The 49,847-nt window shown below is 42.2% G+C and carries 36 protein-coding genes and 1 rRNA gene; 15 read left to right on the forward strand and 22 right to left on the reverse strand.

Annotated elements, in window-relative coordinates; genetic code table 11:
- The coding region (locus I8748_RS18995; protein ID WP_198126130.1) for a dihydroxy-acid dehydratase domain-containing protein at positions 1-675 on the reverse strand (675 nt) is incomplete at its 3' end.
- 9 nt (positions 676-684) lie between these two features.
- On the opposite strand from I8748_RS18995, the gene I8748_RS19000 reads away from it, so the two are divergent.
- Positions 685-1,131, forward strand: a complete 447-nt coding sequence (locus I8748_RS19000) for a hypothetical protein (protein WP_198126131.1) — start codon at positions 685-687, stop codon at positions 1,129-1,131.
- Positions 1,132-1,295: 164 nt separating this feature from the next.
- Here the strand turns inward: I8748_RS19000 and I8748_RS19005 are convergent, their stop codons facing one another.
- The 4 genes from I8748_RS19005 to I8748_RS19020 all read right to left on the reverse strand — a co-directional run bounded on the left by I8748_RS19005 (position 1,296) and on the right by I8748_RS19020 (position 5,419).
- Positions 1,296-1,916, reverse strand: coding sequence for a TenA family protein (locus tag I8748_RS19005; RefSeq protein WP_198126132.1), 621 nt, complete (start codon positions 1,914-1,916; stop codon positions 1,296-1,298).
- Positions 1,917-2,081: 165 nt separating this feature from the next.
- Entirely contained in the window at positions 2,082-3,608 is a 1,527-nt protein-coding gene (gene glgA, locus I8748_RS19010) for a glycogen synthase GlgA (RefSeq protein ID WP_225896470.1), read from the reverse strand.
- 154 nt (positions 3,609-3,762) lie between these two features.
- Entirely contained in the window at positions 3,763-4,734 is a 972-nt protein-coding gene (gene hemC / locus I8748_RS19015) for a hydroxymethylbilane synthase (RefSeq protein WP_198126133.1), read from the reverse strand.
- A 229-nt stretch (positions 4,735-4,963) separates the two neighbouring features.
- The gene (locus I8748_RS19020; protein WP_225896471.1) at positions 4,964-5,419 is read right to left on the reverse strand and encodes a lysozyme inhibitor LprI family protein; all 456 of its coding nucleotides are present in this window, start codon (positions 5,417-5,419) and stop codon (positions 4,964-4,966) included.
- Between the two features lie 115 nt (positions 5,420-5,534).
- Here I8748_RS19020 and I8748_RS19025 point away from each other — a divergent pair, with 115 nt between their 5' ends.
- The gene (locus I8748_RS19025) at positions 5,535-6,506 is read left to right on the forward strand and encodes a YegS/Rv2252/BmrU family lipid kinase (RefSeq protein WP_198126134.1); all 972 of its coding nucleotides are present in this window, start codon (positions 5,535-5,537) and stop codon (positions 6,504-6,506) included.
- A gap of 231 nt (positions 6,507-6,737) precedes the next feature.
- Here I8748_RS19025 and I8748_RS19030 read toward each other — a convergent pair whose 3' ends face one another.
- Positions 6,738-7,196, reverse strand: a complete 459-nt coding sequence (locus I8748_RS19030; RefSeq protein ID WP_198126135.1) for a PIN domain-containing protein — start codon at positions 7,194-7,196, stop codon at positions 6,738-6,740.
- A gap of 545 nt (positions 7,197-7,741) precedes the next feature.
- On the opposite strand from I8748_RS19030, the gene I8748_RS19035 reads away from it, so the two are divergent.
- Entirely contained in the window at positions 7,742-8,002 is a 261-nt protein-coding gene (locus I8748_RS19035; protein ID WP_198126136.1) for a MoaD/ThiS family protein, read from the forward strand.
- Between the two features lie 186 nt (positions 8,003-8,188).
- On the opposite strand, the gene I8748_RS35190 is transcribed toward I8748_RS19035, so the two are convergent.
- The 5 genes from I8748_RS35190 to I8748_RS19065 all read right to left on the reverse strand — a co-directional run bounded on the left by I8748_RS35190 (position 8,189) and on the right by I8748_RS19065 (position 20,592).
- Entirely contained in the window at positions 8,189-11,635 is a 3,447-nt protein-coding gene (locus tag I8748_RS35190) for a lamin tail domain-containing protein (RefSeq protein WP_225896472.1), read from the reverse strand.
- A 158-nt stretch (positions 11,636-11,793) separates the two neighbouring features.
- Positions 11,794-15,522, reverse strand: a complete 3,729-nt coding sequence (locus tag I8748_RS19050) for a TonB-dependent receptor (protein WP_198126137.1) — start codon at positions 15,520-15,522, stop codon at positions 11,794-11,796.
- Entirely contained in the window at positions 15,519-17,012 is a 1,494-nt protein-coding gene (locus tag I8748_RS19055; RefSeq protein WP_198126138.1) for a DUF11 domain-containing protein, read from the reverse strand. Before I8748_RS19055 ends, I8748_RS19050 begins: the two co-directional genes overlap by 4 nt.
- 289 nt (positions 17,013-17,301) lie before the next feature.
- A complete protein-coding gene (locus tag I8748_RS19060; protein WP_198126139.1) occupies positions 17,302-17,865 on the reverse strand; it encodes a hypothetical protein in 564 nt (187 codons plus the stop codon).
- 135 nt (positions 17,866-18,000) lie between these two features.
- On the reverse strand, positions 18,001-20,592 hold the full coding sequence (locus I8748_RS19065) for a DUF7925 domain-containing protein (protein WP_198126140.1): 2,592 nt from the start codon (positions 20,590-20,592) through the stop codon (positions 18,001-18,003).
- 629 nt (positions 20,593-21,221) lie between these two features.
- Between I8748_RS19065 and thrC the strand changes: the two genes are divergently transcribed.
- The 4 genes from thrC to I8748_RS19085 all read left to right on the forward strand — a co-directional run bounded on the left by thrC (position 21,222) and on the right by I8748_RS19085 (position 25,169).
- Positions 21,222-22,526 carry a threonine synthase gene (thrC, locus tag I8748_RS19070; RefSeq protein ID WP_198126141.1) on the forward strand — a complete coding sequence of 435 codons (1,305 nt, stop codon included), beginning with the start codon at positions 21,222-21,224 and terminating at the stop codon, positions 22,524-22,526.
- A 202-nt stretch (positions 22,527-22,728) separates the two neighbouring features.
- Entirely contained in the window at positions 22,729-23,007 is a 279-nt protein-coding gene (locus I8748_RS19075) for a MoaD/ThiS family protein (RefSeq protein ID WP_198126142.1), read from the forward strand.
- Positions 23,008-23,344: 337 nt separating this feature from the next.
- Positions 23,345-24,385 carry a threonine aldolase family protein gene (locus I8748_RS19080; protein ID WP_198126143.1) on the forward strand — a complete coding sequence of 347 codons (1,041 nt, stop codon included), beginning with the start codon at positions 23,345-23,347 and terminating at the stop codon, positions 24,383-24,385.
- Positions 24,386-24,512: 127 nt separating this feature from the next.
- A complete protein-coding gene (locus tag I8748_RS19085; RefSeq protein WP_198126144.1) occupies positions 24,513-25,169 on the forward strand; it encodes a DUF2996 domain-containing protein in 657 nt (218 codons plus the stop codon).
- 64 nt (positions 25,170-25,233) lie between these two features.
- Here the strand turns inward: I8748_RS19085 and I8748_RS19090 are convergent, their stop codons facing one another.
- A complete protein-coding gene (locus I8748_RS19090; protein WP_198126163.1) occupies positions 25,234-25,728 on the reverse strand; it encodes a TM2 domain-containing protein in 495 nt (164 codons plus the stop codon).
- 329 nt (positions 25,729-26,057) lie between these two features.
- Between I8748_RS19090 and acsF the strand changes: the two genes are divergently transcribed.
- Positions 26,058-27,134 carry a magnesium-protoporphyrin IX monomethyl ester (oxidative) cyclase gene (gene acsF / locus I8748_RS19095; protein ID WP_198126145.1) on the forward strand — a complete coding sequence of 359 codons (1,077 nt, stop codon included), beginning with the start codon at positions 26,058-26,060 and terminating at the stop codon, positions 27,132-27,134.
- A 196-nt stretch (positions 27,135-27,330) separates the two neighbouring features.
- Here the strand turns inward: acsF and I8748_RS19100 are convergent, their stop codons facing one another.
- Entirely contained in the window at positions 27,331-28,521 is a 1,191-nt protein-coding gene (locus I8748_RS19100) for a restriction endonuclease subunit R (RefSeq protein WP_198126146.1), read from the reverse strand.
- Between the two features lie 370 nt (positions 28,522-28,891).
- Between I8748_RS19100 and I8748_RS19105 the strand changes: the two genes are divergently transcribed.
- Positions 28,892-30,280, forward strand: a complete 1,389-nt coding sequence (locus tag I8748_RS19105; RefSeq protein ID WP_198126147.1) for a collagen-like protein — start codon at positions 28,892-28,894, stop codon at positions 30,278-30,280.
- 14 nt (positions 30,281-30,294) lie between these two features.
- Here I8748_RS19105 and I8748_RS19110 read toward each other — a convergent pair whose 3' ends face one another.
- From I8748_RS19110 to I8748_RS19120, 3 genes are all read right to left on the reverse strand, one after another.
- Positions 30,295-30,867 (reverse strand): ABC transporter permease, encoded by a 573-nt coding sequence (locus tag I8748_RS19110; RefSeq protein ID WP_198126148.1) that lies wholly within the window; start codon positions 30,865-30,867, stop codon positions 30,295-30,297.
- Positions 30,868-31,342: 475 nt separating this feature from the next.
- Positions 31,343-31,918 carry a TIGR04376 family protein gene (locus tag I8748_RS19115; RefSeq protein ID WP_198126149.1) on the reverse strand — a complete coding sequence of 192 codons (576 nt, stop codon included), beginning with the start codon at positions 31,916-31,918 and terminating at the stop codon, positions 31,343-31,345.
- 153 nt (positions 31,919-32,071) lie between these two features.
- Complete coding sequence (locus I8748_RS19120; protein WP_198126150.1) at positions 32,072-32,908, reverse strand: D-alanyl-D-alanine carboxypeptidase family protein; 837 nt, start codon at positions 32,906-32,908, stop codon at positions 32,072-32,074.
- Positions 32,909-33,338: 430 nt separating this feature from the next.
- Here I8748_RS19120 and mnmG point away from each other — a divergent pair, with 430 nt between their 5' ends.
- Both mnmG and I8748_RS19130 read left to right on the forward strand, forming a co-directional pair.
- Entirely contained in the window at positions 33,339-35,282 is a 1,944-nt protein-coding gene (mnmG, locus tag I8748_RS19125; protein WP_198126151.1) for a tRNA uridine-5-carboxymethylaminomethyl(34) synthesis enzyme MnmG, read from the forward strand.
- Positions 35,283-35,487: 205 nt separating this feature from the next.
- A complete protein-coding gene (locus I8748_RS19130) occupies positions 35,488-36,894 on the forward strand; it encodes a hypothetical protein (RefSeq protein WP_318781245.1) in 1,407 nt (468 codons plus the stop codon).
- A gap of 215 nt (positions 36,895-37,109) precedes the next feature.
- Here the strand turns inward: I8748_RS19130 and I8748_RS19135 are convergent, their stop codons facing one another.
- The 3 genes from I8748_RS19135 to I8748_RS19145 form a co-directional block, all read right to left on the reverse strand.
- Positions 37,110-39,806: a family 10 glycosylhydrolase gene (locus I8748_RS19135; RefSeq protein ID WP_198126152.1), complete on the reverse strand. Its 2,697-nt coding sequence runs from the start codon at positions 39,804-39,806 to the stop codon at positions 37,110-37,112.
- Between the two features lie 524 nt (positions 39,807-40,330).
- Positions 40,331-41,716: a TIGR03279 family radical SAM protein gene (locus I8748_RS19140; protein WP_198126153.1), complete on the reverse strand. Its 1,386-nt coding sequence runs from the start codon at positions 41,714-41,716 to the stop codon at positions 40,331-40,333.
- Positions 41,717-41,864: 148 nt separating this feature from the next.
- Complete coding sequence (locus I8748_RS19145; protein ID WP_198126154.1) at positions 41,865-42,803, reverse strand: undecaprenyl-diphosphate phosphatase; 939 nt, start codon at positions 42,801-42,803, stop codon at positions 41,865-41,867.
- Positions 42,804-42,987: 184 nt separating this feature from the next.
- Between I8748_RS19145 and I8748_RS19150 the strand changes: the two genes are divergently transcribed.
- The 3 genes from I8748_RS19150 to nadB all read left to right on the forward strand — a co-directional run bounded on the left by I8748_RS19150 (position 42,988) and on the right by nadB (position 46,520).
- Complete coding sequence (locus I8748_RS19150) at positions 42,988-43,767, forward strand: DUF3120 domain-containing protein (protein WP_198126155.1); 780 nt, start codon at positions 42,988-42,990, stop codon at positions 43,765-43,767.
- Positions 43,768-44,188: 421 nt separating this feature from the next.
- Positions 44,189-44,617, forward strand: a complete 429-nt coding sequence (psbU, locus tag I8748_RS19155) for a photosystem II complex extrinsic protein PsbU (RefSeq protein ID WP_198126156.1) — start codon at positions 44,189-44,191, stop codon at positions 44,615-44,617.
- A 211-nt stretch (positions 44,618-44,828) separates the two neighbouring features.
- Positions 44,829-46,520 carry an L-aspartate oxidase gene (gene nadB, locus I8748_RS19160; protein WP_198126157.1) on the forward strand — a complete coding sequence of 564 codons (1,692 nt, stop codon included), beginning with the start codon at positions 44,829-44,831 and terminating at the stop codon, positions 46,518-46,520.
- Positions 46,521-46,745: 225 nt separating this feature from the next.
- Here the strand turns inward: nadB and I8748_RS19165 are convergent, their stop codons facing one another.
- From I8748_RS19165 to nadC, 3 genes are all read right to left on the reverse strand, one after another.
- Entirely contained in the window at positions 46,746-46,982 is a 237-nt protein-coding gene (locus I8748_RS19165) for a hypothetical protein (RefSeq protein WP_198126158.1), read from the reverse strand.
- Positions 46,983-48,170: 1,188 nt separating this feature from the next.
- The gene (locus I8748_RS19170) at positions 48,171-48,341 is read right to left on the reverse strand and encodes a hypothetical protein (RefSeq protein WP_198126159.1); all 171 of its coding nucleotides are present in this window, start codon (positions 48,339-48,341) and stop codon (positions 48,171-48,173) included.
- Positions 48,342-48,467: 126 nt separating this feature from the next.
- Positions 48,468-49,334 carry a carboxylating nicotinate-nucleotide diphosphorylase gene (nadC, locus tag I8748_RS19175; protein ID WP_198126160.1) on the reverse strand — a complete coding sequence of 289 codons (867 nt, stop codon included), beginning with the start codon at positions 49,332-49,334 and terminating at the stop codon, positions 48,468-48,470.
- A 315-nt stretch (positions 49,335-49,649) separates the two neighbouring features.
- Between nadC and I8748_RS19180 the strand changes: the two genes are divergently transcribed.
- A 16S ribosomal RNA gene (locus I8748_RS19180) occupies positions 49,650-49,847 on the forward strand; the annotation flags it as partial.

Here is a 49,847-nt window from a genome sequence, read left to right on the forward strand (position 1 = left end):
ATCTTCTGCTGCCATTGTGGAGGAATAAGGTAAACTCATGCCCATGGCCTCGAAAGCTGAGGACATGGTGTTAGCTGTGTACATGCCACCGCAGGAACCTGCCCCAGGACAAGCCTGACTTTCTACTGCTAATAGTTCTTTTTCGTCAATTTTGCCTGCACTGTATTCACCAACGGCTTCAAAAGAACTGACAACGGTTAAGTCGCGTCCGTTGTAGTGACCGGGTTTAATTGTGCCACCGTAGACGAAGATACCAGGGATATTCATACGAGCGATCGCTAGCATTGCCCCTGGCATGTTTTTATCGCAACCACCTATGGCTAGTACTCCGTCCATGCTTTGCCCACTACAGGCGGTTTCTATGGAGTCTGCAATGACTTCCCGTGATACTAGGGAGTATTTCATCCCTTCGGTTCCCATGGAAATTCCGTCGCTGATGGTGATTGTGCCAAATATTTGCGGCATTGCCCCAGCATTTTTGATGCCTATTTCTGCTCTTTGGGCTAGTTGATTGATTCCCATGTTGCAGGGGGTGATTGTGCTGTAGCCGTTGGCTATACCGACTATGGCTTTGTTGAAATCTTCGTCTTTAAAACCTACTGCACGCAGCATAGCTCGATTTGGCGATCGCTGCACTCCTTGCGTCACTACTTGGCTTCTTAAATTCTCTGACATTGTTTTTCCTTGGGTGCCATCATCGCAACTGTTGCGATTGTATTATCTAATTTTCTCATGCATACGCAGCACCGAAAAGATTGGGGGGCAAGGGAGATGGGGAAGATAGAGGAAATGAGGGAGCAGAGGTGTAGGGGTGCAGGGGAGAGTGGCGAGGTTGAACATTTTAGCCTGAAGCTTGAGCCTTTGAGCTTAAAACTTGAGCCTTTTAACTTGAAGCTTGCGACTTTTAGCCTGAAACTTGCGCCTTTTAGCTTGGAGTTTGAGCTTTTTAGCCTGAAACTTACGCCTTTTAGCCTGAAGCTTGCGCCTTTTAGTTTGAAAATTGCACCTTTTAGCCTGAAACTTGAGCTTTTTAGCCTGAAGCTTGCACCTTTTAGCTTGAAGCTTGCGCCTTTTAACTTGAAACTTGCACCTTTTAACCTGAAGCTTGCACCTTTTAACCTGAAACTTTAAGCTCTAACTATTCTCCTGCTCTGTTTTATGTGGAACAGCTTAGAGTTTCCTAATTTCATACGAAGTTGCCAACAGAAATAGCATCTAGAAATGGTTTAGTAACATCTCCCTCATCCCCTCATCCCCCTCATCCCCCCGCTACCTTTGAATGCAACTCGGTATCACTATTGCTCCCATGCTACTTGAAAAAAGTCTCGCTCGCAAAGCATAGCATAACGGTAAGTTGAGTGAATTAACGTATTGGCTGTAGCGTAATTTTCTACCAAATCTTCTAATTGTTGTGCTAGTGGCTCAAATTCTGAACTGCTGTATGTACGAATCCAATCTGCGTATTGATGATTAGGAATGCCATTCTTAGCCAATTGTTCTCCCAAAAAGGCATAAAGACGCATACAAGGAGACATAGCCGCAGCAGTTACCCCTACATCCCCACCCCAGGCAGTAGCTAACAAAAAATCAGTATAGCGACGAGTGGCGGCTCCAGGTTCCACCAAGTGCAAATTAACTCCCCATTGAGAAGCATAGCCTTCATGCAATTGGAGTTCTTGCAAAACTCCACCAGCCAAGTTGTGAAATGTCCTAAAACCCACCCAATCAGGTGATTTAGCAGCGGCGATACTATAAGCACGAGCAAAGGCTTGCAAGAAAAAAGCATCTTGTCCTACATAGTAGGCAAACTTTGCCGATTCCAGAGTTCCATTACCAATACCTTGCACAAAAGGATGCTCTAAACAAGCTTGTGCTAAATCTTGATTTGCTGCCCACAATTCAGTAGATAAATTCATCACTCATCAAAGATTGCTCGTAAAAATAATTCGTAATTGTTAATTCGTAATTGTAATCAATGTTGGCTATGAACTTTCTAGTAATTGAAGACCACGTATAAAAATTCAGTGCTTTTTCTCTAGCCTCTTAAATTACGAATTACGAATTACGAATTACGAATTACTTCAAGCGGGATTATTTGTTTCTTGAAGTTCTTTGACTGGTTCGTCAACTACTGACTCTGGCTGTGATGCTGGTTCGCCAACTACTGACTCTGGCTGTAATGCTGGTTCGTCAACTACTGACTCTGGCTGCGGTGCCTGTTCCTCTTCTTCCTCTGGCAAACCGTAAATTGACCTGTATAACTTCACATATTGCTTGGCAGATTGATACCAACTGAAATCTTCGCTCATGCCACGTTTCTGGAGTTCTTGCCATTGGGGTTTGAAACGGAAGCCTTCCCAAGCCCTAATCATGCAGGTAAACAAGTCTAGGGGTTCATAACGGTCAAAGCAATAACCAGTACCAGCTGCATTCATCGGGTCATAGTGCGATACTGTATCAACTAATCCCCCTGTACGGCGAACAATAGGCACAGAACCGTAACGCAAAGCCATCATTTGGCTGATACCGCAGGGTTCAAAACGGCTAGGCATTAAGAAGGCATCAGTACCAGCATAGATGCGGCGTGACAGAGCATCGTTATAAAGTAGGTAAGTTGCCATGCGTCCAGGATAGCGGGATGCTAGCTGCCACATTTGAGTTTCATAGTAGCGATCGCCTGTTCCTAAAAGTACAAATTGGGCATCTGTATACGCCAAGAAGCGATCCAGAATTTGTATTACTAAATCAAGTCCTTTTTGTTCTACTAACCTTGTCACCATGCCAATTAAGAAGGCATTAGAATTAACTTCTAATCCTACTTCTTCTTGCAGAGAAACTTTATTAGCTTTGCGTTTTTCTAAAGTATCAGCTGTAAAAGTTTGAGCAATGTATTTATCATTTGCTGGGTTATAAACCTCGGTATCAATACCATTAACAATCCCAGATAATTTACCACTTATAAAAGACAGCAAACCTTCTAATGTTTCACCATAAGTCGCTGTTTTGATTTGTTCAGCATATGTCGGAGAAACTGTATTTACCCTATCAGCATATTGCACCGCCGCTGCCATTGTGTTGTGTCCTTGCATATACCAAGGACACCAAGTAATTTTTTCCAAATACCAACGCCACGGGCCTTGATAAGCCAAGTTATGAATGGTAAAAACAGTGGTTATATCTGGATCTTGGTGCAGCCACACAGGAATCATACCTGTGTGCCAATCGTGGCAATGGACAATTTCTGGTTTCCAGTAATTCCAGCAAAATTCAGCTGCACCATTAGCAAATAAGGTAAACCGCCAGTGTTCATCTTCCCCATCATAAATCCGACGAGGCGTGAAGGCAGGATGTCCAAATAAGTACAAGGGAACATCAGTACCAGGCAGAACACTTTCGTAAACGGCAAAGTCCTGGAACATGGCATAACCCCACCAAATAGGGTCTTTGGGAATCTCCATTTTGTCTGGTAGGAAGCCATAGTAAGGCATGAATATTCGCACATCATGCCCCATTTGTCTTAAGATTTTGGGTAATGCTCCCACAACATCACCCATTCCTCCTACTTTCGCAACGGGAGCTGCCTCTGCTGCAACGAATAGAATTCGCATGGTAATTTTATTTTCCCCAGTTTTGGTTAGATAGTTGTCAGTTGTTGGTTGTCAGTTGTCATTTGTCAGTTGTTGGTTGTTGTTGACCACTGACCACTGACCACTGACCACTGACCACTGACTACTTATCTAATCACATCGCTTGCTCAATAATTTAAGAACCTCGCTGAATTTCAGCAAAGATTTCTGAGAGAATTTCTTGCGCTCCCTGTTGCCGTAGCAAGTGTGCTAGTTCTGTACCAATGGCTTCGGCGTTGCTGGCTTTGCCAGTGATGGTGTCTTTTACCAACTTTTGACCATCCACACTAGCGACTATACCTGTTAAGGTTAAATTATCACCTTCAATTTCTGTATTTACACCAATAGGTACTTGACAACCGCCTTCTAGATCCCGTAAGAATGCTCTTTCGGCAAGACAACGATCGCGTGTTGGGGGATGTTCGATAGCTTTGAGTAGGGAGATTAATTCAGTATCGTCAGCACGACATTCTATCCCCAACGCTCCTTGTCCAACGGCGTGGAGGGAAACTTCTTTGGGTAGAATTTGATGGATGCGATCGCTCATTCTCAATCTTTCTAACCCTGCTGCCGCTAAAATCAAAGCATCGTACTCGCCTGCATCCAGTTTGGCCAAGCGTGTGTTCAAGTTGCCCCGCACATCTTTAAATGTAAAGTGAGGAAATTGGTGGCGTAACTGCGCTAGTCGCCGCAGTGAAGATGTACCAATGACCGCACCTGCTGGTAAAGTGTCAATTTGCTTGTCTTTGTACTTTTCATGCACTACCAAAGCATCTGCTGGGTTTTCCCGTTCTGTAATTGCTGCTAAAGTTAACCCTTCTGGTAATTGAGTCGGCAAATCCTTGAGGGAATGAACTGCAAAGTCAATGTCTCGGTTGAGCATTCCCACTTCCAGTTCTTTGGTAAACAGTCCTTTATCACCAATCTTGGCTAATGCTACATCCAAGATTTTGTCGCCTTGGGTAGACATGGTATGGACTTCAAAAGAAATATCTGGAAAGCTTTTCTGGAGTTGCTCTCGTACCCAGTAGGTCTGAACCAAAGCAAGTTGGCTTTTACGAGAACCAATACGGATAGTGCGGGTGGCACTAGAGATAACTGAAGTCATAAAACAATATGTCAAACCAGGCGATAATTTCACTTTCATCTAGACTACCGCAGTGGGTGCCTTACCGGATTGCGATCGCTTAATTAACCTAAAATTTATTTTTATTGTCTTTACATTTATTTACATTATTTCAATTCCTAACTACTAAACGGCAGTTGCGAAGGCTGTCGGCAAAGCGCGATAGCGCACTGCCTCCTCCTAACTCTTCACTCCTCCCTCAAAACTACTGTTAAAGGTCGGCTTGGAGATATCCTTGTAATTCTTGGGTGCGCTGTTTTGTGTTTTTTTCGAGACAACCTAAATAAATAGAAGGAGCAATAGTTCCTCCCTCATATTCACTTTTCTCAAACTCACAGCTGGCATCTCGGAACTGAATCCATGCTGACTGTGCAGCAATCAATTTCTGTTTTCTAGACCTTGACAACTTGGGTAGCAATTGTTGATAAAGCTTATTTAGTTTCTGATCAGCATTTTGATAAGATAACTGGGCACATCTATTAATTTCTAATTGAGTTTGAGCATTATTGCAATTGAGCTTCTGAGCTAATTGGATTTTACTGGCAGCAATTACTGTGTGAATATTCAAACAGCTGAAACTTGCCATACTGGCACACAAGAGTAATAATTGACGCATAGCAGAATTTTCTGTGTAAATATAGGGAGAAGATACTAAAGTATCAGACATTGTTGTGATGTGCAAAGTAAATTTGCAACATCCTTACCCTTACTCTTAATCCTCAGCATATTTACGCTGAGAATAATTTGCTATTTTATTGTTATAAGCTGAAGTTTTGATTTCTATGAATCGCTCTGCCTGCCTGATATTTAATCCAGTTGCGGGTCAAGGTGACCCAGAACAAGAACTGCTCCAAATTAGGACTTTGTTAGAGTCGGAAATTGACTTAGATATTTATTTAACAACAGAAGAAGTCGGCGCTGACGAACTGGCACGTGCAGCAGTAGAACGGGGTGTAGATGCGATTATAGCTTCCGGGGGCGATGGTACTCTCTCAGCAGCAGCAGCAGCAGTAGTAGCCACTGATATTCCGTTTGGTATCATTTCTCGCGGTACAGCCAATGCTTTCGCCACAGCTTTAAGAATTCCAGATACAATCGAAGCAGCCTGTCAGACAATATTGCAGGGATTTACCAAGAATGTAGATGTAGCTTATTGCAATGGTCTGCCCATGGTACTGCTAGCTGGTATCGGTTTTGAGGCTGAAACTGTAGAAAAAGCAGACCGAGAAGCCAAAAAGCGCTTCGGAATCATGGCATACATCTTAGCAGGAATCCAGCAACTCCGGGAATTAGAGAGTTTTGATGTAGAGATTGAAACCGAGGATAAGATAATTAAAACTACTGCCTCAGCAGTGACAGTGGCAAACGCTGCCCCTCCCACTTCAGTATTAGCTCAAGGCCCAGCAGGTATCATCTATGATGATGGATTATTAGATTTAACAATAGTAGCTCCAGCAAGTAAAGCCGGAGCGATCGCTGCTACATACCATCTGTTTCAAACAGCTTCTTCAGGGACTGCCGCAGAAAGAGATGACATCGGCTACCTACGAGCCAAACAAGTCAAAATTACCACAGACCCACCGCAAAAGGTTGTCTTAGATGGTGAGATGATTGGCACAACACCCATTGAAGTTGAGTGTGTACCAGCCGGCTTAAGGATTTTTGTGCCATCAGTAGAAGAAACTGAGCCTGCGGAAAAACTAGAGGGACTGCCAAATTTGAGTATTGAATTGAAAAACCCATCAGAGGAGTGAGGGAAATTGGGAATTGGTGAACCAGCGCGGTGAGGTAGCCTCCATCTTGGACGCCACTTGACGCCAGTCGCAAAGACAAGGCAGCGCGTTCGGTCGCCAGACTTGAAGCGACTGCCGCGCAAAGAAAAGAACGCCAAGAATGACTTTTGCAAGAGGTCTAGTCATTAGTCATCAGGAGCCAGTGCGTTGGACGGCTCTGCCGGCAGCCGCGCAACTGGCGTTCATCAGTCATCAGTCAACACAATTAGATATTGTTGCCTGTAACTGACTCTCTAGATTTGCACGCAACCACAAATCTGCTACCGACCAAACCCAGAACTTGTTTGGAGGTTCCACAAAATCTTCTTGTTTATGGGTCACGATCGCATCCAGTTGACGATCGCTGACACAGATTAACTCTACAGCAGATTCAAAATCTTTCACTCTTAGCGATCGCGCTTTTTGCAAGATAGTCTGATCAACAACACATATTTGAATTTTTTCTTGTAACCAATTGACTACTATCTCAGCAATATTACTATTATTGCAACGACTGGTATAAGCGTCAATTTTTTCCCAGCCCACATCTGTTAAGTGCATCTGAATCGAGGGATGTACCATGTCCAATAATTTTCTGACATCTTCTCCAAATTCATGACGATTCATCAAAGCTTCTAATATTAAATCAGTATCTACTAAAATCCTGATCACTTTTTACTCCCCTTATGAACCGATAAATCTAGTGTCAGAAAGCTGCTGATATGAATTTAGTGAAATCGCTAATGCTAATAACTTATCAGTAGCCAATTGTTTGGCTATTAACAAATGAATACGGAAACTGACAATGAAAACCATGTAAACATAAACATTTATTAGCTTGATAGCAGCCTTTTAACTTGGCATGGACATAATTAAGTACAACCTGAAAGAACCATATTTCAGATAAGATGTCAAATTTATCAAAAGATAAAGATATAAATGTTGTAAAAATAAAAACAGGCTTTAACATTGCTCTGCCTGACATTGACGATAAATTAATTAGACGACAAATATTTTTTTGTAGTTCCAAGCGATAACAAGTATCTTTGGTTAGCCAAATGTGTAAAAGTAAAATGAAAGGGGAAAGAGAAAAACAACAAGGAACAATATCAGTTTTGGTAAAAATACTCAATAATGCAAATCTATGAGCAATTTTAAGAGATATAGGGTATTCTTCAATTATTAAACTGGTTACTGATATAACCAGAGTATGTTGTATGTCTGAGTCTGCGATTACAGTTACTGTCAAATTGTTTGCTGCTTATCAAGAAGCCTATGGGGTTTCGGAACTAGTACTGGAATTTCCTCATGGTATCCCAGTCAAAGCGGTGTGCGATCGCCTCATTGTCGAACACCCCGAACTAACCCAATGGCGTGAACTCACACGCTTTGGGATTAATTTGATATTTGTGGAACCAGATACCCTCCTGCAAGATGGTGATGAAGTAGTATTGATTCCCCCCGTCAGCGGTGGCTAGTCAAAAAGTATTGAATTAGGGACTGGAGAGATGAGGGAGATGAGGGAGATGAGAAAATGAAAGATGGAGAGACAGCTGACCCTTACGGGTGACGCTCCTGCGTCGCTAACGCTGCGCTAACGGCAGTTGCTTCAAGTCGGGGAACCGCAAGAGCGCACTGCCTCACAACTGACTCCAAACTTTCCCCTATTTCACCTTAGTACGGAAGCGAACAAAACCATAAGAACTAGTTGGTGTACCAGAACTAGTTGCTGGCGGTAGATTGGGTAAATCTGGACTTCTGGTAATATTTACAGCCACAGCGCCATTAGTGTTAGCACCACAGTATGAAGGTGTAGCTGGGTCGTTAGCAGGATAAAAACGGCCGCGATCGCTAGTATCTTCTACATTGGTAAGATAAACCGTAGGTGTATTAGAACCAACAGCCAAGGCAATACCTTGATCAGCTCCTGCTAAACCACCATCACTAGGACTTTGACCATTAAAAGCAGTGCTAATAAAAGCAGTATTGCTAGGAACCAAATCACAGAATTTGACATTAGTAGCATTATTCGGCCCCTTAGAGAGGAAATAGATAGTGTATTCCACCTCATCCCCTGGCTTCACAGTGCCAGCATTAATTAATCCTCGTAAGTAGCCAGTAGGCCATTTGTCATCGTTATCGTCAGAAGCATAAGGTTCTGGTACATAGTTTGCAGCATCACTAGGAACGTCGCTACGACCATCTACAATGTCTGTTAAATCTTGATTATTAATGCGCGTGATGCGTTTAATCAACAAAAGCTTTGCATTAGGCGTAACAGCGCCGTTATTGTTTTCACCTACGCTGGTAATACGACTACCGATAGTATCAGTATCTCTAGTTGGCAAGTAATTTGGACACCTTGCGCTAGCATTTTTGCTGGTAGTTGCTTCCCAACAAGCACTGCTATTACTATCCTGACCATTTGGAGTCAAGCTGATGGATTGACCATTGCTACTGCCAGCTAAAGAGGACTGATAGGTATTGTCCCACAGATTCAGAGAACTCAAAGGAGGCGTATTGACTGCGCTACCACTGCCATAGGCAACATAGTCGATAATTTTATTTTGGTTATCGTACAACCAAACATCATCACCAGAGTTATTGAGTTTAGGAGTCTGTCCCAACCAAGTTTGAAAAGCTGCTCCTGTTGCTTGCTGGTTGGGTTTATTGTTTCCAATCCAAATCACAGCATATTGTCCTGGTTGTAAAGTTGTACCATTGGGAAACGTATAATTAAACCCGCCAGCACCATCAGTACTATTAGCGATGAGGTTGCCATCTGCTAGCTTCACACCACTCAAATCTACAGCAGACGAAGAAGCATTATAGAGTTCAATAAACTCATCATTAGTGTCAGCAGAAATAGTAGTATCTGTTTCGTTATATAGAACTTCGTTAATGATGACTTTGCCTGCTAATGGTGAAACTTGATAATTGAGAGCATTTAATGCTGTGAACAGCGTCGGGTCATCATCCCCAGTTTTACTAGGATCATTTCCTAAGTCCACCTTATCGTCAACAATTTGTGAGAAATAATTGCCTACAGTGGGAGAGTTAGTAGTACTACCAGCAGAGTCTGCATCCGTGAATACTGTACCAACTGTTCCTGTAGGATTATCTGGAGTATTGAACTGTGCGCTTGCTTGGTTACTAATGGAATTGCCACCATTAGCATCGTTAATTGTGGCAGTAATCTTAATAATGATGGTATCGCCTACACGCAAAGTACCAGAATTGGTGACAGCACCAGAACCTTTGTAATTAGGATTGAGAGTGATGTTATTCCCCGCAGTAGCATTTGTAATTGTTGCACTTCCATAGGTTAACTGTGAAGGCAAAGAATCGTAAATAACAAAATTAATTGCATCACTATTACCTGGCTTTAGATTTGAATAAGTGATAGTGTATTCGACGGTATCACCCACAGTCACAGTGCCGCTACCATCATTGTCAGCCAGGAAGCGAACAGACTTGGTTCCTTGCACATTTGCTCGCTTGTCTTGGGTAATCACCAACGGAGTTAGTATTGCTTGACTGGGGAAGTATGTCCAGGTGTCTATCCCCTTAAAATCACCATAGTTGCTATTAAACTCATGTTCTCCTGTGGCACTATTTATCCCTCTAGAAGCATTACGGGGATTAGTTGCTCCCGTACCATCTAAATTAATCACTGCTTTATTGGCAGTGGTGTAATTGCTGTCATTGTAATAAACTGTCGTTGGGCCAATTGCTTGCCCATTTTGATCCGAAATGTTAGGAAATGCACTAGGAGGGTTTTCCATCGTAATCTTGAACCCCTGAGGATTATTCTCAGCATCCAACATTGGAAAATGATATTCGCCTGCCCTAGTAGTAATTTGAGCATTGTAAGGTGCATTACTTGGTAGGGGTTGTAGATTTACCCCATTAGCATCCTTGCCATCCCAAAACACCACAGTAGAGTTAGAAGATAGGATGTTTTGTAGCACGCGATCGCTACTGGGGTCAAAAATACCATCATTATTAGTGTCAATAATAATTTGATAGCTGCCGCTAGAGCCAGAATTAAAGCTAAAATAGCCACCTACCCCAACATAAGTTTGGTTTCCACTCGCTCCATTTGCTCCAGTAAATTTAAAATTAGTAGGTAGTGCTGGAAGAGTTGCTTGTGTGGCAATCCCCAAGTAATTGAGCGTTGCATCATCAGGTCGGTTGAAAAAAACTAAATGTGTAATGTTTGTTGCAGTATCGGCAACATTCGGATTTTGGACTTGCACACCCCCATTGAAGATGAGGTTATTGTTAGGAGAGTTGGCAGAGCGATAAAGAGTGGAACCATCACTGTCAAGATATCCCCGGTTATTAGCAAAAAAGATAAAGCCGTAGGGGTCGATTCCATTCATATCGGTTTCATACCGATACCCATCTTTAGTTTGAATATAAAGCTTAGAGTTGAGTGCTATATCAGCAGGAGCGCCGTTTTTACCAGCATTTCCCCCCATATTCAGGGCGATGTAATTGGTAAACACCCTTCCTTTTTGGGAATTTCCGTTACTATCTCTGACTGTAATATCCCAAGCCGCCACCCCCATACCCTGCGTGTTATCTGTAGGAAATGCTTCCGATGTAGTTTTTGGTAGGGGGTCGCTACCACTGGTTTTAGGCGCATGAAATTCAACTTCGTAAATACCCGTTTCTGTAGCAGTGAACTTACAAGGTGTATAGCCGCCAACATTAGGTAAAGGCCCTGCTGATTCTTTGGCTATAGTGTCAATAAAGCCGAAGCCAGAAGTCTGAACATCACACGATCCATTTTGACCTCCAAAGGGACTACTGTAAACAATATCTTGAGTTCCATTAGCGCTACTAGCCACACTAGAGCCAAGATTAACAATTTCTCCTTTTTGGACGAAAACCTTAAGCTTTGTTTGTCTAGTAATATTTGCAGTAGTTGAGCTAGACCATTCTATATAAGGTCGATATCCACCATCAGCAACTAACTCTTTGCTTCCCTCAGCCCAACTAGGTTGTATACCTTGTCCCAACACACACAGAACAAAAGCCAAGCTACCTAGCGTCCTTTTTTGCAGTCTTCTTTGCGCCTTTGCGCCTTTGCGTGAGCTTTTCATACTATCAGAGTGCAACGCTAAAATATTTATCTAACCAGGACATTCAAAGATTTCATTAGCTGTTGTGAGTGCGTAGACACGAAGTGGCTTGTCGTTAGACACCGCCTGCTTTGAGTTTGCCCAAAGTCAGGTAAAATCTAGCATCATCTCTTAACTTCCTACTTCCCCACACCCTTAACTGCTTCCTGCACCGTAGATTCACTTTGCTGTGGTGGCGGAATTTTTTGCTGTCCAAAGCCATCAAATAACTCATTGAGTTTCAGGGTTAAACCCAAATAAGGGCCGCCTGCGGAACGTGTCCCAGAAAAATCCCGGTCATCGACATTACCAAACACATATCCAGCAGCAAGGCGCAAATTTGGACTGAGGTAATAACCTGTTTCCACAACAAAACCTGTCTCAGTGTAGTTAGACTGACCAATCCAACGAGCTTCACCCACCAAATCCATGCTGTATCCTAAGCGATAAGTAGCCCGCAATTGTGCCAAATTTACTGTACTTGTACCCGCTAAATCGTTAGCCAAGTAAGAAGTACTATTACGCAACGCATACTTTCCGTAAAATTCCCATTGCCAGTTAGGAGCGTAAATAGCTTCTAAAGCAAAAGTATGGTCTTCAGACCCCGTACCACTACCTAACAAGATAGTGTCAGGAGTGACTGCGGGATTTTGGCGATATTCATAACGCAACAAAGCATTAAATTTATCGTCGTTAGGGTCGCGGTAAGCTAAACCCACCTTCAGGTTAACTGTATCTCCCAGCCCTGTAAGCTTTTGGTTAGAAGAGTTTGCCTGTTGATAACGCACCAAGCCAGTCAAAGCAGGGGAAATTTTACCAGTGGCCGCTGCGGAAATCACGGTGTTAGAACCACCAGAAGAAGTACGATGTTCATAACGAGCGCTAGCTTGAAACTCTGGATTATCACTATATTCCAGTCCAACGCTGTAGCTATCGCCACCCTCAAAACCGATCGCAGAAGCAGATTGACCAACGGCAAAGGGTTGGGCATATTGTTGACCTGCTCCTGTCCGTCCCAAGAAGTTGCCAAAAATATGTTCATAAGCCAAATTCAACCGCAAGCCAGGAGCAATAGTCCAACGATTATTCAAACCAATTGCTCCTTGAGTAGTTAGTTGATTTGCACCTCCTAAAATTGTGTAACGACCAGTCAAGGTAGTATCGCGCCCCAGTTTGTGTTCGCCGTTGACACTTAAGCTGGTAATCGAATTACCATCATACTGGCCGCTAGTATAAAATTGTTGGGCAAGACTGATATTAACACCAGGTATTGCTGCCCAATTCAAGCCTAAGACGGTACGGTCTGGATAGACGCTATCCTTTTCGGAAGATAAAGTTAGCTCATTTTGGGCTTGAAAAGTTAAATTTTTAGCGATGGGAACAGTAAAACGCGATCGCAACTGATCAGAAGTACTACTGAGGGCGTTGGTAGCGATACGGTCTTCCCGATCACGATGAATCCAATCCACATCAACAGTAGCTTTACCTAAGCGTTGTTGAATTCCCGCAGAAATCGTGGTCAGTGAATTATCAACTTTGCTCCCTGGTATGGCCTCAGAACGCGGTGCAAATAGTTCTTCAAAAGTATCTAGCGGTTGTGGTGCAATACCAAAATTGTCTTCGTGGTCGTATTGCACCCGCAAATTCGTAGTTGAGGTCAATTTACCTGTAAGCTGCGCTCCATAACGAGTTTGTCCTGGTACAAAGCTGATAGTGGCATTATTAGCAAAACCTGTATCGGCATAACGATAATAGGCACGACCTTGAATACCATTGGCAATTTTACCCTCGGCTTCCAAACGGTAAGCTTCACCACTTACCTTTCCCATCACGTTGGAATCATTAGTGGAATGAGCATATTCTGCGATTAACTTGCCGTTGTCACCCAAAGCTATCAATGCATCTGCACCGTAGAGTTGAAAGTCACGCACCCCTTGGTTTTCTTGCACAAAAGTAGCTGCTAACCAGCTTTCCTGGTTGAGAGTGCGAGAAAGATGATATTGCAAGCGACCAGCAAAGATATTACTGTCAGAGTTTTCACTATCGTATTGATAACTAACTACAATCCGGCGTACTAAGACTTGTCCGGCTTCGTCTATATCGGTGCGGAGGATAGGTTCACGGAATAATAAAGTGCCGCGATCGTAATCGATTTCGTAGTCTGAGCCTCGGCTTAGCTGTTTACGTTCCAGTACAGTACCAGGACGATTCAGTTCTTCTAACTCAATAAAGACATTTTCACTACCTCCAACCAATAGCCGACGAGAGAGGAAGTAGTAGCCACTGGTGCCATCAGGAGCAATGGTATCGCGTTGAAAACCTTCTAGATGGTCGCCATAGAAACCTGTAAATTGTAAATTACCCAAGTTATAGTTAGCTTTAAAACCGTGGAGTTGACGCGTAATAGAAGTAAATTGCTGTGAAGAGCGGGCAAACTCCTCAGTATCATAGTCACCCCACATGGCATAATCAGGTGCGGCTCCAGGGATGTTAGTAGAACGCTCAAAACGTGCAAATACACTGTCAATGGAAGGTGTGACAACATCAACTTTCGAGCTATCACCGTAGACAGGATAGTTGCGATCGCTAAATTGCTGAGTTCTAAATAGGCGATTATCGCAATTACAATCTTCGTTCAGGTTGCGAGAACTATTGTAAGCACCAGTAAATAACCACTCTCCAAGAGTACCCGTAGCAAATACCGCTGAGTGGAAATCTAATTGCGTTCTGGTATCTTTGTCAGAACGCAAGAAATCGCGGAAACTACCGTAGTAATCTGTACCTCTAGCGCCCAAACGTAAATCCACTACCCCAGTCACTAAACTAGGACGCAACGCTGTTTCAAATTGCAGTTGAGTAAAGGCTTCTAAATCATTAGCGATTGCCCGAATTCGCACAGTTTGCGCCTTCAAATCTGATCGCAAAGTAGCTGTGAATTGTCCATTACGGGCTTCTACTTGGTATCCTGGTTGATCGGGTTTGAAATCTGGTTCAACAAACTCTCCAGCAGTCGATATTAAAGTGACAACAGCATCTTGGTTAGAACGATTACCATTGCGATCTATAAGTTGACCCCGAACTGTAGCTGTAGAACGTCCATCAGCCGGGATACGAGCTTCAACCGTTTCTAGTGTTAGTTGCTGCAATCCTCCCCGTACTGCTACCCGCACCGTTACAGAAGGCTCTGCTCTTCCTACCACTTGGGCAGAAATGATGTTTTCACCTTCTTGTAAAGAGACGCCATACCATGTCTGCGTTACTAACTTCTTACTGGCATCACTTTCTGTTCGTCCAACTAAAGAAGGGTCTACCACAACACCATTTACTTTCAGTTCTACCTGATTACCAGCCGGGAATTGTACTATCACCGTGGTAGCTGGTACGTCGATCACGCTGTCAGCTGTTGGTGTCAGAATTTTGATTACTGTTGAACTTGGGGAAGCCTCCGTATTTTCTTTAGCCTCATCACCCTTGCTCTGTTTTGCCGCTATTTTGCGTAAGCCTCTGGGCAACTCGGCAGAATTTTCTGGTTGGAATGGTTGTATTTTAGTTGAGGAAGCTGTATCAGCTATTTTTCTTAAGCCTCTTGGTAACTGTGTATCAATTGCTGGTTGAAACGGTTTTATTTGCTTTCCAAGGGCATCTGGTACAGACTTCTCGCTCTGCATTTTCCTATCAGCAGCTAGTTTAGATTCCACTGTCTTTTGAGTATGAATGGTGTTAGTCTCAGCTTGACTTATCTGAGTCTGTGGGTTGTCTTTGACTTCAGCATCGGCTATGACAGGATACAAAACAAAGCTGATGGCTCCTGCCATAGCTCCCATCAACTTCAGGTTAAAAGTAGTTGCACGGTGCATCCTGGATTTCATTTCTTGACTTGCTCCAATGAAGTGGGGGTGACTCCAAAGTTCATACGTACCAAGCCACCAGGCTCTAAACGCACCAAGCGAGATTGGCTATTGCGTTCGCGGAATTTTCGGTTGGGAGCTAGGGTGTAGCCAGGGACACTAGTAAGGTCTAATACGCCTGTGTGGCTTCCTGGTAAGACATTGGCTACAGAGAACAAACCATTGGGATCTGTGGTAATACGGTTACCGTCCTCTAGATAAATCACTGCATTGGCAACTCCAGGTTCACCAGGCTGCTGTTCGCCATCGAAGTTTTTATCCACAAACACGCGACCAATAATGGTGCCGCAATCAGAAACAATACCCGGTCTAATTTTTAACTGGTGGGTTGCAGGGCCGTCTTTGACGCTAAAACGATTGTCAGATCGAAGTGCATTGACGATCGCACTATTGCGACCAGTACCGCGTTGGGAATCGTTCGTTAGTTGAGCTGCATAAGCAATATTCAGTACTTTCTCGGTTGGAATATTTATATTGGTGCGGAATGTGACTGTATTGCCACTACGTTCTGAGGTAATGGTCACTTGTTGACCGTCTATCTCTCCCCGCACAGATTTAGCTAGGAAGTTGAATCCTAAAGGTAAGTTGTCGGTGATAACAACATTGTTCAAATCAGTATCAGCCAAATTTCTCACCGATAGGCGGTAGATGACCGTATCACCAGGTTCAGCAGTAGCGCGATCGCCTGTTTTGACAAGTTGCACTTGATTGGTTTGACACAGATTTGTGGTTAACTCAAAGGCTACTAAGTTTAGTCCTACTAATTCCGCATTGGGAACTAAAACAACTGTGCCTTGCAGTCTGGTTTCACCTTGGAGACTAATTGGTTGACCATCTAAAGAAGAAGCAACATATTGGATAACACTATTATTCGTGCCAGTATTGCCAATAATTTCAATCTTGATCCGCCGTTGCTGGTAGATCGAGTTTCCTGGTGGATTAATTACCAAAATATATGTTTTACCTGGATCGGTTTGACCCTTATTTGGATCGAGTAGAAAGTTATAGACACCAGCTGGATTATTTGTAATAAAGTAGGGATTACTATTTTCAATATTTGGCGATTTGCCGCCAGGAATATTGTTATTAGGAATATCAGGTAACTCTGTGCGAGTTAGAGAAGCCAATTGTCCTAATTCTGTTCCTGTGGGGTCGCCAGGGTTAGGTTCGTAGACGCCAACTGAAAAACCTGTATAGTCAGGTAAGACCGTACCCGCACAGCCTAAAATTCGTCCTATTGGGTCAACTAATGGATTAGGATTCAGGTTAAGTTGGCTAGAAGCTCCTTGATATTGAGCATCAGTGGCAGGATCTGTATAAGTATAAGTAGCTTGATTCGTAATGTTTAATGTAGATTGACTTTGTTGCGCTTGTACTGGCACAGATATATTGGTTTGCAGCAAACTTCCCAGCAGAACAGCCACTGTTAACCTCTGGCGCAACCTACTCATACTAGTTATCTGCTTTCGTTTTTGAGGACGGATCACTTAACTCATCTCCTCTGAATGCCATCTTATTTGTCAAAAAAAGCATTTTTGTAAACAGTAAAAATACATAGATATTGAATTGCCTTCCCCTTTAATAGGGAAGGGTGAGTTATATTTATCTTTCGTGTTTAATCCAACAGAGAACCGCCACAGCACAATACAATTCAGTCAAACTCTTCCTTTCTTCTGTGCGTGTTCTCTGCGCCTTTGCGGTAACCTGCGGCAAGCTGCTACGCGTCTACATTAAAAAGATTTACCGCACTTGAGTTTCATAAGTCGCTTTGACTGTAGTCTTCATCGCTACTGATGGCAGCTGTAAGCGAATGTTGGTATAAGCACTTGCTGGTGCTGGTTGAGTTTCTACTGTGCCGTTGGGGAGAGTAACTTTAACAGTGGGATTTTCTACAAAAGTGCGTCCGCCATCGATACTGTAACTAATCTTGGCATTGTTAGTCACATTGATAGATTTCAGCACGTATCCCATTCCTTTGGGAACAGGCTGATTTAGAGTCAGATTCTTAACTGGGCGATCGCTGTTATTCTCTGCTTTTAAGGTATAGCGTAACACATCTTTGGGTTGCACCACAGCTTCACCTTGCAAAGCTTGCCATTTCTGAATTTGCTTACCCTGCTGATCTTGTTTCACCACTTGCTTTTCTGCTTCTAGGCGTAGCTGTATTTGTGGTTGACTTTTGATATTCTGGGCAGTTGCGCTTCCAGACTGCCATAAAGAAGCCAATCCTGGCATTTGGCTAATTAATGAAACTGTAGCAACTAAAGCGATCGCTCCCACACCTGTAATATAAACACTCTTCATTTGATCACCTCTAGAAATTTCCCAAATTTTGCTTTTCAATTGCGGAAACTACTTAAATATTCGGCATAATCAATTTCAGTTTTTGCTTTGCCCTATGCCCGATCCTCACGAGTATATTTACTTCCGTCCAGCTTCTTAATTCACCTTGCGTTGGAAGGTAAGTGTTCTTTGCTCACCTGGCGTAACTTTGCCAGTAATACTATCTACATACTTCGTGACATCAGTAGTCACTGTGGTTCCAGTTTGGTCAATGCTAGAAGTATTAGCTGGGTTGTTACCGCTATAGAATTGGATGGTTGCAGCCCCAGAATCCTTAGCTGAACCTACGACATTGCTGGTATCAATTTGACCATTTTTATCGTTGTCTAGTGCCCAGTTGTTGGAACCAGCAGGAGTATCATCAAAGGTTGTGCCATCTTCAGTAATTACAACCTTGTCAGCATTCAAAATCACGTTACCACTGCCTGCTTGCGGATCAGAAATATTTTTGTACCGAATTTGATACTCAATAATATTTCCAGGTGCAGGTGTTCTTGGTACATCAGCGACGCTGGCATTTGGATCGATGCCATTGGTAGTTGGTGTAGACTCAAAGTTATCTTGACCTGTACCAACTGCTGGCCCGCTTCCTGGTAGCACTCGTGACAGTTTGAGCAGTTTTAAATAGCCAGTGTAGACGCGATCGATAGTGATGTTTTTACTATCAGGTGTATTATCTGCATTTGTATCAATCGAGGCTTCGATATAAACTGGGTAGCCAAATTCTTGATCGCCTGGATAGTCTGGGATGGTATCGGTTGACAGGGATGTGTTGCTTGGCAAATCAATTTCCACACCATAATTGATAGTTGCACCAGCAGCAACGTTAGGTATGGTAATTGGTGTACTGGCGGTTGCAAAGGTTCCTGTTCCTTGATCGTAAGTATAGACAGCAGACTGACCACCATAAGTAATAGTTACTTTAGTCTTATCCGGTAAATCTTTGGGGTTCGCAGGTTTAGTTGGCGTTAGTGTGATAGTGCCAGCGTTAGCGCCATTGTTTTTAATTGTGTTAGTGAATCCAACTGCTGCTGGGTCAATTTTCGTACCGGGTGCTGTACCAGCGGGAATCAAAGAAGATTTGTTAGTGAAGTCATCGTTGGTTAGACCTGATGGCCCAACAGCATCTGGTGCATTCTGTGGCCCGTTAAGTATCGCTGAATTAACAGGTGTTTGCAGTGTGAAAGTGTTTGCCTCACCGCTTGGGCCAGTACCACTGTTGTTGTTGCTTGAGTCTGTTCCTGTTTCCGGGGATGTTGGGTTATCAATATAGCCGTCATCAACACTGGTAGGCGGTAGAGTATCGGGGACACCATCATTATTGGTATCTGTACCTGTAGGTGGTGTCATACTACCTGGAGAACCATCGTAGTTACTGGGATTTTGATCGCCGGATTCGTCATATACTGGGGTGTTAGTACCAGGAGTTTGACCAAACAATTGAGCGATGTTAGCAACGGTCAAAGGTGAAGTTGCAGTTGATTCAACCCCTAGCTGAATCGAGAAGCCACTGACTGTGGCACCAGGAGCAATAGAAGTAATTGAAGATGGCTGATTGATAAAACCAACGCGGGTGATACCAGGGAGAGTGTCAGCACCTTTTAAGGGGAAGGTTTTCCAATTGGCTGTATTAGCATCAGTCGTAATTGTGTCGGTGGTGTAAACTGCTTGCCAACCAGGAGGTGGAGTTGGTGCAACTGCTAAATCTGTACCCGCAGGAATCGCATCAGAAACCAAGATGTAAGTACCGACCGTACCATCGACGTTGATGCTTGTACCCACTAGTGGTGCTGGAGTAATTCCTTGTCCTGTTGGGTCATTGGACTCCACCCGTACACTCAAATCGTAGGTGAGTTTGTCATCTGTAATTTGAGGTGTACCAGCATTGTTGTAAGTACTGCGAGTCTTTAAAATTGTAGCTAAAGTATAAGACTTGACAGTTGAACCTACCTTAATTTGCTGGGTGGCGCTGGCTTCTCGCGTACCGTTCACTGGTAAACCAGGTACCTCACCAGGAGTACCATCAGGGTTATCGGCGGTATAAACGTCCCCACCATCGGGATTCCGCAGTTGGTTTTGAGCATTACCAGGAGTATTACCAAGGGTAACAGTAATTACGTCGTTGGTATTAGCGCCAGCTTGGACGGTAACTGGTACACGTACCAATACAGTACCACCAGGCGGAACCGAGGGTGTGAATACTTCTGTGCTAGTGATATTTTGCCAAGTTTTACCACCGTCGGTGCTGTATTGCAGGCTATTAGGTGTACCACCAGGTAATGTACCAGACACTGTACCCGGCCCAGTTGTTGAAGCTAAGTTAGGAATCCTAAATTGGGTGGGGTCGTTACCTACGTTTGTCAAAGTGTAACTATAGATGAGTAAATCGCCAATTCCAACAGTTCCACCGTTGCTATCTTCGACACCGGAAGGAGAGACAGTGATACCAGCAACTTCTGCTACTGTCACAACTACCGTGTTAGAGGTCGCATTTATTGTTGTTCCGGGACTGTTGGGATCTTCGTAGGTCGCAGTTGCTGTGTTGCTGATGGACTGACCAGCAGTTGTACCTTCAGCTAATACAGGTGCTACAAGCTGAAAAATTCCATTCGCTAATAATGCTGTTGCCACTAGAGAATGGTAAAGTTTACATCGTTTTTTTTTGCCAAATCGCTGCGAAAATTTCATCGAACTAGTGGAATTAATCGGTAGACTTTTATCTGAAAATAAAATGCATAATCTGCCTGAAGTCTCAGACCCAAACTTGAGTTTGCAGACATTCAGACACAAAAATATTATTTCGGAGCAATGATTACTGCTTGAAACTGTTAATAGCTAGCTTTTGTATGTACTCATAGCAGTACGCAATTTCTGATTGCGCTCTTCTAAGTTAGATTCCAAGAGTTTTTGGTTATTAACCTTAAACTTGTGATTTTCATCAATCAGGAATCTAATAGTAGAACCTTAAAACGAAGATCATCGAATTTGAAACAGTTTAATTACTGGTATTAAAATAAATCTTACCTTATGGAAAAACGTAATATTACTTAGAATAATAGCAAATTTATTTAAAAGCATTCTATAGATGATACCCAAGCTTAGTAATTACACATGGTTAAGCTTTAAGTATTAATTATGCTTAGCAACACGTAAAGTTATAAATTATTCTCTATGGTTTACGTACTCTGATGTCAATATTCTCTAGAATTTTTAATCAAACATACCCGACTAAATTTATCGGGTATGTTTGACTAGTATTTTTGCTCGTGCTACTATTTCGAGCAACAGTTGACGGACAAACAGGGAAAGCTAGATTTATGACTCAGGCAACAACCACACATCCACAAGCAACCACTGCCACCTTTAAATCTCTAAAGTGTAAGGAATGTGGTACAGAATATGAACTTAATGCCAGCAATGTTTGTGAGTTATGTTTTGGGCCTTTAGAAGTCAAGTATGACTACAGCGCTCTACGTCTAACTGTCACTCGTGAAAAAATCCAAGCTGGGCCAAATTCCATTTGGCGCTACCGTCCCTTTTTGCCTGTTGCAACTGACAATGTTATAGATGTGGGAACTGGTATGACTCCCCTGGTTCGTTCCCACCGCCTCGCACGTCGCCTGGGTTTAAACAAGCTTTATATCAAAAATGATGCTGTCAACATGCCCACCCTGAGCTTTAAAGATCGGGTGGTGTCAGTTGCTCTCACCCGTGCGCGGGAATTAGGTTTTACTACTGTTTCCTGCGCTAGCACAGGGAATTTGGCTAATTCCACAGCAGCGATCGCAGCCCACGCCGGTTTAGATTGTTGTGTATTCATCCCCGCTGACTTAGAAGCAGGTAAAGTTTTAGGCAGCCTCATCTACAGCCCCACCCTTATGGCAGTTAAGGGAAATTACGATCAGGTAAATCGCCTATGTTCGGAAGTTGCTAATACACATGGCTGGGGTTTTGTCAATATTAATTTGCGCCCCTACTATTCTGAAGGTTCCAAGACTCTTGGCTTTGAAGTCGCTGAACAACTTGGTTGGCAACTACCAGACCATATCGTTGCTCCTCTGGCTTCGGGTTCGCTCTTTACAAAAATTTACAAAGGATTTCAAGAATTTGTCGAAGTCGGTTTAGTGGAAGGCAAAGATGTCCGTTTCAGCGGCGCTCAAGCTGAAGGTTGTTCCCCCATCGCCGAAGCATTTAAACAAGACCGCGACTTTATTAAGCCAGTGAAACCGAATACAATTGCTAAATCGATTGCGATCGGCAACCCAGCAGATGGAATTTACGCAGTTGAAATTGCTAAGAAAACTGGCGGTAATATTGAATCAGTCAACGACGCAGAAATTATCGAAGGAATCAAGCTGCTGGCAGAAACCGAAGGCATCTTTACAGAAACAGCTGGCGGTACTACTATTGCAGTGCTGAAAAAATTGGTAGAAGCTGGCAAAATTGATCCAGATGAAACTACCGTGGTTTACATCACTGGCAATGGATTGAAAACCCAAGAAGCAGTACAAGGCTATATTGGTGAACCCTTGACTATTGATGCTAAACTAGACAGTTTTGAGCGGGCCTTAGAGCGGTCGCGTACATTAGATCGTTTGGAATGGCAGCAAGTTCTCGTTTAGTTGAAAGTTATGAGTTTTTGATTTCTCATACCAATTCTGTCTAAAGCTGGCCCTACAGGGCTTACGCAAAACAACACACTTTAGTGGCAATTCATGAATTGCCTTGACGTGAATCAAGCGCAACTTACATAGGATTGGTATAACTCCTTACTCTTAACTTTATTCCTAACTCTTTACCCTTCACTATCAACTTTTTTCTCCTATGGCTGTAACAGTTTTAGTTCCTACTGCTCTTCAGAAATTTACTAATGACCAAGCGACTCTAGAATGTAGTGGTAATAACATTGCTGAACTTTTAGAATCTTTAGAGAAAAGCTGTCCTGGTATTAAAGCACGTCTGTATGATCAAGATAAAGGAGAGTTGCGCCGTTTTCTGAATTTGTACGTCAACAGCGAAGATATCCGCTTTTTAGAAGGGATAAAAACAACTCTAAAAGATGGCGATGAAGTCAGTATTGTCCCTGCTGTCGCTGGTGGCTGAGGTAGAACACACTTAATATAAGATTGAGTAGATAAATTCTCAAAGCTTGCTATTAGGGGCACGGCATTGTCGTGTCCCTATATTGTTTTATTGATTTAGCTTGAAGAAGTATTTAGCAATTACCTGAGTAAGTCCCTGATAAATCAAAACATCTTATTGTAACTGTTTATTACTGATTGATAAAGGTTAACAGCTAACAGTTATCAGTCATCTGTACTTTAGTACTTTTTTCTAATCTTCCCTAAAAACACCTTCTCATCATCGGTGTTACCTTTAAGTTGTCAGCAGTGCCAACTTAATTAACTAATATTGTGTAAATTCAATGAAAGCAAAAATTATGAGTAGCCACTCAGAACAGTTTGCCAGTGATAATTACTCTGGCATTTGTCCAGAAGCGCTGGAGTACATGATTCAAGCTAATCAAGGTAGTTCGCCAGCTTACGGCAATGACGAATGGACTCAAAAAGCAACAGATTATTTTCGGGAACTCTTTGAAATTGATTGTGAAGTATTTTTTGCCTTTAATGGTACAGCAGCTAATTCTTTATCATTAGCAGCACTTTGTCAGTCATATCATAGTGTAATTTGTCATGAAACAGCCCACATAGAAACAGACGAATGTGGCGCACCAGAATTTGCTTCTAATGGTTCTAAACTATTACTTGCTAAAGGGGAAAATGGTAAGTTAACAGCCCAGGCTATCGAGGCAATAGTGACTAGGCGTGCTGATATTCATTATCCCAAACCGAAAGTTATTAGCATTACCCAAGCAACTGAATTAGGGACTTTATATACTATTGAAGAACTTTTAGGGATTAAAGAAATTGCTCAAAAGTATAACTTAAAGATTCACATGGATGGCGCACGCTTTGCCAACGCAGTAGCAGCAATGAATAAGAGTCCTGCCGAAATGACATGGAAAAGTGGTGTAGATGTCTTATGTTTTTGTGGCACGAAAAATGGTATGGCATTAGGTGAAGCTATTCTTTTTTTTAACAAAGCATTAGCAGAAGATTTTGACTATCGATGTAAGCAAGCAGGTCAGTTAGCATCAAAAATGCGATTTATTTCTGCTCCTTGGTTAGGTTTGTTAGAAACTGGTGCGTGGTTAAAAAATGCACGACATGCCAATCAATGCGCTGAATATCTAGAAAATCAACTATTAAAGATAGAAGGCGTAGAGATGATGTTTCCGCGAGAAGCAAACGCTGTTTTTGTCAAACTACCAGAGCAGGTTATTCAAACCTTAAAAAGTAAGAATTGGCAATTTTATACATTTATTGGTGTAGGAGGAGTGCGCTTGATGTGTTCCTGGAATACAACCAAATCAAAAATGGATGAATTGCTAAGAGATATTAAGGATGCGATCGCGTCCTAGTCAAGAGTTAATGGATGATGATTGATGACGGTTGACTGATGACCATTGATTAATGTCAAAATGAAGTTAACTTACACTTAACGGTGAGCGATCGCTCTGAAAGCTAAATTAAGGATTGACCTGAGCAATGGCAGAAGAACAAAATCATAATGAAGCTGGCGAAGTGGCTCCCAGCACTGTTGACAAGCAGGCTCCCAGTGTCGCAGAAGAACACGCTCCTAGTACAGACTCACCCCAAGCGACAGACATACCTACTGCCAACGCGCCAGACCCCAAAGCAGTAAACTCAGAAACTAACCCCAATGCTGCTAAAGTTGCGGCTGCATCTCCCAAGCGAGAAAAACCCGCAGCTAAAGACGCAACAGATGAAAAACCTGCCGCCAAAGCCGCTGCAAAAAAGGAGAAAGCCCCATCTGTTGAAGATAAGCCGTTTGTAGAGTTCATCGAGCAAGACTATTTGCCAGCTGTACAAAAGGCGATCGCAAAAGAAGGTGTAAAAGATTTACAATTATCTTTTGCCAAGCAGAAGCTTCCTATTGTTGGCTTTCAATCAGCAGAAGAATGCTGGCAAGTCGTTGGCAGATGGCAAAATGGTCTGCGCCAGTTTAATCTGTATTTCCCCGATGAAGATATTCAAGGGAAAAAAGGATTTTCTTGCAATGAAGGCAAAAAACCTAGTACTCTTGAGTCATTCCTCATCGATGAGCGCAAAATTACACTAGACTTGCTGATATTTGGTTTAGTGCAGCGCTTGAATGGTCAAAAGTGGCTAGGTTTAAATTAGTCATTGGTAACTGACCACTAACAACTGACAACTGACAACTGACCACTGACCACTGACAGTGACTTTAAAGTTCATGAAAGTGGTAAGTAACGGCTCCAGTAATGGGGTCGTTATCTATTTTGACATAACCTGATTTGAGCATTTCCTTGAGAGTAGTTTCTACTTCAGCAAAACTGGCTCCTGTTGCTTTCACACCTTGAGTCACAGTCAGGCTACCACCTTTGCTTTCTGCTGCGTCAATTAGTTTAACCATGAGTTCGTTACCAGTTGGGCGGTGAACTTGGGAAGCCACCACTGGTTGATTCAGCGGTACACCCAAAGGAGATAGACCTGCTTTGAGTCTAAAATTCTGTTCGTATTCGTCAACAATATTTGGTATCAGGAACAGATCTACAAATTGTCCAATACCAAACACACCACCAGTCAACAGCCACAGCAAACCTGTCCCTATCTTGCCATTGTATAAGCGATGCAGTCCTCCTAAGCCGAAAAACAACGCTGCACTCAAGATATAAGAGACAAGAAGACGTTCGTTATGCTGATTGTTTTCAGGATTCATCTTGCTTTCATCCCCTAGATTTGCTCTTGTTGTCTTAGATGGTTTTCCCATGCTGTTTTGTTTCATATCAGCATAGCCAGCAAATGGAGTAATCAGAAGTAGGATTATCTACTTATATTGTGAGTTGACTACCAATTCTGGATGCTCGATTCCGCAAATATTGATGTATTGTTGCAACTCTTAACGTTTTTGGTAACAGTTTGCAGCCTTTACCTTGGTAGACTGAACTTTATACAAATGAATTATTGTCGTCTGGTGCGCCTTGTGAGAGCATAACCATTAGCTTTCTCGTGCTATCAAGATAATAAAGAAAAAAGAGCAATCAAGACATGGTAGATTCCCTTAAAAAACCAGGCTTTGAAGAAATGCGGCCAGGGATTAAAGTCCCGGCAAAAGAAACCCTATTAACACCCCGGTTTTATACTACCGATTTTGATGAGATGGCGCGGATGGACATCTCCGTCAATGAAGACGAGTTGAAAGCCATTCTCGAAGAGTTTCGGACAGACTACAACCGCCATCACTTCGTTCGGGATGCCGAGTTTGAACAATCCTGGGATCATATTGACGGGGAAACTCGCCGATTGTTTGTGGAATTTCTAGAACGTTCTTGTACAGCAGAGTTTTCCGGCTTTTTGCTGTACAAAGAACTCGGCCGCCGTTTGAAGGACAAAAGCCCCGTCCTCGCAGAGTGCTTCAACCTGATGTCACGGGATGAAGCGCGTCATGCTGGCTTTTTGAACAAAGCGCTTTCAGACTTCAATATGTCCCTGGATTTAGGGTTTTTGACCAAGAGCCGCGCTTATACCTTCTTTAAGCCGAAATTTATCTTCTACGCTACTTATCTTTCGGAAAAAATTGGTTATTGGCGGTATATCACGATTTATCGTCACCTAGAAGCACATCCAGAAGACAGAGTTTATCCAATTTTCCGGTTCTTTGAGAACTGGTGTCAGGATGAAAACCGTCACGGCGATTTCTTTGATGCGGTGATGAAATCCCAGCCTCAGATGTTGAATGACTGGAAGGCTAGACTGTGGAGTCGCTTTTTCTTGTTGTCAGTATTTGCCACGATGTATCTCAACGACATTCAGCGCAAAGACTTTTATGCTGCCATTGGGCTAGATGCGCGTGAATACGACATCTATGTAATTAAGAAGACCAATGAAACCGCAGGTAGAGTATTCCCGTTGATGCTGGATGTAGACAATCCAGAGTTTTATCAGCGGTTAGATGTGTGTGTCAAGAATAACGAAAAATTGACAGCGATATCTAACTCTAACACTCCCAAATTCCTGCAATTCTTCCAGAAGCTTCCAATTTACATCTCGCATGGTTGGCAATTGCTGCGGCTGTACTTGATGAAGCCAATTGATGCTGTTCCCGCTCAAGGTACGGCTCGCTAAGTTCTAAAATTTGTGCAAAAGACTTAGTGGTTCTGTTGTGTGCAGAACCACTTTTTTTATGGAAACGAGCAATAAAGGTGAGAAATCATACCAATTTCAATAATATTTGCAACACCTCGATTGATTGACTATAGGGGCGTACAGCTGTACGCCCCTACAATGTATCTGTCCCATTCTTTTTCTAAATTGGTATTGGTTAAGCTGATTTTTCTAGTGTTTGGTGCTTAGCTGCTTCTGCTTCATAGCAGCGGAGTATTAATGATGCAAGTTTATCAATATCATTCACAGAGGCAATGATTACCTTTGATGCTGCATCCCCTAGTGAAGCTGGTACTTCCTGCACTTCAAAATTTGGCGCTAGGGATTTAACTTCATCTACATTTAGCCGAGTAATAATACTTTTTTTCTGCGAAGACAAATACAGTCGCAAAAACCACCAGGTACTTCTACCAAGATTTATACCAAAGTATGAAGCTGTATCCTTGTATTTGACTTCAAAATTGTAGCTTGTTGAGGCTTGCGTAATAGTTTTAATTTTTTCAAAAGCTGTAATTTCTTCAGCCGTAGTTACTATTCTTGATTCTTGAGGTTCTTGCTGTTTTTCCTCTTCTTCAATCTCTTGTTCTACTTCAACTTCCACAGGTTGTTCCATTTCCCGATTAAGTGAGCTTGTCATTAACTCTAGTAAGCTTCCTTGAATAGACTTTTTAACAATCGGCTTAAATTTATTAATAACGGCAGGACTAATGTTACCTTTAAATTCATACTTAGGGTCAGAGGCACGAAGTTCAGACACCAAGAAACGAATAAATTCGTCCGAAGAAGAACGTAAAAGATTACCTACAAGTTGAGTCATGCCGTTGACATATAACATTTCTTCAGCATGTCTAACAATAGCCGCTACATCAAAATTGTCACGATGAAAGAATTTAAGGTTATCAATATCTTTTGAGTCATATTCAAGAATATTAAAAGTGAAAAATGGCTCATTATCCATGACATGAACGGCACGCAGGTCAGTAAAGAAGCGGTAGACAATACCGTTAGTGACTATACCGACCTTTGTTGCGACAAGTGAATTAAAATAATAGCGCAGTTGCCCATCGTGTGCTTCAGCTTTTTGACCACAGGCTTTTGCTTCTAGAAGCATAACTACATTACCATTAATAGCTAAGGCAAAATCTACTTTTTTCAACGGCCCTGGTTGCTTAGTAGCAAAGTCTGCTACATATTCCGGCATCACTTCGCTAGCATCAAAAACATCATATCCAATAGCTTTTAAAAAAGGAAGAATCAATGCCATTTTAGTAGCTTGTTCGTTAAGACCTTTGTCAGCTTTATTACGAACGTGTTCAGACAGCTTGGCAATATCTTCAGTAAATCCCATCTTGCTGGCTCCTGGTAGATTAGTAGTTATGGATACAACATTTTTACTTAAGTTGAGTGATATAGGATACTATTAGCATTGTCGCTTCCCTTTTCACTCTTATTAGAGTATTCCCAAATAACTACCAGCTTGTAACATTAAGAACTTGTTTACGGATGCGATCGCACCTGTAGCCGATAAAAAGAGACTAAGATAAATAGTTACAGCATAAAAAGCGCTCTTTGCGTCTCTGCGCCTTTGCGTGAAGTAAAAATAAGATTCATCTGAAAATCGCTATGCAAACTTTGAGTATCATTAGCCACTTGACAACAGGGAGCAAATTGTCGAAATTCACCGTCAGCAGTGATTAAAACAATTTAAATTTACGCTGATGTACAAAGCTTTGGGGAGTAAGCTGCCACTATTGTTGTTATTCTGCTTATCTACTAGCTTTTTGCCTGCCTCTGGCTCAGTTTTATGCCCAGCAGTTGCCTATGACAGATACGATGAAGTAGGCACAGATGGTAGCCAAGGTACTTATGGACGGTCTGGTAGAAATGGTCGTGATGGTGAAAACCACAATATTTTTGCCAATGGTTCACCAGTAAATCTTGACTTGTCTGGTGAAGATGGTGAAGACGGTGAAGATGGTGAAGATGGTTATCGACCAAACTGCGATCGCGAACATGGCAAGGTAGACCATGACATTAAGCTACCAAATGGCGGTAACGGCGGCAATGGTGGCAGAGGAGGAAATGGGGGAAATGGTGGTTCCCTCACTGTCTACTACACCAATTTGGCAGACTTACGCAACATTTTTGTCCGTGCTACCCCAGGAGAAGGTGGACGAGGAGGACGGGGTGGTAACGGTACAGCAGGTTGTAAGTGTCGCAGGCGCAGTTGGGAAGTGGAAACCTGCAAAGGAACTCCTGGTAGCCCTGACTATAAATGTACTAAGAAACGTTATCAGTGTAATGACGGTAGCTATGGGCAAGCTGGTAGCTATGGTAGCGACGGTAAACAAGGGCGCTTAGGAATTTTGAGTATTGTTAACAGCAAAGAACCCTTAGCAGCTGATACACCAACCCTGAAGCTGACAATTTCTGAACTGACGGGTAAGCAGTTCAACCTCTCTAAGAATAAGTGGAATCTTCGTCAGGGGGCAACTTCTCTACTTGCTCCTGGTTCTATAATTGCCGATGAATACCGAGAATTTGAACAGCGTTTGGAAGAAGGTTTTCAACTGATTTGGCAGGAGAGACAACCCGTTGCTAGCTTTGGCAATCAAACTGTAACAGTGAGTTTAAACGACAGCAAGCAAGTAGAAGTTAACTTTCCTGATGATTTGTGGATTGATGCTAGCAGCAAAAGTGAGGCTAACTTGACAACATTTACTGTTAACCATGCGATTCCTAAGAAAGATGTGACAAGGTTGGCAGTGGCAGAATTTGCTGATGCTGGAGAAAATCTCAACTTGAAAATAGTTGATTTGGCTGCTCATTCTGATGTAATTCAAACTCAGTTTCGGGTGAAATTTCGAGTGCGAGATGATTTTGGTAGCTCTAATTACAAAACTGAATATGAAGGGGATATTCCCGCCGAACTTGTAACCCGCGACTATAACCGTTTTATCCTGGCTTTAGGTAAGTTGAAAATTGCTAGTGATGCTCTACGACCTGGTGTCAATGTTGATATTGAAGTAGTAGCAAATCGCTCTTTAGGCGAACGTTCTGCAAAGCAAACTATTAGCTGGCAAGGTGCTATTCGTAAACGTAGATAATTGCTATCAAAAGCTTAAGAGGATTTTTTACTATCAGAGATAATCTGTGAGAGAAAATTTCCTGCAAAATCTAACAACTGCTCTAGTAAACTGCCAATGATAGCAATGTAGAGTATCACCTGAATAATGTAATTGATGTTACCTGCTTTATAAGCATCCCAGAGGATAAACCCAAGTCCTCTTGGGCCAATCAACATTTCTGTGGCAATAACTGTAAACCAAGCTACCCAAATACCAACTTTCAGAGCATGAAATGTATGGAAAATAGCTGCTCTAAAGTTATTATTCTGCCTACGAAAATGTTGCATACCTATTGCAGTATTAATAATTATTGACCAAAGAGTGCCAATAAAAATTATGACTATGGTTGCAGGTTCGCTCTCTGTAAACAATATGAGTGTAATGGGTAGTAGGGCTATAGGTGGGATACTATGTGGTATTTCAAATACCCGTCTTAATACCTGATAGATTGTGCCATTTATGCCTATTAAATATCCGATGAAACTACCCAAAACAGCGGCTGGTATGTAAGCTACAAACAATTTTTGTAGACTTGCTAAAACATCTAGAAATATACTTGGTTCCATGCCTCAGTTCTCATTTGGAACATCTAGGGAATACTGCGGCAATAACAAAAAATACCGAATAGACAAACTATGAAAATTGACTTAAATTAAATTTATCAGATAACTAGAGCTTAATTAAAAAAATAAATAAATTTTCAATAATTCAATTATGAGATGCTTCTAGCCTAGAAATTCACAAAATACCATTAAAAATTATTTTTATATAATTAAATACAATTTTGTAATAGCTTGTTTATTTAGATATGATTTATAAAGTAAAGCTTAAGTTGTAGTGGCGTGGCAAGACTAAAATGTTGCAATAAATTTTACTGTGGGGCGGACTGGACAGTCTGCCAATAAAAAACGGGCGAAACGCCTATCCCACAAGAGGAAAGCTAATGCACAAATTTAGCCTTGACACGCGAGTACTTAATATTTATTGCGGCTTGCAATGACGTTTTTTCGTCCAAATGCGTAAATACTAAATGAAATCAGTTTATTTACCTAGATTACGCTTCATTTGTTCTAATTCGTCTTCAGTTTCCCAGCGGCGAAACTTTTCTTCTAAATCATCGAATCCACTTGAATAACTGTTGGTTGGATTCGACCAGCCATTGGTTTCTAAACGCTGCTGGGTTTGAGCTTTAGCGCGGGCTGTCTGGGCTTCAGCAGCTTTGGCTTGCACTTCTTGTCGCCGCACTTGAATTTTCCGCAATAGTTCTTGAGATTGGTTTATGCGTTCTTTCAATCCCTGCATGTGTCCCCAGCGCTGATTTCCTTCACGCAACAGTGCTGCTTCTCTCTGTTGGGCGGCTGCTGCTAAATCCTGTCTACCAGCATTCTGTGCCTTTTGCACGCGGATATGCCAACGCTGAATTTCTTGCGCAGTGGATAAAATTTCTTCTTGCGATCGCTTCTCTTGTAATTGTAAATCTGCAATCAATCTTAAAGTGTCTTCCTCTTGCTGCCGCAGCTGTTCTAACAGCGCCTCTAACTCCAAATGTGGATTATTACGCAAGAATTCTTCTAAACGGTTTTCCAGAAACCGACTCAAATCATCAAATAAGCCCACTGCCAGAACTCCAGAGGACAGGTGTGAACTACTTTATTGTAGTCAATTATCGCGGGGGGAAAGAAAATTGTTACTGTATCCTGCTGTGGGTGTTGTGGATACTGCTGCGATCGCCAGTCTTAATATATCTCAATGTGAGATTGCATTTAACATTTAAAGAGGTGTTACCCAATAACTAATTCCCCTACTAACTTTATTTTGAAACCCATATAAAGGTAAATCTTCTTTAGACAAACCCATATATGTCCAGTGTGGGATATCATTTTCTACAGTTTGAAACCAGCGATTTTGATTGAGGGCTTCTCTCTGCTTTCCATTATATACACGTAAATCAATTGCTAACCCCCAGAGGTGTTGTGATGCTCCGGGTGGTGCTACTAGACTTAAAATGGCTGTTTCTTTACCTTGTCTAACTTTTTCTAAAGTTGTGTTGTTAGCATATTTTCGCCAGAATCTTAAATTAGTGGCAAAACTGCGAGTACAATCACCTTCACCATAACCTGATTTAAGAGGAATATTTTGCAGCGATCGCGCTTTGTTTAAAGCTTCTGCTGCTGGCTTTTGTAAATAACAGTCGTTAGTACCGTTAACTTTCGCCATTGTCAGGGTACTTTGAAAATCTTTAGTTTCTTGCTCGCTGGCAAAGAGAATTTTTGATGGTAGTTTAATTGTTTCTTCTTGGTTTACAAATGCAGCACCATATGCATCGAGCAAAATATATTCAAAAGTACCAGGCTGAGGAACTGTTGGTAATTTATTAGCGATCGCAGACAAAAAGCGCTCTTGGTTGCTGAGATTTTGATTAGGAATGGGTGTAGGCAATATTGGATTTTTATTAGTGCAAGGTAATGAACTATTGATTAAGCATCCATTTGCTGCTTGAGCCTTTGTAACCAGTTTATGGGGATTTATCCCATTACTGGCAACTACTGTAAAAATAATAAAGATAACAATAGTGATAAATTTTGTTCTTCTCATAATTCGTTTCATACAATATATAAGATTTGATAATTTCAGATTATTTCAAATTTGACTGAGAGAATATGATCATATTAGGTTTTTAAATAAAAACAAACCATTGTTCTTAGCTATGATTAATAAATTAAATATTAAACAATTATATTTTATTATAATATAATATATAAATAAAAATAAAGCTTATATATTTCTGATTGGCTAATCCAATTATTTATAATTATAAATTATTTATCATTTTTTGCATCCGAAAGGCACTTTTTAAACGAACCGCCAAGAACGCCAAGAACGCCAAGGTAAGAGAAATAGTACGGTTAATAAATTATTGAGATTGGTTGGAGTTTACTAGTTATTTTGATAGCTTGCTTATGAGCAAAATACCTCCAGGAAAGCACTGGATAAGTTAAAATTATCAATAACTCTTAAGTTTGCTAAACCTGTAAGTATGACCATGCACAATTCCGTTGAATTCCAAGACGCTTTTGATGTGATTGTCGTCGGTGCAGGTCACTCCGGTTGCGAAGCAGCACTCGCCGCTGCCCGCCTCGGCTGTCGGACTCTGCTACTGACACTCAACTTAGATAAAATCGCTTGGCAACCTTGTAACCCAGCGGTAGGTGGCCCTGCTAAATCTCAGTTGACCCATGAGGTGGATGCACTGGGCGGGGAAATTGGTAAAATGGCAGACCGTACCTATCTGCAAAAGCGTATCCTCAACTCTTCACGAGGGCCTGCGGTTTGGGCATTACGCGCCCAGACTGATAAGCGCGAATACGCAGCAGTGATGAAAAATATTGTTGAGAACCAAGAAAATTTGACCATCCGCGAAGGTATGGCTACAGACTTGGTGCTGGGTGCTAACGATGAAGTGATTGGGGTTGAAACTTACTTCGGCGTGGCGTTTGAGTGCAAAGCAGTAATCTTGACAACTGGCACCTTCTTGGGAGGTAAGATTTGGGTTGGTAACAAATCTATGCCAGCAGGACGGGCTGGGGAATTTGCTGCTGAGGGATTGACACAAACTCTCAATCGCCTAGGATTTGAAACTGGACGGTTGAAGACTGGTACACCAGCGCGGGTAGACAAGCGATCGGTTGATTACAGTAAAATGGCAATCCAGCCAGGTGATGAAGAAGTTGGCTGGTTTAGCTTTGACCCAGAGGTGTGGGTAGAAAGGGAACAGATGCCTTGCTACATTACCCGCACCACCCCGGAAACTCATCGCTTAATTCAGGAAAATTTACACCTATCGCCTGTTTATGGTGGTTGGGTGGATGCCAAAGGGCCTCGTTATTGCCCCAGCATTGAAGATAAGATTGTGCGCTTTGCCGATAAGGAAAGTCACCAAATCTTTATTGAACCAGAAGGACGGGATATACCAGAACTATATATCCAAGGGTTTTCTACAGGGTTGCCAGAAAATTTACAACTACAAATGTTACGTAGTCTCCCTGGTTTAGAAAACTGCTTCATGTTACGTCCGGCTTATGCTGTGGAATATGACTATTTACCAGCTACACAGTGTTATCCCACACTGATGACAAAAAAAATCGCCGGGTTGTTTTGCGCTGGACAAATTAACGGCACAACAGGTTATGAAGAAGCCGCAGCCCAAGGTATTGTGGCAGGAATTAACGCCGCCCGATTTGTTCGCGGTCAGGAAATGATTATTTTCCCGCGTGAGCAAAGTTATATTGGGACGCTGGTTGATGATTTGTGTACAAAAGACTTACGGGAACCTTACCGAATGCTTACCAGTAGGTCTGAATATCGGTTACTACTGCGTTCTGATAATGCTGACCAACGCCTGACACCTCTAGGACGGGAAATTGGCTTAATTGATGACCGCCGCTGGGAAATGTTTATCCACAAACAAGCACAAATTACCAGCGAAAAAGAACGGCTATACGCCACCAGAATCAAAGAACATGATGAAATCGGGATTGCGATCGCAACTGTTTCTGGACAAGCAATTAAAGGTTCCATTACCCTAGCCGACTTACTGCGTCGTCCGGAATTTCATTACGTTGACCTCGAAAGTTACGGACTGGGAAACCCCGAACTCAACTCTTGTGAAAAACAAGGCGCAGAAATTGACATCAAGTATTCTGGTTATCTTGCCAGACAACAAAATCAGATTGAACAGATTGCCCGTCAAGCACATCGCCAGTTGCCTGCGGATTTGGATTATACAACAATTGATACCCTTTCCAAAGAAGCGCGGGAAAAGCTAAGTAAGGTAAAACCCCTGACAATTGGTCAAGCAGCACGTATTGGTGGCGTAAATCCAGCCGATATTAACGCTTTGTTAATATATTTAGAATTGCGTAAAACCAAGTCCCAGTCAGTGTTTACAGCATTAACTTCACTTAAACTTCATGAAGGGTGAGTATAGTAGATAAAGAGGAGATTAGTATGATAGATGACATGAATTAGGTACTGGCATCATCAGCAGTCTCCGGATTCAACTTGAACTTAATATTACCAAGCAATCAACTCGTCTAGGTTTAGACGAGCGATTGGATATTTGTTCAAAAATCCTGATTCTCAGGCAGTAGGGGCGGCGTGCCCCATACTAGCAGCCATAACCCAAAATGCCTATGTTACAAGCAGCCAGCACCCATCTTATTATTCCAGAACCATCAGAGGACTTGCTCGCCAACGAGCCTTGGTCGATAGATATCTATGCTGATGGCTTAATGGATGAACTCTTTGCGGATATCGACGAAATTTTAGATTTTAGTGGAAATTTGCCTTCCCAAACTGGGAGGAATGGCAAGCGTGCAACACGTAGTTCTAGGGAAGAAATTAACCCACGCGAATGGTTTTACAAGTCGGCAAACCCTTCAGAACCAGTAACTCCAGAAGATCAGCAACCGCAGACAGTTAATGTACCACAAATTGTCTTGCCAAGTACACTCAAAAAGACTGCACAAACCGTTACTCAAGTCAGGAAAAATCATTTGAGTACCGTTGTGGTTGATACTCCGAGTGTCACAGCAGTTAGCCAAAGACTTCAGCTAACCAAGCATGGTTTAGGCAAACTGCTGATCTTGGGAACAACCATTGGTGTTGCGATCGCTGGTACGCTCTACCTAGTACACTCTGGAGTACTAATGCTTCTAGGTTCCAGATTGACTCAGCAAATTTATGTGCCACAATCCCAGTCACAGTTGTATAACAAACCTGAAGTTGAGGCTGAGTTAATTGACTATATGCTGGGAGCGCTGACAATTATAGATCAGCAAGGCGCAATCAATAATCAACAATCTGCCCGTCCAGCATTCACTAATAGGATAGTCTCTAACCCCAACACCATTGCTTTTGCTAACACTCAACCTGTTGGTAACTTGCCGCCTACCCTAGCTGCCAACAATACACCACTCACTCCTAACCGTTCTGCCAGCGTCGTTGAGCGGATTTATATCCCTGTTTATCAAGCGCCGTCGCCAATGCGCTACGCGCCGCCACCCATTCCTGGCGCTCCTAGAATCATATCGCCATTAGCAACTAATTCTCAGCTACCTCAACTACCTGTCGTCAAAACTGCTTTGAATCAGGTAAATAAAGCAGCCAAACCTATAAGTGTTAACACGAGGGCTAATGCTGTACGTCCAGAACTGAAACCTGTACCTGTGCGAACTGCACCAATCACTGTGCGGCAACAACCCAATCCTCTGCCTGCCTTACCAGTTGTGCCATTTGGTACAGCAGTACCAAATTTATCTGCCCCCACAGCGCCCACTCCCTCACCAACTACCCAGCAACAGGAATATTTGCCCACTTCTACCGCAGCTATTCCCAGCCATACCTTAGAGGGATTACTAGAGTCAGGTAAAAAATCTGTGGCTTTATTTCAAGTTGACGGTGTGACTCATCGCGTTAACATCGGAGAAAGCATTGGCTCAAGTGGTTGGACACTAGTAGATGTTAGCAACGGTGAAGCTGTAGTTCGCCGTAACGGTGAAGTGCGCTCAATTTATGCAGGACAAAAGCTGTAAAATTTGCAGCGATCGCTTTGAGGTTGGTAAAGAATTAAAAATGCAATCTTAACTATCCAATTTAAATGCATTTTAGCTGAGCAAAAAATAGCGATCGCTTCTCAAATTATCATGTATAGCAAAGTGCTGAGTGCAAAATGCTGAGTAGAAACCAAGTTATTTAAATGCTTTGAAAAATCAGCACTGTCCTCAACTATGCTGCGACTGCTATATTGTCAGCTTTCAGAACGCGACAGTATCCGTCGCTCGCCATAACGCAATAGTCTTTCTATAGTGGCAAGGCGATTTTCCCAAACTTTGGCTTGATAGGAATTATCTATAGCCTGTTGGCGCATCCACATGCGGAATTGAAACTGAAATCGAGTTAAAGTAGCTCTTGCCGCTAATAAGTTACTAGCAGAAGGTGACGCAGCAAGCTGGTCTAAAGCACTTTGTACTACTTGTGCTTGGTTATTCAAATCTGAGATTGTCTTAGCAGGCACTTGTTGTTGCTCTTTTTGTAAAACAAATTTCCACTCCTGTTGCAGTGCAGTGTAACGAACAGCAGCAGTTTTAAAAGGTTGACGGTGGGGAATGGGTTCGCTAGTTGCAGGTTGAACTTTTCCTTGGGTGCTACTCAAAATATTTTGTAGTTCGTCGTTAAAATTCTCAGCTGCAAATAGTGCATAACCACTAACTGGTAAATCTCTTACAAGTTGGAGTTGGTCGAATGCTCCCATTGATGGCAAAGAAAGCAAGCGAATTCCTGGTATCAACAAAGTAGAACCCAATTGTGTGGAGGCTATCCAAGGTTGTGCTAGTCGTTGGAAGCGAGGAGTATCTTGGGCATAAGTCATGGGAACAATTAAATCTATATCCCCTCGTCTAGCCCAAACTTCCCAATGCTGTTGCAGCTTTTGAATGCGTTCTGGTTCTGGTAAAGGAAATACAGCAACCGACAAAATTAAGTTTGATCGCTTTTGTCGTAACTGTTGTGACACTTGGGCAACAAAGCTATCAACTTGCTGGGTACGAAATTCTGTCCACTTTTGCCACAAGTATTTTTGATTGGGAGAAATGTTGATTGGATCTACGCCAGTCAATTTTTGAAACTGCGCTCTTGCAGCTTGACCATAGCCGTAAGTCCTACCTGCAACTGGGTCTTGGAAAGGGTAACGAATATAGTCTAGTTGTAGACCATCCACATCATAACGGGTGACAATTTCCTCATACAGTTTGAGTAAGTACTGCCGCACTTGTGGGTTTGCTTGGTCAAAGAATGGCTTGGTTTGACCGATGGGAATTGTTTTGCCAAGGTTATCATAGTTTGCCCAATCAGGGTGAGCAGCAAGTACTGGGCCTGGGTAATTAGAATCGACATTAATAATTTCATTGTGGCGCTGATTACCAGCTGCAAAAGTCCAAACCCAGGCATGTAATTCTATGTGTCGCTGATGGGCTAGTTTCACTGCCGCAGCTAGTGGATCCCACCCACGAGTTAATGGGTTTTGCTGCGGTGCAACTTGGCTGGGATAAATTGTATAACTGGCATTAACAGTTTCAAAAAAGACCGTATTGATTCCCGCTTGTGCTAGCCGATCAAAAATCTCAGCTAGCCCTTTTTCGCTACCAGCGCGGACAATTGTGCCCCTATCTAACCATACTGCCCGAATTTCTGCTTGAGCTAATCGGCGATCAATAGGAAACTGCTTCCACAAATTTGCCTTTGTCACCTGCCACTGTTGACGAGCTAGAGCATAGTTTTTTTGTGCGATTAAATTGGGTAAGTTTTTGGCAACTATTCTTGCTTGTGCTAAAACTTCCTCTCTGTTGAGGATCGGTACTTCAAGTTTAGTTGACGCTAACTGCACCTGTTCTACTTTAGAAGACTCCGGTTTATCAACATTAGCAGCATCAACTGACGCAGCCAAATCAGCGCTCTCCACCCTACCGATGAGATTTTCTAGCTCTTGTTGGAGAGCGATCGCTTCATTACGATCAATTGGTGCATTGGAGTTGGGTGCAACATCCAAACGCACTGTCTGTTCGAGTTGGTCTATAGGTTCAACAGGAGTTGGTGGTGTAACTCCAGAAAGTGGTCTAGCTTGAGAAGCAGTAGCGATCGCAGAAAAATTCTTCTCTTCCCCCTCCTCTTTTGGCCCAGTCGCCACTGATGTAGAGCAATTTGGCGAACCTCCTGCTACTTTGTTGCTGCGGTTTGCTGGCGATGTCAGATGACGAGTCACGGCGGCTTTTAACCAGGCACTATCTAATTGTGCTGTAGAAGCTGCATCTGTTCCCCAGCGCCACCCCAACAATGTGGAATGCTCAGTTGTCACCACTGCGGCAGGATTATCTTGAGAATTCCACACAGCAACAGCTTGACTATTGGCGGCATCAGGAATCACAACACCGCCATGTACCTCACCAAAAAGTTCGTTTTGGTTTGCCCATTCCTTGATGCTGCCTTTTCCCGGTTTTATCTGTTGTGTGTCATTCAGACCAAACGCCCAATAACTCCCCATCAGCGATCGCAATAAATGCCGTACTCCTGGTGTTGATAGACTGCCTACAGGCCCTGTAGCAATCAAGTTTCCACCTTTACTCATCCATTCTTCTAGAGCGATCGCTTGGGCTGGCGTCAATGTTTCTACATTTGGCAAAAATAATACCGTGCGATCGCCCCAATCTGCTGCGCTCTTCACGTCAGCTAATCCAATCACACAATACTTTGCCCCTATTGTTTGTAAGCGCTTTGTGATTTCTGTCCATTGCTGCGTATTTTCTTGACTCTGCACTACGCTCAATATAGGTTCTTCAGTTGCCGCTGTGACTGGTGAAATACTCAAATAATTCCAAATTAAAAATTTAAAAATCAAAATGAAGAATCCGGTTTTTCTGATTTTTTTATTGCTTTTATCCTGATTCTTCACTACTCTCTCCTTATTTAATCCATTCTTAAACTTACTGATTCTTTATCATTCAGCATAACAATAAATTACCTCCGAAAAACAACTGATTTTTTGATAAAATCATTCATATCATTGCTTTTTCAACAGACAATTATCAAACTGACCTCAAAATACACGCTGTGCAGGCCAATTCAGGAATTGCCCCGAAGTCAATCAAGTGCAACTTTGCATAGAATTGGTATTATGCAAGACTACATATTGTAACAATTATTGATGAATTGCCACTACATAAAATAATGGTTTTGGCTATTGTTTGCATGAGTACTATCATTGCCAATTAACCAAAAGCAGGTGTAGGTCAGGAAAAGAAAAAATTGCCTTTTCCTACACCTTGCCAGAAACCAATAGGATTCACATCAAGGATCAATTATTTTACACTCCATTTCCTTGTTTGTAACTAAAGTCGGTATAACCTGATTAAAAAGTTTTTACGTTAAGTTGATACCAACATGCAACTGCGACATCTATTTTTTATTTACGATCACCTACTTATTTTTAATTTTTAATTCTTCCCTTGTTTTATACTCAGTTACTAAGTTGCCTGAATAGTCACCAAGACAAGTATTTATCAGTTCTTCAACTCCTGAAACTGGGAAAATTTTTGTATTCAAACGCTGACTTAATTCTTCAATACTCAAATCATCTAAAAATACCAATTCTCCATGTTTGAGCATGACACTTGGGAGCAATATGCCATCGCCTAAATCTTTTCCTTGTAAATTTAAAAGTAAATCATGACCAGTTAATAATCCTGTTACACTAATACTTTGTCCCCAATAATCACTACTTAAAGCACACATATTTACTTTTAAACCATCAACAACATTCAAGCGATTTAAGATTGGTTGAAATGCTTTTTCTACTGCATTGCCTACTACCCAGGTTAATTGACGTTGGGGAGAGATTTTTGCTGGTAGTAATTCTGCGGCTATTTCAAATTGCTTGAGAAATAAACGAATGGAACCAACACCATTATCAATTTGAGGATATTCTTCATACTCAGATTCGCTTGGTAATTCCTCACCAGCAATCAAAAACCACTCATCAGCTAACCAAACGACGTTAGAACCAAATTTTTGACGAAATTGCCGTGAAAGCGATCGCACTTGGTCAATCACTTCCCTAGCTTTTTCTCTAGTTACAGGTGTGAGTTCGTCTTGCTGGGGACGAAATCGCGTTAAACCCACAGGTACTACAGCCACTGATGCCACCGCAGGTAATTCACCAGTATAAAAAGACGCTAAATCTTGTAGGGTTTGTTCCAAGTGTTTGCCATCATTGATACCAGGGCAAACAACTACTTGGGCATGAATTTGTAATCGCCTATCCTGAAACCATTTGAGTTGTTGTAATATTTGTCCTGCACGTGGATTTTTCAAAAGTCTAATTCTAACTTCGGGTTCTGTGGCATGAACAGACACAAACAACGGAGACAGGCGCATCTGTTCAATCCGCTGCCATTCTCTTTCTGGCAAATTAGTTAGTGTGAGGTAAGAGCCATATAAAAAGCTGAGACGGTAATCATCGTCTTTTAAATACAAGCTAGAACGCTTACCTGGCGGTTGTTGGTCAATAAAGCAAAACGGACAGCGATTATTGCATTGAATTAAACCATCAAATAGAGCAGTTTCAAACTCTAACCCCAAGTCTTCGTCATAGTCTTTTTCGATTTCAATGTGATGGGTTCTGCCAGCAGCATCTAAAACTTCTAGTTCTAGAACTTCATCAGCGCATAAAAATTGATAATCAATTAAATCGCGGGGAGGCGTGCCATTGATAGCAACGATCGCATCCCCCACCTCAAAGCCAATTTCTGCTGCTATGGAATCAGGTAATATTCTGGTAATTCGGGCAGGAATGATGCTAGCCATGAGTCAAAAGTCATTATTCAACAGTCACTAATAATGACTATAGACCATAGACTCTAAGGCTTCTCGATTGTGTCTATTACGTGCTGAGGGCGCACATATGTGCGCCCCCTCATAAAATCTGTGTTGAACTTAATTCAAAACTGCTATATTAATTATTTTTCAACAATCCCGCAGCAATCGCACTTAGAATTGTTACCCCAAATGCCAAGCGATACCAGACAAATACCCAAGTGTTACGGGTTTGAAGATATCGCAGCAGCCATGCTATGGATAAATAAGAAAATACAAATGCTGATAATGTTCCGACTACTACTAGTGATAAGTCAATCTTGCCCAGTGCCTCTTTAAAAAATTCATACAAAGTGGCGATGGTTAAGGTGGGAATTCCCAGCAAAAAGGAAAATCTTGCTGCTGTATTACGTTCCAATCCCAGAAATAAGGCAGTTGTGAGAGTTGAACCAGAACGAGATGCACCAGGGATTAGAGCAATCATTTGCCCTATACCAATTAGCAACCCATCACGAATTTTCAAGCTGTCAAAGTTCCGCTTGCGACTGCCTAGCTTTTCCGCCGCTCCTAATAAAAGTGCCATAAAAATAGAAGTAACAGCAATGGTTGCCATACTGTTAATGGCGGATTGATCGTCGTTGAGTACTTTTTTCAGCAAAAATCCACCCAATAGAGCAGGTATGGTTCCTACCGCTATGCCAACAAGCAGTTGCCATTCTTCTTTTTGCCAGTCTTTTTGGCGAACAGCCTGCAATCCTCCAGTCAAAATTTGCTTAATCTCTGTCCAAAAATAAATTAATACTGCTACTACACTGCCAAATTGAATTGTGGCCACAAATGGCTTCCCCGCCACTGCATCCCAGTGTAATGCTTTAGTAAAAACCTGAAGATGAGCAGTGCTGCTGATTGGTAGAAACTCTGTTATGCCTTGCACAATCCCCAAAATAAAAGCCTGAATCAGTCCTTGGATGAGACTGACTTCACCCGTGGCTGTTTCGCTGGTTACTCCTAGTTGTAACAGTGATCCCCACATGGGGTATAGCAAGTCTACACCACCCGCTTCTAAGATTATCGCCATTCACAAGACTCCCATGATGGATGCATAACTTTAGCAAATTATCCAATTTTACGTTGTTGTAACCAGTCTTTCCGGGTGACATTCACTCTACGCAAAATTCAGGTAAAATAAAAATGCCCCAGGGGGGGATTTTAGGATGTGATATCTTAAATAAGATAAAGTTTAGTAACAAATATTAAAAACTTTGATTAATAATACATTGTCCTCTTACAAAACCACTGCCACCTCTATTGATACTGAGTTACATCCAACTGAGACTAGGCAAGAAAGTATCATAAAATTGGAGTCTGCAATCTCCTCATCCGCCTCTTTGCCGTTTTCGATACCTTGGCGACAAACTTGGTTGGTATTTGCAGCAGCGGTATTTTTAGTTTCAGTGCCAGTTTTTGTGGAAGCGCCATTAGTGCGATCGCTACCGAGTCTGAGTTTAGCGATGACTGGTTTTTGGGTATGGCTGAGTTTTACCTTAATGTCGCGTAGCGCAACTTATTTATGGGGAGATTTGCTCTTAGGCTTTAGCTGGAGTTGGCTAGCAGGGGCAATTTATTGGGGCTGGTTGCGTTGGGAACCTTTATGGCATTTGCCAGTAGAGTCCATAGGACTACCATTCGCTTGTTGGTGTCTGGTGCGGAATTGGGCTAAGGTTGGCAGTTGGTTTTATTTAGGTTCTTTATTCGGTACAGTCTTGACAGACCTGTATTTCTACTTAGTAGACTTGATGCCCTATTGGCGGCAAATTATGCAGGTCGAACCTGCTGGTGTGTCATTAATTTTACAAAATGCCATGACACAAGTACAAACGCCTTGGGGACAAGGCTGGGCAGTAATTTTAGCCCTAGTCTTGTTTACATGTGGGGTTTTACCTTTACGTTTAGAGCAACGACACTGGTATGCTTTTGGTGGTGCAGTCTTAAGCACAATTCTGGTAGATAGCCTGTTTTTAATAGCTGCTAGCGCTGCTTGAGGTGATGAGGTGATAGGGAGATCAAGAAAATAATTCTTCACTTCTAACTTCTAACTTCTAAATCCTGCCTCTCCCAGAAAAATTAGAGTCAAAGCAAGTAGTAGCAAATATTCTGGATATTAATAAGCTGTATATTAGTTTCTGATGACTGCTGTGTATTGATTAAGCTATCAGCTAGTCAATAAGAGCCAGTGCGTTGAGGAGCTAGCGCCGTGGTGAGGCAGCGCGGTCTTGGGGGTTTCCCCCATGAGCGACTGCCGAAAGGGTTTCCCGACTTGAGGCGTCTGGCGTTCGGCTTTGCCGACAGCCACGCAACTGGCGTTCAAGAGTCTATAGTTGGAACTATGGACTCTGAACTGAATGACGCTTGTTAGCTAAAAGCCGTTTTTTTTCAGTATTGATGGAAAGAGGTAGAAAAATCGTGAAAGGATTGGCGCGTTTATTAACAGTGTTTAGTTTGTTGCTTGGCTGCTGGGGATGGCTAGGAACAACTCAGACAGCACAAGCTGCTGGTTTTTATAGCTTTGCTCTTCCTCAAGTCCCAGTTCTGGCAATTGATCGTCAGAATAGCGCAGACAAGAAGCTAGCAACGGATTTTGGGAAAAAAATTGATTTGAATAATACCAATGTGCGAGCTTTTCAGCAATATCCAGGGCTATATCCCACTCTTGCTAAGAAAATCATCAAAAATGCTCCTTACAAAAGTGTAGAGGATGTACTGAATATTGAAGGATTGAGCGATCGCCAAAAACAAACTCTGCAAGCTAACTTCGATCACTTCACCGTGACAGACTTAGAACCTGCTTTCAACGAGGGAGACGATCGCTTTAACAATGGTATCTACAGATAACTGCAATTGCGGTTAATGTAGCATAAAGCCCACTCCCCATCCCAAGGAGTGGGAATCTTATATTAGAGTGGGGATAAATAGATAAACACAATCAAAAAAATATATCCCCCTGCTCCCTTCTCACCCCTTTGCCCTTTATCCCACAGAGGGGTCTTGAGTTCCCTAGAGGGGGCTTTGAGTCCCCCTTCTCCCCCTTCCCTCCCCCATTACCTTGCCTCAAATAGATATCCCTAGCCAATTTGATGTTTTAGTAGTCGGTGCTGGTGCCGCTGGACTATACACAGCCCTTTGTCTACCAGAGAACTTGCAAGTCGGTTTGATTACCAAAGAAACAGTTTCTCTGTCCGCCAGTGATTGGGCACAAGGTGGAATTGCGGCTGCTGTCGCCCCGGAAGATTCTCCCACACTGCACATTGAAGATACGATGCAAGCTGGTGCTGGCTTGTGCGATGCATTAGCTGTAGAATTTCTTGCTCAACAAGCCCCTAAATGTATTCAATCCTTGGTGAATTTGGGGGTTGCTTTTGACCGACACGGCAAAGCTTTAGCTTTAACTTTGGAAGCGGCTCATTCTCGCCACCGTGTTCTCCACGCCGCGGACACTACAGGTAGAGAAGTTACTACCACCCTTACCGCCCAAGTATTGCGCCGCCATAACATTCAAGTTATCCAGCAAGCTTTGGCATTAAGTCTGTGGCTGGAACCCCAAAGCGGTAAATGTCAGGGAATTAGCCTGTTTTATCAAGGTGAAATCAGATGGATCAAGGCTGGTGCTGTGGTACTAGCAACTGGTGGCGGAGGTCAAGTATTTGCCCAAACCACTAACCCGGCTGTGAGTACCGGTGACGGAGTTGCGATCGCATGGCGGGCGGGGGCTATCCTCCGCGACTTAGAATTTGTCCAATTTCACCCTACTGCCCTTACTAAACCCGGTGCAGATCGCTTTTTGATTAGCGAAGCTGTACGTGGTGAAGGGGCACACCTCGTTGATAATGAAGGACGAAGTTTTGCTTTTGATTATCACCCTGCTGGGGAATTAGCACCTAGAGATATAGTTAGTAGAGCGATTTTCAGCCATCTGCAACGTACTGCTGTTGATCCCGCTACTGCTCATGTGTGGCTAGATATGCGCCCCATTCCCACTGATAAAATTCGTCACCGTTTCCCCAACATCATCAAAGTTTGTCAACGTTGGGGCATTGATGTTTTTAATGAACCAATTCCTGTAGCCCCCGCAGCCCATTACTGGATGGGTGGTATTGTCGCAGATCTGAAGAATCGCACGAACATTCCTGGTTTGTATGCGGTGGGAGAAACAGCTAGTACCGGAGTGCATGGAGCAAATCGTCTGGCAAGTAATTCGTTACTGGAATGTATTGTATTTGGAGCGCAGATGGCTGATCTTAAGGATGAAGTCACGAGTATGAAAGATGATGTTAAAGAATCTGAATTCATCTTTGCTCCTTCTCAATTCATCCTTTCTGATGCTGAGTGGCAAAGCCAGCAAGCGCAGCTAGAAGCACTTAGAGAGAAGTTACCGCGCTTGGTCTGGCAAAGTGCAGGTATTTGTCGAGAACAGTCAGGTTTGTCTTTTGCGATCGCAACTATTGAATCTTGGCAGCAAGATTTTGCAGCTTTGCCTTTAAGTCAATTTTTGCTTTCTTTACGTCCAAATGAACCAGTTAAGTTCGACAGACTAGACTGTGAGAAGCCATTGCGACTTTGGGCAGAAACCCATAATTTACTAGATGTAGCTTATTTGATTCTCAAAAGTGCTGCTTTTAGAACTGAAAGTCGGGGAGGTCACTACCGATTAGATTACCCTCAACCTGACCCTGATTGGCAAGTCCACACGCTTGTACAAAAATATCAATGGTGGAAATCTGAGATTTTAAACAAGTAGGCTAATTCTAGCTAAACTCTACCAGGTATCTTGGCTTTCTTGAAAGTACTGAATTAGTTGCCAGGTGTTATTTTTCTATAGCTACTCCTCACTAGCTAAGCTGTCGCGCCTACAAGTTACACAATTTTTATGGTAGATAAAAGCTTCAAACCCTCTCCCTTTCTCTCCTGCTCCCCTGCTGTCTCAACGTACAAATTAAATGCTTAACAGCTTATTGGTATAGTATCAGCGGGTGCCACTTCCATGCTGACTATCAGGGCCACCATAATTAGGTGCAACGTATATGTCTTTTGAATCTTGAGAAGTAACACTTGAATTAGTGGAGCGATCGCTGGCTGTAATGCCCAATATATCAGCAGTTAAAGTGCCGACAGAGCCTCTAGAATTGGCGATTTTTGGAGCTATTAAGTAAAAACTTATACAAATTATCACAGCACTAGTGATTTTTAAGTTCGTTTCCATAAGTCTTTGTGTATTCCCTGCATTCTTACTTCATCCAGTCTTTTTTCTTATCCACAGTAGATTGAGCTATTTTGCCGAAAAATAAAATCTTAATTAAATATTTACTGTGAACAAATAATTATTTCATCGAAAAATGATTGTTAGTAGCTTGCATCTCAGCAATGGGCTAATGCTCTAAAACAAGCCCGACTCTTAAGAAATATAATTAATAAGCGGATTTTGGCATCAGTCTAAAGTTAGAGGTAGCTCTCTACTTAGTTAAAGGGGTTCATTAAATTCACACAGGTGAATTAACTGCACTATCAAGTTTTAACAAAAAATTAATACTATTGCGTACAAGTACTAGATTTGCTCGCCAACATACTTTGACAAAAATACCGTATTAACTTAAAATATAGGATTTATTTTCAAGAAAATAGGTAAACTTACGGCAGTAAAATTGCCATTCTGATAATTTTTCATTAATTTTTGGTTAAAAAAAACTTAATAATAATATAATTTAATTTACGTTTATTTACATAAATAAACGTAATTCATCTTAAAAGCTGAAATTGTTTTAGAGAACAGACTACTCTGAGCCAGTGGCTGTGATCAGCAATGAAACAGGGATGCTCAAAGTAGAATGCGCTCGCTGGCGATAAAATCGTCCCCTTCCCAAGATTGGGCAATGATGCCAAATAATCTTGGGACTGCTTACAGTAATGGAATCTTAGGACTAATGATCCGAAAATCTGGAGTTAGTGATCGCTGCTTAGACTGCGGTATCAATATTCAAAGAGTCTAAATAATCCTTAATTTCTTATAAGCGGTGGTAGCTAGCATCGTCTCACCTGCGATCGCTCGTTTGCATCTACGCTTATCTTGGCTATTTGCGATTTTTCTTTTCCCAGGTGATGAATAAAGAGATATGACTCTTACAAAAGCTGATAAAAGCGACTTTGTACGATAGTCTTATACTATTTCACTTGAAATTTGATAGAGATGGCAAGCTTTCTTGAGCGGGGAAGGTAGGGAAAGTATGGGAAGTAAGAAAAGTAATTTCTATCAATAATTTAGTGAAATGGGATTACCTGGTTGGTGTCGTAACGTTGAGTTTTATCAGCTTGGATTGGTGGATAATCAAACAAATACACATTAGGTTTTAGTGTAATGTGATGTTGGTTTAAATAATTGTCTGCAGTTTTAGCGTTAGCCTTGTTGCAGAGTACAAAGTGAACCAATACTCAAAGCATAGGCGCGAATTTCTTCGTTCTGATTTGTTGCACCATACAACAGATAATTTGCAGGGTAAATCTTAACTTTGTTTACAGTAAGCCATTGCAGAGTGCTGAATTCTGATTTTTTATATTTTGTTTTCACAATATTGGGTAAAAGGATTGTGGGGTAAGGATAGGTTTTGCATCTGTACGATGTGTTTATTTTTTTAGTTTTTAATCCTTAAAGATGTGACAGTATACTAACTTTGTTATAAAGTTATTAGTCACCTTATTTTAGTATCTTCATACTTAAATCCAACCATTTTGACTGAGTAATCGGTGCACTACTTGAAATATAGTCAACACCAGTCTCTGCTACAGCACGAATAGTTTCTAAAGTCACATTCCCGGAAGCCTCAATTTTCACACGACTATCTTGTTGACGAATCAACAGCACTGCCTGACGCATGATATCCAAGGGCATATTGTCCAACATAATGATGTCGGCTTTATATTGTAAAGCTTCTTTCACCTGCTCTAGAGTTTCCGTTTCTACTTCGATTGTTAGGGGATAAGGAATTTGGTAACGAATCTGAGTAATTGCTTCTCCAATTCCTCCAGCCGCTGCAATATGATTATCCTTAATCATCACCGCATCATCCAACCCCATACGGTGATTGATCGCTCCTCCCACAGTAGTTGCGTACTTTTCCAGAATTCTTAGCCCAGGTGTAGTTTTGCGTGTATCCACCAACCTAGCAGATAAATCAGCAATTTGCTCTACATATTTATTAGTTAAGGTGGCAATCCCGCTTAAATGCATAGCCAAGTTGAGTGCTACCCGTTCCCCCATTAGTAGCGCATCCAACGAGCCATCTATTTCTGCCACTATTTGTCCTAGCTCACACTTTGCACCCTCAGGCGCAATAGCTACAAAGCTAACTTTTTCATTCAAAAGCTGAAACACTCTAGCTGCAACTGGTAGACCAGCAATTATCCCTGATGCTTTAGCAATCCATTTAGCTGATCCTAGCGTGACATCTTGGACTAACAAAATATTTGTGGTGCGATCGCCGCGGCCAAGATCTTCAAGCAACCAGTCACGCAAAAGTGGATCTAAGACCAACCAGGGTGGCAAAACAACAGACTTAATCACAACTTCGTCACATCCTTTAGGAGTTCCAAGAAAACTATAGAGTAAAAAGGTGACTGGGTGGGACTTCTAGGGAGTGAAAGAATGTTTGCAAAAATAGTTAGTGAAAAGAGTTGACAGTCTTGAGTGGGTTAGTTATATTGGATAAGTGCCGAACAGAGAGCGCACGAAAGAGCGGCTCGGAAGGCATCAGAACCATGAAAATATTATAGTTTGAAAGCCATAATACCACAAGTAGCCTGAGTCAAGAAAATGAGAGCACCAGGCTGAGGTGGATAAATAAGCAGTCAAAAAGAGCTAATAAAAGCTTTCCATTGCAAAACGGAGAGTTTGATCCTGGCTCAGGATGAACGCTGGCGGTATGCTTAACACATGCAAGTCGAACGGTGTCTTCGGACACAGTGGCGGACGGGTGAGTAACGCGTGAGAATCTAGCTTCAGGTCGGGGACAACCACTGGAAACGGTGGCTAATACCGGATGTGCCGGAAGGTGAAAGATTTATTGCCTGAAGATGA

It is taken from the genome of Amazonocrinis nigriterrae CENA67 (assembly GCF_016056305.1).
Taxonomy (GTDB): Bacteria; Cyanobacteriota; Cyanobacteriia; order Cyanobacteriales; family Nostocaceae; genus Amazonocrinis; species Amazonocrinis nigriterrae.

Coding starts and splice junctions, on each gene's coding strand:
- I8748_RS19005 (WP_198126132.1), bottom strand. CDS start 1,916: ATGAATTTATCTACTGAATTGTGGGCAGCAAATCAAGATTTAGCACAA.
- glgA (WP_225896470.1), bottom strand. CDS start 3,608: ATGCGAATTCTATTCGTTGCAGCAGAGGCAGCTCCCGTTGCGAAAGTA.
- hemC (WP_198126133.1), bottom strand. CDS start 4,734: ATGACTTCAGTTATCTCTAGTGCCACCCGCACTATCCGTATTGGTTCT.
- I8748_RS19020 (WP_225896471.1), bottom strand. CDS start 5,419: ATGTCTGATACTTTAGTATCTTCTCCCTATATTTACACAGAAAATTCT.
- I8748_RS19025 (WP_198126134.1), top strand. CDS start 5,535: ATGAATCGCTCTGCCTGCCTGATATTTAATCCAGTTGCGGGTCAAGGT.
- I8748_RS19035 (WP_198126136.1), top strand. CDS start 7,742: ATGTCTGAGTCTGCGATTACAGTTACTGTCAAATTGTTTGCTGCTTAT.
- I8748_RS35190 (WP_225896472.1), bottom strand. CDS start 11,635: ATGAAAAGCTCACGCAAAGGCGCAAAGGCGCAAAGAAGACTGCAAAAA.
- I8748_RS19050 (WP_198126137.1), bottom strand. CDS start 15,522: ATGAAATCCAGGATGCACCGTGCAACTACTTTTAACCTGAAGTTGATG.
- I8748_RS19055 (WP_198126138.1), bottom strand. CDS start 17,012: ATGAGTAGGTTGCGCCAGAGGTTAACAGTGGCTGTTCTGCTGGGAAGT.
- I8748_RS19060 (WP_198126139.1), bottom strand. CDS start 17,865: ATGAAGAGTGTTTATATTACAGGTGTGGGAGCGATCGCTTTAGTTGCT.
- I8748_RS19065 (WP_198126140.1), bottom strand. CDS start 20,592: ATGAAATTTTCGCAGCGATTTGGCAAAAAAAAACGATGTAAACTTTAC.
- thrC (WP_198126141.1), top strand. CDS start 21,222: ATGACTCAGGCAACAACCACACATCCACAAGCAACCACTGCCACCTTT.
- I8748_RS19075 (WP_198126142.1), top strand. CDS start 22,729: ATGGCTGTAACAGTTTTAGTTCCTACTGCTCTTCAGAAATTTACTAAT.
- I8748_RS19080 (WP_198126143.1), top strand. CDS start 23,345: ATGAGTAGCCACTCAGAACAGTTTGCCAGTGATAATTACTCTGGCATT.
- I8748_RS19085 (WP_198126144.1), top strand. CDS start 24,513: ATGGCAGAAGAACAAAATCATAATGAAGCTGGCGAAGTGGCTCCCAGC.
- I8748_RS19090 (WP_198126163.1), bottom strand. CDS start 25,728: ATGAATCCTGAAAACAATCAGCATAACGAACGTCTTCTTGTCTCTTAT.
- acsF (WP_198126145.1), top strand. CDS start 26,058: ATGGTAGATTCCCTTAAAAAACCAGGCTTTGAAGAAATGCGGCCAGGG.
- I8748_RS19100 (WP_198126146.1), bottom strand. CDS start 28,521: ATGGGATTTACTGAAGATATTGCCAAGCTGTCTGAACACGTTCGTAAT.
- I8748_RS19105 (WP_198126147.1), top strand. CDS start 28,892: ATGTACAAAGCTTTGGGGAGTAAGCTGCCACTATTGTTGTTATTCTGC.
- I8748_RS19110 (WP_198126148.1), bottom strand. CDS start 30,867: ATGGAACCAAGTATATTTCTAGATGTTTTAGCAAGTCTACAAAAATTG.
- I8748_RS19120 (WP_198126150.1), bottom strand. CDS start 32,908: ATGAAACGAATTATGAGAAGAACAAAATTTATCACTATTGTTATCTTT.
- mnmG (WP_198126151.1), top strand. CDS start 33,339: ATGACCATGCACAATTCCGTTGAATTCCAAGACGCTTTTGATGTGATT.
- I8748_RS19130 (WP_318781245.1), top strand. CDS start 35,488: ATGCCTATGTTACAAGCAGCCAGCACCCATCTTATTATTCCAGAACCA.
- I8748_RS19140 (WP_198126153.1), bottom strand. CDS start 41,716: ATGGCTAGCATCATTCCTGCCCGAATTACCAGAATATTACCTGATTCC.
- I8748_RS19145 (WP_198126154.1), bottom strand. CDS start 42,803: ATGGCGATAATCTTAGAAGCGGGTGGTGTAGACTTGCTATACCCCATG.
- I8748_RS19165 (WP_198126158.1), bottom strand. CDS start 46,982: ATGGAAACGAACTTAAAAATCACTAGTGCTGTGATAATTTGTATAAGT.